At 59.8% G+C, this 56,269-nt stretch carries 54 protein-coding genes and 2 tRNA genes; 26 read left to right on the top strand and 30 right to left on the bottom strand.

The features are described 5' to 3' along the window. Positions 1–107: 107 nt before the first annotated feature. The 12 genes from GH659_RS03880 to GH659_RS03825 form a co-directional block, all read right to left on the bottom strand. Positions 108–184, bottom strand: a tRNA-Met gene (locus GH659_RS03880). A 159-nt stretch (positions 185–343) separates the two neighbouring features. Beyond that, positions 344–538, bottom strand: a complete 195-nt coding sequence (gene iscX / locus GH659_RS03875) for a Fe-S cluster assembly protein IscX (RefSeq protein WP_153109424.1) — start codon at positions 536–538, stop codon at positions 344–346. A gap of 10 nt (positions 539–548) precedes the next feature. After that, the gene (gene fdx / locus GH659_RS03870; RefSeq protein ID WP_153109423.1) at positions 549–890 is read right to left on the bottom strand and encodes an ISC system 2Fe-2S type ferredoxin; all 342 of its coding nucleotides are present in this window, start codon (positions 888–890) and stop codon (positions 549–551) included. Then, positions 887–2,791, bottom strand: a complete 1,905-nt coding sequence (gene hscA / locus GH659_RS03865; protein ID WP_153109422.1) for a Fe-S protein assembly chaperone HscA — start codon at positions 2,789–2,791, stop codon at positions 887–889. Before hscA ends, fdx begins: the two co-directional genes overlap by 4 nt. 57 nt (positions 2,792–2,848) lie before the next feature. Further along, positions 2,849–3,391: a Fe-S protein assembly co-chaperone HscB gene (gene hscB / locus GH659_RS03860; protein ID WP_153109421.1), complete on the bottom strand. Its 543-nt coding sequence runs from the start codon at positions 3,389–3,391 to the stop codon at positions 2,849–2,851. 68 nt (positions 3,392–3,459) lie between these two features. After that, positions 3,460–3,783 (bottom strand): iron-sulfur cluster assembly protein IscA, encoded by a 324-nt coding sequence (gene iscA, locus GH659_RS03855; RefSeq protein ID WP_153109420.1) that lies wholly within the window; start codon positions 3,781–3,783, stop codon positions 3,460–3,462. Positions 3,784–3,819: 36 nt separating this feature from the next. Next, positions 3,820–4,203 (bottom strand): Fe-S cluster assembly scaffold IscU, encoded by a 384-nt coding sequence (iscU, locus tag GH659_RS03850; RefSeq protein WP_153109419.1) that lies wholly within the window; start codon positions 4,201–4,203, stop codon positions 3,820–3,822. Positions 4,204–4,227: 24 nt separating this feature from the next. Then, positions 4,228–5,439 (bottom strand): IscS subfamily cysteine desulfurase, encoded by a 1,212-nt coding sequence (locus tag GH659_RS03845; protein WP_153109418.1) that lies wholly within the window; start codon positions 5,437–5,439, stop codon positions 4,228–4,230. Between the two features lie 22 nt (positions 5,440–5,461). Continuing rightward, positions 5,462–6,631, bottom strand: a complete 1,170-nt coding sequence (locus GH659_RS03840; RefSeq protein ID WP_211364086.1) for a cysteine desulfurase family protein — start codon at positions 6,629–6,631, stop codon at positions 5,462–5,464. A 7-nt stretch (positions 6,632–6,638) separates the two neighbouring features. After that, positions 6,639–7,148, bottom strand: a complete 510-nt coding sequence (iscR, locus tag GH659_RS03835; RefSeq protein WP_153109416.1) for a Fe-S cluster assembly transcriptional regulator IscR — start codon at positions 7,146–7,148, stop codon at positions 6,639–6,641. Between the two features lie 58 nt (positions 7,149–7,206). After that, complete coding sequence (cysE, locus tag GH659_RS03830) at positions 7,207–7,959, bottom strand: serine O-acetyltransferase (RefSeq protein ID WP_153109415.1); 753 nt, start codon at positions 7,957–7,959, stop codon at positions 7,207–7,209. A gap of 127 nt (positions 7,960–8,086) precedes the next feature. Further along, entirely contained in the window at positions 8,087–8,836 is a 750-nt protein-coding gene (locus GH659_RS03825; protein ID WP_425499976.1) for an RNA methyltransferase, read from the bottom strand. A gap of 116 nt (positions 8,837–8,952) precedes the next feature. Between GH659_RS03825 and GH659_RS03820 the strand changes: the two genes are divergently transcribed. The 3 genes from GH659_RS03820 to mutS all read left to right on the top strand — a co-directional run bounded on the left by GH659_RS03820 (position 8,953) and on the right by mutS (position 13,186). After that, complete coding sequence (locus tag GH659_RS03820) at positions 8,953–9,762, top strand: inositol monophosphatase family protein (RefSeq protein WP_153109414.1); 810 nt, start codon at positions 8,953–8,955, stop codon at positions 9,760–9,762. Positions 9,763–9,906: 144 nt separating this feature from the next. Then, entirely contained in the window at positions 9,907–10,545 is a 639-nt protein-coding gene (locus GH659_RS03815) for a YceH family protein (protein WP_153109413.1), read from the top strand. Positions 10,546–10,588: 43 nt separating this feature from the next. Then, positions 10,589–13,186 (top strand): DNA mismatch repair protein MutS, encoded by a 2,598-nt coding sequence (gene mutS, locus GH659_RS03810; RefSeq protein WP_246167686.1) that lies wholly within the window; start codon positions 10,589–10,591, stop codon positions 13,184–13,186. 88 nt (positions 13,187–13,274) lie between these two features. Here the strand turns inward: mutS and GH659_RS03805 are convergent, their stop codons facing one another. After that, a complete protein-coding gene (locus GH659_RS03805; RefSeq protein WP_211364085.1) occupies positions 13,275–13,781 on the bottom strand; it encodes an FKBP-type peptidyl-prolyl cis-trans isomerase in 507 nt (168 codons plus the stop codon). Further along, the gene (locus GH659_RS03800; RefSeq protein ID WP_153109411.1) at positions 13,781–14,248 is read right to left on the bottom strand and encodes a peroxiredoxin; all 468 of its coding nucleotides are present in this window, start codon (positions 14,246–14,248) and stop codon (positions 13,781–13,783) included. The genes GH659_RS03805 and GH659_RS03800 overlap by 1 nt, the downstream gene beginning before the upstream one ends. Before the next feature lie 208 nt (positions 14,249–14,456). Here GH659_RS03800 and GH659_RS03795 point away from each other — a divergent pair, with 208 nt between their 5' ends. Further along, complete coding sequence (locus tag GH659_RS03795; RefSeq protein ID WP_153109410.1) at positions 14,457–15,173, top strand: SIMPL domain-containing protein; 717 nt, start codon at positions 14,457–14,459, stop codon at positions 15,171–15,173. A gap of 26 nt (positions 15,174–15,199) precedes the next feature. On the opposite strand, the gene ftsB is transcribed toward GH659_RS03795, so the two are convergent. The 5 genes from ftsB to GH659_RS03770 all read right to left on the bottom strand — a co-directional run bounded on the left by ftsB (position 15,200) and on the right by GH659_RS03770 (position 21,282). After that, entirely contained in the window at positions 15,200–15,514 is a 315-nt protein-coding gene (gene ftsB / locus GH659_RS03790; RefSeq protein ID WP_153109409.1) for a cell division protein FtsB, read from the bottom strand. A 113-nt stretch (positions 15,515–15,627) separates the two neighbouring features. Beyond that, positions 15,628–16,911 (bottom strand): phosphopyruvate hydratase, encoded by a 1,284-nt coding sequence (eno, locus tag GH659_RS03785; RefSeq protein ID WP_153109408.1) that lies wholly within the window; start codon positions 16,909–16,911, stop codon positions 15,628–15,630. Between the two features lie 135 nt (positions 16,912–17,046). Continuing rightward, positions 17,047–17,883 (bottom strand): 3-deoxy-8-phosphooctulonate synthase, encoded by an 837-nt coding sequence (kdsA, locus tag GH659_RS03780; protein WP_153109407.1) that lies wholly within the window; start codon positions 17,881–17,883, stop codon positions 17,047–17,049. Beyond that, complete coding sequence (gene pyrG, locus GH659_RS03775) at positions 17,880–19,514, bottom strand: CTP synthase (protein WP_153109406.1); 1,635 nt, start codon at positions 19,512–19,514, stop codon at positions 17,880–17,882. Before pyrG ends, kdsA begins: the two co-directional genes overlap by 4 nt. A gap of 130 nt (positions 19,515–19,644) precedes the next feature. After that, positions 19,645–21,282, bottom strand: coding sequence for an ABC transporter permease (locus GH659_RS03770; protein ID WP_153109405.1), 1,638 nt, complete (start codon positions 21,280–21,282; stop codon positions 19,645–19,647). 128 nt (positions 21,283–21,410) lie between these two features. Between GH659_RS03770 and GH659_RS03765 the strand changes: the two genes are divergently transcribed. From GH659_RS03765 to GH659_RS03755, 3 genes are read left to right on the top strand one after another with little or no spacing between them, the layout of a single operon-like run. Next, the gene (locus GH659_RS03765; protein ID WP_153109404.1) at positions 21,411–22,496 is read left to right on the top strand and encodes an ABC transporter ATP-binding protein; all 1,086 of its coding nucleotides are present in this window, start codon (positions 21,411–21,413) and stop codon (positions 22,494–22,496) included. Next, a complete protein-coding gene (gene aat, locus GH659_RS03760) occupies positions 22,493–23,212 on the top strand; it encodes a leucyl/phenylalanyl-tRNA--protein transferase (protein WP_153109403.1) in 720 nt (239 codons plus the stop codon). Before GH659_RS03765 ends, aat begins: the two co-directional genes overlap by 4 nt. Before the next feature lie 16 nt (positions 23,213–23,228). After that, positions 23,229–23,960: an arginyltransferase gene (locus GH659_RS03755; protein WP_153109402.1), complete on the top strand. Its 732-nt coding sequence runs from the start codon at positions 23,229–23,231 to the stop codon at positions 23,958–23,960. Between the two features lie 30 nt (positions 23,961–23,990). Here GH659_RS03755 and GH659_RS03750 read toward each other — a convergent pair whose 3' ends face one another. After that, complete coding sequence (locus tag GH659_RS03750; RefSeq protein WP_153109401.1) at positions 23,991–24,959, bottom strand: magnesium and cobalt transport protein CorA; 969 nt, start codon at positions 24,957–24,959, stop codon at positions 23,991–23,993. Positions 24,960–25,059: 100 nt separating this feature from the next. On the opposite strand from GH659_RS03750, the gene GH659_RS03745 reads away from it, so the two are divergent. After that, complete coding sequence (locus GH659_RS03745; protein ID WP_153109400.1) at positions 25,060–26,100, top strand: quinone-dependent dihydroorotate dehydrogenase; 1,041 nt, start codon at positions 25,060–25,062, stop codon at positions 26,098–26,100. A 279-nt stretch (positions 26,101–26,379) separates the two neighbouring features. On the opposite strand, the gene GH659_RS03740 is transcribed toward GH659_RS03745, so the two are convergent. After that, complete coding sequence (locus GH659_RS03740) at positions 26,380–28,119, bottom strand: choice-of-anchor I family protein (RefSeq protein WP_153109399.1); 1,740 nt, start codon at positions 28,117–28,119, stop codon at positions 26,380–26,382. A 271-nt stretch (positions 28,120–28,390) separates the two neighbouring features. Here GH659_RS03740 and rsxA point away from each other — a divergent pair, with 271 nt between their 5' ends. The 11 genes from rsxA to GH659_RS03685 all read left to right on the top strand — a co-directional run bounded on the left by rsxA (position 28,391) and on the right by GH659_RS03685 (position 40,782). Then, positions 28,391–28,975: an electron transport complex subunit RsxA gene (gene rsxA, locus GH659_RS03735; RefSeq protein WP_153109398.1), complete on the top strand. Its 585-nt coding sequence runs from the start codon at positions 28,391–28,393 to the stop codon at positions 28,973–28,975. Next, on the top strand, positions 28,972–29,514 hold the full coding sequence (gene rsxB, locus GH659_RS03730; protein WP_153109397.1) for an electron transport complex subunit RsxB: 543 nt from the start codon (positions 28,972–28,974) through the stop codon (positions 29,512–29,514). Before rsxA ends, rsxB begins: the two co-directional genes overlap by 4 nt. Positions 29,515–29,615: 101 nt before the next feature. Next, positions 29,616–31,316, top strand: a complete 1,701-nt coding sequence (gene rsxC, locus GH659_RS03725) for an electron transport complex subunit RsxC (RefSeq protein ID WP_153109396.1) — start codon at positions 29,616–29,618, stop codon at positions 31,314–31,316. Positions 31,317–31,476: 160 nt separating this feature from the next. Beyond that, the gene (locus GH659_RS03720) at positions 31,477–32,496 is read left to right on the top strand and encodes an RnfABCDGE type electron transport complex subunit D (RefSeq protein ID WP_153109395.1); all 1,020 of its coding nucleotides are present in this window, start codon (positions 31,477–31,479) and stop codon (positions 32,494–32,496) included. Next, positions 32,493–33,149: an electron transport complex subunit RsxG gene (rsxG, locus tag GH659_RS03715; RefSeq protein WP_153109394.1), complete on the top strand. Its 657-nt coding sequence runs from the start codon at positions 32,493–32,495 to the stop codon at positions 33,147–33,149. Before GH659_RS03720 ends, rsxG begins: the two co-directional genes overlap by 4 nt. A gap of 126 nt (positions 33,150–33,275) precedes the next feature. After that, positions 33,276–33,971: an electron transport complex subunit E gene (locus tag GH659_RS03710; RefSeq protein ID WP_153109393.1), complete on the top strand. Its 696-nt coding sequence runs from the start codon at positions 33,276–33,278 to the stop codon at positions 33,969–33,971. A 6-nt stretch (positions 33,972–33,977) separates the two neighbouring features. Next, on the top strand, positions 33,978–34,661 hold the full coding sequence (gene nth / locus GH659_RS03705) for an endonuclease III (protein ID WP_153109392.1): 684 nt from the start codon (positions 33,978–33,980) through the stop codon (positions 34,659–34,661). Then, positions 34,658–35,797, top strand: coding sequence for an FIST C-terminal domain-containing protein (locus GH659_RS03700; RefSeq protein ID WP_170285814.1), 1,140 nt, complete (start codon positions 34,658–34,660; stop codon positions 35,795–35,797). Before nth ends, GH659_RS03700 begins: the two co-directional genes overlap by 4 nt. Beyond that, the gene (locus GH659_RS03695) at positions 35,778–36,209 is read left to right on the top strand and encodes a DUF1841 family protein (RefSeq protein WP_153109390.1); all 432 of its coding nucleotides are present in this window, start codon (positions 35,778–35,780) and stop codon (positions 36,207–36,209) included. Before GH659_RS03700 ends, GH659_RS03695 begins: the two co-directional genes overlap by 20 nt. Positions 36,210–36,422: 213 nt before the next feature. Beyond that, positions 36,423–38,417 (top strand): HDOD domain-containing protein, encoded by a 1,995-nt coding sequence (locus tag GH659_RS03690; protein WP_153109389.1) that lies wholly within the window; start codon positions 36,423–36,425, stop codon positions 38,415–38,417. Between the two features lie 181 nt (positions 38,418–38,598). Continuing rightward, entirely contained in the window at positions 38,599–40,782 is a 2,184-nt protein-coding gene (locus tag GH659_RS03685; protein ID WP_153109388.1) for a patatin-like phospholipase family protein, read from the top strand. Between the two features lie 15 nt (positions 40,783–40,797). Here the strand turns inward: GH659_RS03685 and GH659_RS03680 are convergent, their stop codons facing one another. Beyond that, positions 40,798–41,154 (bottom strand): hypothetical protein, encoded by a 357-nt coding sequence (locus tag GH659_RS03680; RefSeq protein WP_153109387.1) that lies wholly within the window; start codon positions 41,152–41,154, stop codon positions 40,798–40,800. Continuing rightward, positions 41,138–42,085 carry an HTH-type transcriptional regulator CysB gene (gene cysB, locus GH659_RS03675; protein ID WP_153109386.1) on the bottom strand — a complete coding sequence of 316 codons (948 nt, stop codon included), beginning with the start codon at positions 42,083–42,085 and terminating at the stop codon, positions 41,138–41,140. The genes GH659_RS03680 and cysB overlap by 17 nt, the downstream gene beginning before the upstream one ends. Positions 42,086–42,193: 108 nt before the next feature. On the opposite strand from cysB, the gene GH659_RS03670 reads away from it, so the two are divergent. The 6 genes from GH659_RS03670 to cysN all read left to right on the top strand — a co-directional run bounded on the left by GH659_RS03670 (position 42,194) and on the right by cysN (position 48,248). Continuing rightward, entirely contained in the window at positions 42,194–42,970 is a 777-nt protein-coding gene (locus tag GH659_RS03670) for a sulfite exporter TauE/SafE family protein (RefSeq protein ID WP_153109385.1), read from the top strand. A 28-nt stretch (positions 42,971–42,998) separates the two neighbouring features. Beyond that, complete coding sequence (locus GH659_RS03665; RefSeq protein ID WP_153109384.1) at positions 42,999–44,699, top strand: nitrite/sulfite reductase; 1,701 nt, start codon at positions 42,999–43,001, stop codon at positions 44,697–44,699. Next, positions 44,692–45,198 carry a DUF934 domain-containing protein gene (locus tag GH659_RS03660; protein WP_153109383.1) on the top strand — a complete coding sequence of 169 codons (507 nt, stop codon included), beginning with the start codon at positions 44,692–44,694 and terminating at the stop codon, positions 45,196–45,198. Before GH659_RS03665 ends, GH659_RS03660 begins: the two co-directional genes overlap by 8 nt. Before the next feature lie 20 nt (positions 45,199–45,218). Continuing rightward, positions 45,219–45,944, top strand: a complete 726-nt coding sequence (locus tag GH659_RS03655; protein WP_153109382.1) for a phosphoadenylyl-sulfate reductase — start codon at positions 45,219–45,221, stop codon at positions 45,942–45,944. Between the two features lie 109 nt (positions 45,945–46,053). Next, positions 46,054–46,968: a sulfate adenylyltransferase subunit CysD gene (gene cysD, locus GH659_RS03650; RefSeq protein WP_153109381.1), complete on the top strand. Its 915-nt coding sequence runs from the start codon at positions 46,054–46,056 to the stop codon at positions 46,966–46,968. Beyond that, positions 46,968–48,248 (top strand): sulfate adenylyltransferase subunit CysN, encoded by a 1,281-nt coding sequence (gene cysN / locus GH659_RS03645; protein ID WP_153109380.1) that lies wholly within the window; start codon positions 46,968–46,970, stop codon positions 48,246–48,248. The genes cysD and cysN overlap by 1 nt, the downstream gene beginning before the upstream one ends. A gap of 76 nt (positions 48,249–48,324) precedes the next feature. Here the strand turns inward: cysN and GH659_RS03640 are convergent, their stop codons facing one another. The 7 genes from GH659_RS03640 to rnr all read right to left on the bottom strand — a co-directional run bounded on the left by GH659_RS03640 (position 48,325) and on the right by rnr (position 55,992). Then, complete coding sequence (locus GH659_RS03640; protein ID WP_153109379.1) at positions 48,325–49,491, bottom strand: sodium ion-translocating decarboxylase subunit beta; 1,167 nt, start codon at positions 49,489–49,491, stop codon at positions 48,325–48,327. A gap of 7 nt (positions 49,492–49,498) precedes the next feature. Beyond that, complete coding sequence (locus tag GH659_RS03635) at positions 49,499–49,891, bottom strand: acyl-CoA carboxylase biotin carboxyl carrier protein subunit (RefSeq protein ID WP_153109378.1); 393 nt, start codon at positions 49,889–49,891, stop codon at positions 49,499–49,501. A gap of 35 nt (positions 49,892–49,926) precedes the next feature. Further along, complete coding sequence (locus tag GH659_RS03630; protein ID WP_153109377.1) at positions 49,927–50,481, bottom strand: OadG family transporter subunit; 555 nt, start codon at positions 50,479–50,481, stop codon at positions 49,927–49,929. Further along, positions 50,478–50,795 carry a hypothetical protein gene (locus tag GH659_RS03625; RefSeq protein WP_153109376.1) on the bottom strand — a complete coding sequence of 106 codons (318 nt, stop codon included), beginning with the start codon at positions 50,793–50,795 and terminating at the stop codon, positions 50,478–50,480. Before GH659_RS03625 ends, GH659_RS03630 begins: the two co-directional genes overlap by 4 nt. Continuing rightward, positions 50,792–52,339: an acyl-CoA carboxylase subunit beta gene (locus GH659_RS03620; protein ID WP_153109375.1), complete on the bottom strand. Its 1,548-nt coding sequence runs from the start codon at positions 52,337–52,339 to the stop codon at positions 50,792–50,794. Before GH659_RS03620 ends, GH659_RS03625 begins: the two co-directional genes overlap by 4 nt. Positions 52,340–52,770: 431 nt before the next feature. Beyond that, positions 52,771–53,511 (bottom strand): 23S rRNA (guanosine(2251)-2'-O)-methyltransferase RlmB, encoded by a 741-nt coding sequence (rlmB, locus tag GH659_RS03615; protein ID WP_153109374.1) that lies wholly within the window; start codon positions 53,509–53,511, stop codon positions 52,771–52,773. A gap of 90 nt (positions 53,512–53,601) precedes the next feature. Then, positions 53,602–55,992: a ribonuclease R gene (gene rnr, locus GH659_RS03610; protein ID WP_153109373.1), complete on the bottom strand. Its 2,391-nt coding sequence runs from the start codon at positions 55,990–55,992 to the stop codon at positions 53,602–53,604. Positions 55,993–56,031: 39 nt separating this feature from the next. Between rnr and GH659_RS03605 the strand changes: the two genes are divergently transcribed. After that, a tRNA-Leu gene (locus GH659_RS03605) sits at positions 56,032–56,118 on the top strand. Positions 56,119–56,269: the final 151 nt, after the last annotated feature.

The raw sequence follows: 56,269 nt of genomic DNA, 5'->3' as shown, positions 1-56,269 counted from the left end.
TTACATCGTGCGAGTTTCAAATCTTTTTGCCGTATCCGCTTGCGCAGATACCGCTCGACCAAAAACCCACACCTATCAATTACCCAATTTTTAAAGAACAAAACCTTTGGTTGCGGGGACAGGATTTGAACCTGTGACCTTCGGGTTATGAGCCCGACGAGCTGCCAGACTGCTCCACCCCGCGTCCGTCAGAGAAGCGGAATTATTTCACACCGCAAACCCCTTGTCAATAACTTTGTTACTTACTGACATCAACAGCAACCGAGCCGGTGACCGCCGAAAAAAAGATTATGGCAATATCGATTCTCGGAGTCAAGAGTTTTTAGAGCTTAAAGACGCAAGCCTATTCAACTTCGTCAATCCAGGCTTGCTGAATGGCCTCGAGGAGTTTTTCCCCGCAATGCTTCGGATCGTCGTCAAAATCAGGCAGCGCCAAAACCCAGCGCATCAAATCAACAAAATTAATCGTTTGCGGATCAATTTCCGGGTGGAATTCAGCGAGTTCCACGGCAATTTCGTTGATATCAGTCCATCTCATTAACAACCTCCTAGCGCTTTCCTTCTTTCGCCATATTGATCGAATAGCGGGGAATCTCTATCACCAAGGGCGTCTCATTCACGACAGCCTGGCAAGACAGTCGCGAGTTTGGCTCAAGCCCCCACGCCTTATCCAGCATATCGTCTTCAGCTTCTTCGGATGGCTCAAGCCCTTCAAAGCCCTCTCGAACGATCACGTGGCACGTCGTGCATGCACATGACATTTCGCAGGCATGTTCGATTGCGATTCCGTTGTCCAGTAGATTTTGGCATATCGATTCACCTGGCTTCGCATCAATAACCGCTCCTTCCGGGCATAGTTCGACATGGGGCAAGACGATAATTTGCGTCATGCGTGTTCTCCCGTTTCTTTTGAAGAATCATTGTCGGAAGCGATGTCTTCGATTCGCTTCCCGGCCATGGCTTGCTTGATTGATTTATCCATACGCAACGCAGCGAACGCTCTGGTTTCTTCCTCCAACGCCAGCATCGCTTGGGAGAGGAGTCGACGATCTTCACCAAGCGCGGCGGCCTGAAGTTTTGCGACCGCCATTTCAATCTGCACAAACTGTTCCGGACTAAGCAGATCTTTATCGCTTCGTAACGCTGAGAGAACGGCTTCGATCAGTCTTTGTGCTTCAACTTGCGCTTCTTTCAGGGCTCTGCGCATTGCATCGTCGCTTGAATGCACCATAGAGTCCTTGAGCATTCTTGCCACCTCGTCGTCGGAGAGTCCATATGAGGGTTTAACCTCAATGCTCGCTTCGACACCCGACGTCTGCTCGCGGGCCGTAACCGAAAGCAAACCATCTGCATCCACCTGAAACGTCACGCGGATTCGGGGAGCGCCCGCCGTCATGGGAGGAATGCCGCGCAGTTCAAATCGCGCCAGGGAACGGCTATCGGTAACGAGTTCCCGCTCGCCCTGAACCACATGCAAAACCATGGCGGTTTGACCGTCGCGGAACGTCGTAAACTCTTGGGCACGAGCAATAGGAATAGTGGAATTTCTCGGGATGATTTTTTCCGCCAGACCGCCCATGGTTTCAAGTCCGAGAGAGAGCGGGATAACATCAAGGAGCAGCCAATCGTCGCCGGACGTACGGTTTCCAGCCAGCAGATTCGCCTGCGTCGCTGCGCCGAGCGCCACTACCTTGTCAGGATCCAGATTATTCAATGGCGCCTGCTTGAAAAATTCGCCAACAGCTCGCTGAATCTGCGGCATACGCGTAGCGCCGCCGACCATCACGACGCCTTTGACATCTTCTACCGACAATCCTGCATCACGCAGGGCCTTTCGCACCGGCTGAATAGTCTTGGCAACCAGAGTCTGCGTAATTTCCGTGAAAATCTCGGTGGTTAGCTTGAGATCCACCATTTCGCCGCTATTCAATCTGGCAGTAATTGGCGCCACGCCATGGCTGGTAAGATATTCCTTGGCCTCACGCGCACGCATCAACAACAGCCGCGCATCCTCCACCGAAAGCGGATTAAGTTTCGCTGCCTCAAGAATCCAGCAAAAAATCCGCTGGTCAAAGTCATCGCCGCCCAGCGCAGAATCACCGCCCGTCGCCAGAACCTCGAAAACGCCCCGCGAAAGCTTTAGGATGGAGATGTCGAATGTACCGCCCCCCAAGTCATAGACCGCGTAGATTCCCTCTGCGCCATTATCAAGCCCATAGGCAATTGCGGCTGCCGTCGGTTCGTTGAGCAGACGCAACACCGACACGCCGGCGAGTTTGGCGGCATCTTTGGTTGCTTGACGTTGCGCATCATCAAAATACGCGGGAACGGCAATCACGGCGCCAACCAATTGACCACCAAGCGACTCCTCTGCACGCAGCCGCAATTTATGGAGTATCTCGGCCGAGACCTCGACGGGGCTTTTTACACCAGCAACCGTCTTGACACGCACCATCCCGGGCGCGTCTTCAAAGTCGTAGGGCATCGAGTCACGGTGGGCAATATCATTGATCCCGCGCCCCATGAACCGCTTCACCGAAACGATCGTGTTTCGCGGGTCTATCGCTTGATTCAACTGCGCTTCGTAACCCACATCCGAAGTTCCATCCGCATGATAACGAACGACGGAAGGAAGCAATGGGCGCCCCATTTCGTCACTTATTACAACCGAAAGCCCGCTGCGGACGGTCGCGACAAGCGAGTTCGTGGTACCTAGATCGATGCCGACGGCGAGTTTGTGCTGATGAGGGGCCGCCGATTCTCCGGGTTCGGCGATTTGCAGAAGTGACATGAGAATCCTGTAATCGTATTTGTCTGTGTTATTGGGGAAGCAGAAAAGAGAACAAGTTTAAGCCTCCAGCGCCGCCAAGGCTTCGTCAATTTCAAACAGGAGTTTTTCAAGAAACATCAGCCGGCGCACCAGATCGGCCGCCTGAGCGTAATCGCGGGAGTCGTCGAGCAGCCGGGCGAGTTGGTCGTAATGCCCTTTCATTTCCTGCTTGACGCGAAAATGCAATTGTTCGAGCTCGTCGTATTCACGACCCTGCCGGGCCTCCTCCACGGCTTCCCGCCATTCCATTTGTTCCATCAGAAACTCGGGCGCCATGCTCGTATTGCTGTGCAATTCGGTGTCGCTGCCCGAGAGATGCAAGAGATACTGCGCCCTTGGCAACGGAGTCCGTAACGTCTGATAGGCTTCATTGACATGCGTGGCCCATTGCAACGAAAGACGCCGCTCGGCATCTCCCGCATGGGCGAATTTGTCAGGATGCACCTGTGCCTGTATTTCACGAAACCGCTTATCCAGCGTATCGGCGTCAAGCCGAAAATTCTCGGGCAAGCCAAACAGCTTGAAATGATTGGCGTTGAAATCCAGATTTGGCGCTGCCATTATCTACCGTCCCTCCAACTCAGGCCGCGATCGGCCGACCAGTCCGGAGGGCATCCTCCGGACTCGCATCAAACATTGAAACTTTGGCCGCAGCCGCACGCGTCCTTGACGTTCGGATTATTGAATTTGAATCCTTCGCTCAACCCCTCACGGGTGTAATCAAGCTCGGTCCCGTCAATATACGGCAGGCTTTTGGCATCAATCAGAACTTTGACACCATGGGACTCAAACTCCAAATCACCGGGTTCGGCGACATCGGCGAATTCAAGCTTGTAAGCCACCCCGGAGCAGCCGCTGGTGCGCACTCCGAGCCGCAAGCCAATGCCCTTGCCGCGCTTTTTCAAATAGTTGGCAACGTGCTGGGCCGCCTTTTCGGTAAGCGTCACTGCCATTTCATGCTCTCCTTATCACCCAAAGATCCGGCGAAATTATTCGCCATGTTTCTTCTTATAGTCGGCAACAGCCGCCTTGATCGCATCCTCGGCAAGAATCGAGCAATGGATCTTGACGGGCGGCAAAGCCAACTCCTCGGCAATCTGCGTGTTCTTGATTTCCAGCGCCTGATCCAGCGTCTTGCCCTTGACCCACTCCGTTACCAGCGAGGAGGATGCGATGGCCGACCCGCAACCGTAGGTTTTGAACTTGGCATCCTCAATGACACCGTCTTTGCCGACCTTGATCTGCAGCTTCATCACATCACCACACGCCGGTGCGCCGACCATCCCGGTCGCAATGCCCTCTTCTTCCTTGCCAAAGGATCCGACGTTACGCGGATGCTCGTAGTGATCCAGTACTTTTTCGCTATATGCCATGATTGTTTCTCCTGTATTTCGCCTTCAGTGGGCAGCCCACTGCACCGTGTTCAAATCAACGCCTTCCTGCACCATTTCCCAAAGCGGGGACAACTCGCGCAGCTTGCCGATCTTTTCGTGCAACAACCTGATCGCGTAGTCAATCTCTTCTTCGGTATTGAAGCGCCCAATCGTGAAGCGGATCGAACTGTGCGCCAGTTCATCGTCACGCCCCAGCGCACGCAGCACGTAAGATGGTTCCAGCGATGCGGAGGTACATGCAGAGCCGGAAGACACCGCAAGATCCTTGATCGCCATCATCATCGACTCGCCTTCGACATAGGCAAAGCTGATGTTGAGGTTGTGCGGAATCCGGTGTTCCAGATCGCCGTTGATATACACGTGCTCAATATCCGTCAGCCCTTTGAGAAGACGATCACGCAAGGTACGGATGCGCTCGTTTTCTTCGCCCATTTCCTCACGGGCGATACGAAAAGCCTCGCCCATGCCGACGATCTGATGGGTAGGCAACGTCCCGGAGCGGAAGCCGCGTTCGTGCCCGCCGCCGTGCATCTGCGCTTCAAGGCGAACACGCGGCTTGCGCCGGACGTACAGAGCGCCGATGCCTTTCGGCCCGTAGGTCTTATGTGCCGAAAAACTCATCAAGTCGACTTTGAGCTTCTCCAGATCAACCTCCACTTTACCGGTCGCCTGCGCGGCATCGACGTGGAAAATGATGCCTTTCGCGCGGCAAATCTCACCGATCTCGGCGATCGGCTGGATGACGCCGATCTCGTTATTCACGAACATCACGGAGACAACAATCGTATCGGGGCGCAGGGCGGCCTTGAAAGCTTCGAGATCGACCAAGCCGTTTTCCATAACATCGAGATACGTCACCTCGAAGCCCTCGCGCTCAAGTTCGCGACACGTATCAAGAACGGCCTTGTGCTCTGTCTTGACCGTAATCAGGTGCTTGCCCTTGCTCGAATAGAAATGCGCCGCCCCCTTGATGGCCAAGTTATTGGACTCGGTCGCGCCGGATGTCCAGATGATTTCCTTCGGATCGGCATTGACCAGCTTGGCCACTTCCGCACGCGCTTCTTCGACCGCCGCCTCGGCCTCCCAGCCAAAGGCATGCGAACGCGAAGCCGGGTTGCCGAATTTCTCGACGAGGTAGGGAATCATTTTTTCCGCCACGCGCGGATCGACCGGCGTGGTTGCCGAATAATCGAGGTAAATCGGCAGTTTCAGCATTTCTGTGCTCCGTTCAAATTAATTAAACCGCTATCGCGGTAAGACTCAGCAATTTTGATACCAAAGACTTTACGACCAGCAAAAACTCATCAACCTGCTTCGCCGTGTTACCGGGACCTAAACTTATCCGCACCGCACCACGTGCCAAACCGGCACCAACCGACATGGCCTGCAATACGTGCGACGGCTCGGGATTCGCACTGGAGCACGCGGCCCCGCTCGCCACGGCAAACCCTGAACGATCCAATTGTGTGACAAGCGTTTCGCCGTCCAAGTTCGGCAGGGCGAAATAAATAGTATTGGGAAGGCGCGGCGCCCGATCTCCAAACACTGTTGCACCGATTTCGCGCAAACCGGCCTCTAAACGGTCACGCAACAGCGCCAGCTCCGTCGCCATTTTCTCCCGACGCCTGACCGCCAAAGCGCAGGCCGTAGCAAAACCGACAATCGCCGCCACATTCTCCGTACCGGAACGCAAACCGCGCTCGTGCCCGCCGCCGGCGATCAATGGCTCGATCTCAACGCGCTTGTCCAGCACCAATGCCCCGGCGCCTTTCGGCCCACCAATCTTGTGCGCCGAAAGCGTCAGCGCATGCACGCCGCGGGCATTGAGCGCCCGAAAATCGAGCGGCATTTTCCCCAGCGCCTGCACGGCATCGGAATGAAACCACGCCCTTGCACCACCGGGCATCGACGCCGCCAAATCAGCCAACCCGATGACATCCTGCAAGACACCGGTCTCATTGTTCGCCAGCATCACCGAAATCAGCTTCGGTTTTTGTTCCAGCAATCGGGCAAATCGGGCTGGATCGACCCGACCCTCTTCATCGACCGGGAGCATCTGCAAATTCCAGCCGCGCTTGACCAACTGCCGCGCCGGATTCAACACACAAGGATGCTCGATCGCGCTGACCGCCAGCACGCCCGGTGCCAGACAAGCGGCCGCGCCCTTGATGAACAGGTTGTTGGCTTCCGAACCGCCGCTCGTAAAAACCACCTCGGTCGCATGGGCTCCAACCGCTTCAGCGACCTGCGCCCGCGCCTCATCAACGGCCCGCCGCGCCGCTCGCCCGTATTCGTGCCGGCTCGATGGGTTGCCGAAGCGCGTATCGAGCCACGGCAGCATGGCTTCGAGAACCGCATGATCGATCGGTGTCGTTGCGTTGTGGTCGAAATAAACGGGCAACTGCATCACATCCTCAGGACAACGAGGCGACGTTGCTCTTGCCCGATGCGGACGCAAGGCGCGTCATGTCTTTCACGGCAGCCGCCTCGACCACAGAACGCCCCGCCGCCACCTTTTTCTTCAAGTGTTTATCAACCAGCGAGGCCAGCGTTACCGAACTGAGGTATTCGAACATCTTTTGGTTGAGCGTCGCCCACAACTCGTGCGTCATGCACTGTTCATCTTCCTTGCAATTCGCGTGACCGCCGCATTGCGTCGCGTCGAGCGGCTCATCGACCGCCCGCACGATGTCGGAAACCGTTATCTGCTCGGCCGGCCGGGCCAAACAGTAGCCACCGCCGGGCCCGCGAACGCTGTCAACAAGGTAGGCGCGGCGCAACTTTCCGAACAGTTGTTCCAAGTAGGAGAGCGATATTTTCTGGCGCTCGCTGATTCCCGCCAGCGTCACCGGCCCCTCGGCACAACGCAAGGCCAAATCGATCATGGCGGTAACGGCAAAACGGCCTTTCGTGGTCAGACGCATGCGAACTCCTTTGGCAATACCCGTTTAGTTATATCAACTTTCGAACAAGTTCCGCCGATTAGTCAACAATTTTACTAAGGTATTGTGGATCAAACTTGTCGGCCGTTGCCAACTCGTCTTCGACACAGACGCCATTCGCCTCGAGTTTCTTGCACAGAGCTTCAAGACGCCGGTCGGTCTCGACCGCATGGTCAAGCAAACCGTGAATGGCCTTGGCCAACGGGTCGTCCTGATTGGACGCCAGCGCATAGGCCGAAAAACCCATTTGCCCCGCTTTTTCCTCCCGCTTTTGCGCCTGCTCGGTGTCGATGATGCGGGCCGGATTTCCGACCGCCGTCGTTCCCGGCGGCACGTTCTTGACAACCACCGCATTGGAGCCAACCTTCGAGCGTGCCCCGACGGTGATCGGCCCCAGCACCTTGGCTCCGGCACCGATCACCACCCCATTTTCAATCGTCGGATGCCGGCGCCCCTTGTTCCATGACGTACCGCCCAGCGTCACGCCGTGGTAGAGCGTGACGTCGTCGCCAATGACGGCCGTTTCCCCGATGACGACGCCCATCCCGTGGTCAATGAAAAAACGACGGCCAATCGTCGCCCCGGGATGAATCTCGATGCCGGTCAAAAAGCGGGCCAGATGCGACACCATCCGCCCCAGCCAGCGGAATTGCCGCTGCCACAACCAATGCGCCATCCGGTGCAGCATCACGGCGTGGACGCCCGGATAACAGGTCATCACTTCCCATGCGTTACGAGCTGCCGGGTCCCGGTCAAAGACCGACCGAATATCTTCGCGCAATCGGCTGAACATGAAAGTAATTCTCCTTATGGGCTGAGGGTAGATTTTAAAATACCCGACTTTTTCGATCAAGATTTATCGTGCAAGTTCCGTGCCCATATGTGCGCATCCACATACTTCAGCCGTAAGGATTAGCTTTCTAACGGATTTTTTTCTCGACGGCATCCAGGATGCCGCGCAGGATGTTGACTTCATCCCGCTCAAGCTCGACACGCCCAAAAAGGCGCCGCAACTTGGGCAGCAGGCGCTTCGGCTGCATCGGATCGAGAAAGCCGGTCGCCACCATGACGCGTTCCAGATGCGCATGAAAACGCTCAACATCGTCGCTCGTCGCCGGCGGAGAGGCGAATGGCACGGCCTGCGTCACGACGGGCGGAATCCCGTCGAAAGCCGACAAACGTAGCTCATAAGACAACAACTGCACGGCCGATCCCAAATTGAGCGAGGTGTAGTCAGGATTGGCCGGAATGAACACCGCACGCCGACAACGCTGCACCTCCTCGTTCGAAAGCCCCGACGTCTCATTGCCGAACAGCAAAGCGACATCCCCGGTTTTTGCATGCGCAAGAATTTCCGGGGCCGCATCGCGAGCTTGCCGGTGCTCCGGCCCGAGGTTGCGATGCCGCGCCGTGACCGCGACGGCAAAGACGGTACCCGCCAGCGCTTCATCAAGACTGTCGCAAACGAGGGCATTGTCGAGGATGTCATCGGCGCCAGCCGCCCGGGATACCGCTTCAGGATCGGGAAACTTTTTGGGATTGATCAGCACCAGGCGGGAAAGCCCCATCGTTTTCATCGCCCGCGCCGCCGCGCCGATGTTGCCAGGATGACTGGTGTGCGAAAGCACGACCCGTACGCGGCTCAGCAAATCTGTGGACATTTCGGGCATTTTGTCCCCCGAAGAAGACGCAAGAGGCTGCTTCATATTAAAATACGCGATTCCCACAAACGAATCGGGCGACCACGAACACGTAGCCGCCCCTCGGACTCTTTAAAAGATACGCTATGCATCCAGCTCTGAATATTATGGTCAAGGCCGCACGTCGCGCCAGCCAGATTATCAACCGCGCCTCGCAGGACATCGACCGGCTCCAGATCACGACGAAGCAACAAAGCGACTTCGTTACCGAAGTCGACAAAGCCGCCGAAGCCGCCATCATCGAGATATTGCGCGACGCTTACCCGGACTACGGAATTCTAGCAGAAGAGTCCGGCCTCTCTGACGGCCAGGGGGCTGGAAGCGACTATCAGTGGATCATCGACCCGCTCGATGGCACGACCAACTTCATCCACGGCGTACCGCAATATTCCGTTTCGATCGCGCTCGCCTACAAGGGGCAACTCAACCAGGCGCTCGTTTATGACACGACGCGCAATGAGATGTTCACGGCCAGCAAGGGCGGTGGCGCCTTCCTCAACGAGCGCCGCATCCGCGTTTCAAAATGCATCAAGATGGAGCACGCGCTGCTGGGCACAGGTTTCCCCTACCGCGTTTTCGATCATTCCAGGGAATATCTCGGCATCTTCAAGGACTTCACCGAGCGCTCGGCCGGCATGCGCCGCCTTGGCTCGGCCGCGCTCGACCTCGCGTACGTCGCGTGCGGACGCTTCGACGGCTTCTGGGAATTCGGCCTGATGCCTTGGGACATGGCGGCCGGCTGCCTGCTGATTACCGAGGCCGGTGGTCTGGTCGGCGACCTGTCGGGCGGTCAGGATTACATGAAGACGGGCAATCTCGTGGCCGGCAATCCGAAAGTCTTTTCCCAGATGCTGCAGGTCATCGACAGTCACCGCACCTCTGGGCTTCAAGCCTGATTGCACGCCGGCAAGGCGTAGCAGATTGCACCTTGCCGCCTCCTGCAACCTTGGCGGGCTCATGACCAGCGCCGCTTTCCAGACGACGCGACGCCGTCTAGCGACAGGGCGCCCGCCCGAACGAAATTGGCAAAGGTTAACACCATGTCCAGCACTTTCACGCTCTCCCCGACCGAACTGCGCATTCTTGGCACACTCTCCGAAAAACAGCGCACCGTTCCCGACACCTATCCGCTGTCGCTGAACGCCCTGATCGCCGGATGCAACCAGAAAACGAGCCGCAACCCCGTCATGGAAATCAGCGAAGCGGGCGCGTTGCAGGCTCTCGAAACGCTCAAGGAATACGGTTTCGTCACCGAAGAAAGCGGCAGCCGTGTCACCCGCTTCGCCCACCGCCTTGAAAAGACACTGAACATCCCGTCGCAGGCGGCCGCCCTGCTGACGGTGCTGATCCTGCGCGGCCCGCAAACGGCCGGCGAACTCCGCCTGAACTGCGACCGGATGTACAGCTTTGCCGATATTTCGTCGGTCGAGGCGTTCCTCGCAGAGCTCGCGGCACGCGACGACGCTTTGGTTGTTGAATTGCCCAAAGCCCCCGGTTCACGCGAAAACCGTTGGATGCACTTGCTGGGAGGAGAGCCTTCGCCTGCGCAAAGCCAAGCCCCATCTGCAGCTTCGGCTTACCCGGAACGACAAGAAATCGACGCGCTGCAAGAACGTGTTGCCCGCCTCGAAGCCGAAGTCGACGAACTCAAAACCATGATCTTGCGGCTGACGCAATAGCCTCCCGAACCGCTCAGCCGCACTCTGCACAACTCGCCCCGCAATGAAAAAAAATTCGCAAGAAAAAGAATCAAAAGAGTTTCAGAACCACACTCCGATGATGCAGCAGTACCTTCGGTTGAAATCGCAGTATCCCGATCTGCTGCTTTTCTACCGCATGGGCGATTTTTATGAGCTGTTCTTTGAAGATGCGGAGAAAGCCGCCCGGCTGCTCGACATCACGCTGACCACGCGCGGCCAGAGCGCAGGCACGCCGATCAAGATGGCCGGCGTGCCTTACCACGCGCTCGAACAGCATCTGGCGCGATTGGTGAAACTTGGCGAGTCGGTCGTCATCTGCGAACAGGTGGGCGATCCGGCGACGAGCAAGGGGCCGGTTGAAAGGGCCGTTTCGCGCATCGTCACACCCGGCACGCTAACCGATTCGGCGCTGCTCGACGAAAAACGCGACGCACTGCTTCTGGCGCTCACCACCACGCGCCAACTCGCCGGATTGGCTTGGCTCAACCTGGCCAGCGGTGAATTCCGCGTCTGCGAGGTCGCGCCAGAGAAACTATCAACCACGCTCGAACGCATCCGCCCGGCCGAAATCGTCGTGCCGGATGGCCTCCAACTGCCCTTCGCACCGGAAGCGGCGCTTACCCGCCAACCCGATTGGCACTTCGACAGCGAAGCGGCGGCACGCGAACTGTGCGCCCACTTCAAAACCGCCTCGCTTTCCGGTTTCGGCGCTGACGGCCTGCGTCCGGGCATTGCGGCGGCGGGTGCGCTGCTGCGTTACGCGCAAGCCACCCAGACGCGCGCGTTGCCGCACGTGCAAGCGCTGACCGTCGAACGCGACGGCACTTTTCTGGGCCTCGACGCGGCTACCCGGCGCAACTTGGAACTGACCGAAACACTGCGGGGCCAGCCAGCGCCGACGCTGTGCAGCCTGCTCGACACCTGCGTCACCTCGATGGGCGCACGCGCCCTGCGCCACGCCCTGCATCACCCGTTGCGCGACCCGGCCCTGCCGTCGGCGCGCCATGCGGCCATCGAAACGCTGCTCGAGGACAATGGCCATCGCCTGCGCGAAGTGCGTCAGGCACTGCGCGGTTTTGCCGACATCGAACGTATCGCTGGCCGCATTGCACTGTTCAGCGCCCGGCCGCGCGACCTGTCCAGCCTGCGCGACAGCCTGCATCGCTTGGCCGAATTACGCCTGCCGCTCATCGGGGCTCCCGCCCCGCTTCTGCTCGAATTGCTGGCCGAACTGGCGACGCCGGACAACGCGCTCGACCTGCTCGCGCGCTCAATCCAACCCGAACCGGCCGCGCTGCTGCGCGAAGGCGGTGTCATCGCCAACGGCTACGATGCCGAGCTCGACGAGCTGCGTGGCATCAACGACAACTGCGGCGCCTACCTCGTCGAACTCGAAGCGCGCGAACGCGAACGCACCGGCATCGCCACGCTCAAGGTCGAATACAACCGCGTGCATGGCTTCTACATCGAGATCACGCACGCCAATACCGACAAGGTGCCGGACGACTACCGCCGTCGCCAGACGCTGAAGAACGCCGAGCGCTACATCACCCCGGAACTGAAAGCCTTCGAGGACAAGGCGCTGTCCGCGCAGGACCGGGCGCTGGCACGGGAAAAACTGCTTTACGAGGGCCTGCTCACGGCGCTGCAGAGTGATCTACCGCAGTTACAGGCCATCGCCCGCGCCGTCGCGCACATCGACCTGCTCGGCGCCTTCGCCGACATCGCGCTGTCACGCAACTACTGCCGCCCGGAGTTCTCCAGCGAACCCGGCCTGCTGATCGAAGGCGGCCGTCACCCGGTCGTCGAAAATGAACTGGCCGGCGGCGAATCGTTCATCGCCAACGACACAAAATTGGGCGATGGCCGCCGCCTGCTCTTGATCACCGGCCCGAACATGGGCGGTAAATCGACCTACATGCGGCAGACGGCACTGATCGCGCTGATGGCGCACGTTGGCAGCTTCGTGCCGGCCAGCCGCGTCGTGCTCGGCCCGCTCGACCAGATTTTCACCCGCATCGGCGCCGCTGACGATCTCGCTTCCGGCCGCTCGACCTTCATGGTCGAGATGACCGAATCGGCCGCCATCCTGCACCACGCCACCGCCAACAGCCTGGTGCTGATGGACGAGGTCGGCCGCGGCACCTCGACCTTCGACGGCATGGCGCTGGCCTTCGCCATCTGCCGCCATCTCGTCGAAAAGAACCGTGCGCTGACGCTGTTCGCCACGCACTACTTTGAACTCACCCTGCTCGCCAACGAATACGTCGACCTCGCCAACGTTCACCTCGACGCCGTCGAGCACAGCGAGAAAATCGTCTTCCTGCATGCGGTTGAAGAAGGTCCGGCCAACCAGAGCTACGGCATCCAGGTCGCCGCGCTGGCCGGCATTCCGAGCTCGGTGGTCAAGGCAGCGCGACGGCAGTTGCGCGAGTTCGAGCAGCGCGCGTCGATCAACCCGCTACAGCCGGATCTCTTTGCGGCGATTCCGGATCTCCCGGACACGGTCGAAGAACCATTTCACCCCGCGCTCGAACGTCTCGTGACACTCGATCCTAATGAGTTGACGCCCAGGCAGGCGCTCGATCTTCTGTTTGAACTCAAGTCATTAGCCCGGTAAGCCGACGAAACCGATCACTTCTGCCCATCAAAACGAAAAACGCTGCCTGCGGGCAGCGTTTTTCGTTTATAGACATACGAGCCGTAGCTTATTCGTCGTCCTCTTCATCCTCGCAACCATCGGCGCCATGCACATGGCCGTGTTCGATTTCCTCGGCGCTCGCCGGGCGCACAGCCGTCACGGTGCACGTAAAAACCAGCGCCATGCCAGCCAGCGGATGGTTGCCATCGAGCACGACCTTGTCGTCGGCAATTTCGGTCACGCGGTAGATGAGGACCTCGTCTTCATCCCCGCCCTCCGGCATGCCCTCGAACTGCATGCCAACCTGCAATTCCTCCGGGAAATTCTTGCGCGGTTCGATCTGCACCAGTTCGGCGTCGTACTCGCCAAAAGCGTCATCCGGCTGCATTTTCACGACGACCGACTCACCGACCTTTTTGCCCTGCACCGCTTCCTCGATCATCGGGAAAATGTCGTCGTAACCGCCGTGCAGATAAACCAGCGGATCCTTGCCCGGATCAACCAGTTCGCCATCCGGATCGGCAACGCTGTAATCGAGGGTAACGACGGTATTCTTTGCTACTTGCATGTTCATCAGTTGATTTCCTTCACCACGCGCAAAACCTCCAGCGCGTGGCCTTTGGGGTTGACTCCGTACTGCACAAAGCGGAGAACCCCCTGTTTGTCGATAACAAAAGTGGAGCGGACGATGCCATGCTTTTTGACGCCATCCACTTCTTTCGCCTGCCACACTCCATACTTCCTGCACGCCATTCCCTCAGCATCGGACAATAGCCGCACCGAAATGCCGTGCTTGTCGCGAAACTCGGCATGTTTCAGGCAGTCGTCCCGGCTGATGCCAAGAACGGTGCACTGATGCCGGGAAAATTCTTCCTCGTGATCGGAAAAATCAACGGCTTCGAGCGTGCAGCCCGGAGTTCCGTCCCTTGGATAGAAAAACAGAATGACATGATTTTTGCCACGGCAAGTGGCAATGTCGACCGGATCCATATCCGCGTCGGGGAGGATGAACATTGGTGCCGCCTGTCCAATCTTCAGCATTCTGCCCTCCTCAAGGACGTCGCCCGTCTTCCCGAGCGACTGGTACATCGATCACCCGCCCGGAAGCCGTAGGCGAGCCGATTCTAACCAAGCTTCTCGCCGCTGACCAGAAATAATCCGGAAAGCGCATCAACTAGAATGAACAAGCGGATTCGCCGCCAGGAGTTTCTTAACCTCAGTTCATTTCATCATCAAGGAAGCCGATATCATGAAAAACGCACTTCCAGCCACCCCGCGCGGAAATCCGGCCAAGCGCCTGACCATCGCCGCCTTCATCAGCGTACTGGCATTTGTCTTGTCCGCCACCGCCTCGGCCGGTCCGATTACGGTGGAGCTGACCGCTGACGCCAGCCGTCCGGCTGTCAACGATCTGTTCCGGGCCACCGTCGCCGCAGAAGCGACGAACGACACTCCGGCCGAACTCGCCAGAAACGTTAACCGCCTGATCGGCGAGGCCCTCAAAACCGCCCGCGCCTACCCCGCCGTCAAAACACAAAGCGGCAGTTCGAGCACCCAGCCAGTCTATTCGAAATCGGGAAAGATCGAGGCGTGGCGCATGCGGTCCGAACTGACGCTGGAATCCGCGGACATGGCCCATCTGTCCGAACTTCTCGGCAAGCTGCAACTCACCCTTGCCGTATCCGGCCTATCCATGCAGCCATCGCCGGAGACCCGGAAAAAGGCCGAAAACGAGGCCATCGTCGATGCGATTGCGGCCTTCAAGGCGCGCGCCAGGATCGTGGCCGACAGTCTCGGCAAGCCCTACACAATCAAGCAACTCGCGATCACCACCTCGGGCAGAATCACCCCACCGATGATGCGCGCTGCCGCAAAATCAATGTCGTACGAGTCCGCCCCGATGCCGATCGAGGCCGGGGACACTCAAATCAGCGTGACCGCGTCCGGCCAGATTGAACTGCCGTGAGAAGCGAAAAAACGGGGATGTGCCGATTACCGGCCTTTCGAAGGAGAGTCCGTCGCAGTATCGGACGGGGCCTTCTCGGGAATCTGGACGAACACTTCGTCCTGTTTGATCATGCCAAGTTCAAAGCGGGCCCGCTCTTCGATCGCGTCGTAGCCTTGCTTGAGATCGCGTACTTCGGCATCAAGACCGGCGTTGCGGACCTCCAGCTTCTTGTTGTTTTCTTTCTGTATTTGAAGCCGGTGATCGACATCCCAAACACGCAACCAGCCCCCCTTGCCCAGCCATAGCGGGTACTGCACGAGCAGCAGCAAGGAGATCAGCACTAAGGAGAGCCAGCGCATCGTTAGGGAAGCGATCAAAAATCAGGACGAGGGCCGAACGATAAAAAAGCGGAGAAAAACCGGTGGATTTGTTTTCCACCGACTCTCCGCTTGCTCATTGACGGCCCGGTGCCTTACTTGAGGTTATAGAAGGCTTCGCGGCCAGGATAGCCAGCGGTATCGCCGAGATCTTCCTCGATGCGGAGCAGCTGGTTGTACTTGGCGATACGATCAGAACGCGACAGCGAACCGGTCTTGATCTGCAGCGCATTCATGCCGACTGCGATATCGGCAATCGTCGTGTCCTCGGTTTCGCCCGAGCGGTGCGAGATCACGGCCGTGTAACCGGCGCGCTTGGCCATTTCAATGGCGGCAAACGTTTCGGACAACGTACCGATCTGGTTGATCTTGATCAGGATCGAGTTGGCGACGCCAGTCTTGATGCCTTCCTTGAAGATCTTGGTGTTGGTGACAAAAACGTCGTCGCCGACGAGCTGAATGGCCTCGCCCAGACGATCAGTCAGCGCCTTCCAGCCGTCCCAGTCGCCCTCGGCCATGCCGTCCTCGATCGACACGATCGGGAACTGGTCAACGAGGTTGGCCAGATAGTCGACGAACTGCTCGGCGGTCAGTTGCAGACCTTCACCTTCGAGGCAGTACTTGCCGTCCTTGTAAAACTCGGACGCCGCGCAATCGAGGCCGATCAGCACATCTTCACCGGGAACGTAACCAGCCGCTTCGATGGCCTGCACCACCAGTTGCAGCGCTTCGGCATGGCTGGAAAGATTGGGAGCGAAACCGCCCTCGTCGCCGACCGCGGTCGAAAAGCCCTTCTTGTCGAGCAGCTTCTTGAGCGCGTGGAAAACTTCGGCGCCGCAGCGCAGCGCTTCGCGGAACGAACCCTGGCTCACCGGCAGCACCATGAATTCCTGGAAATCCAGGCTGTTGTTGGCATGTTCACCGCCGTTGATGATGTTCATCATCGGCACCGGCATCTGCATCGGGCCCGAACCGCCGAAGTAGCGATAGAGCGGCAGGCCGGCTTCTTCAGCGGCTGCCTTGGCAACAGCCATCGACACGGCCAGCATGGCATTGGCGCCGAGGCGCGATTTGTTCTCCGTGCCGTCGAGCTGGATCAGGGTCTGGTCGATGAATGCCTGTTCCTGTGCATCGAGGCCGATGATGGCTTCGGCGATCTCGGTGTTAACGTTTTCAACGGCTTGCATGACGCCCTTGCCGGAGTAGCGCGAGGTATCGCCGTCGCGCAGTTCGATGGCTTCGCGCGAACCGGTGGACGCGCCCGACGGCACGGCCGCACGCCCCATGACGCCCGACTCGAGCAGAACGTCGCACTCAACGGTAGGGTTGCCGCGCGAATCGAGAATCTCGCGAGCTACGACATCAACAACAGAACTCATAGTTTTTCCTTCTTTTGAAAATTTCTTTCAAACTTTCGACAGACCAGTGAGGCTGGGCAAAACATGGATCTTTCCGCCCGCCAGCCTGTTCCCCGATTTTCTTTTTATTCCATCGCAATGCGCGAATGGAGCGGATTATCGCATTTCCTCGAAGCCGTTGGCTTTTACCATTTTATCTAGCGCCACCAGGGTGCTCAGCAGACTCTCCATGCGATCGAGCGGCCAGCTGTTAGGGCCATCGGACAGCGCCTTTTCCGGACATGGATGTGTCTCCATGAACAGGCCGGCAACGCCAACGGCAACAGCAGCGCGCGCCAGCACCGGCACGAACTCGCGCTGACCGCCGGAAGACGTTCCCTGCCCGCCCGGCAACTGCACCGAATGCGTGGCGTCGAAAACGACCGGGCACGCCGTCTCGCGCATGATGGCCAAGCTGCGCATATCGGAAACGAGATTGTTGTATCCGAACGACACGCCGCGCTCGCAAACCATGATCGTATCGGCACCGCCGTTGGCTTCCTTCGCCTTGGCGACAACGTTTTTCATGTCGCCCGGCGCCAGAAACTGGCCCTTCTTGATGTTCACCGGCTTGCCGCAGGTGGCCACCGCATGGATGAAATCGGTCTGGCGACAAAGGAAGGCGGGGGTCTGCAACACATCAACGACGGAGGCGACGGCGGCGACATCCTCTTCCGTATGCACGTCGGTCAAGACGGGCACGCCCACTTGCCGACGCACTTCGGCCAGCATCTGCAAGCCACCCTCCAGCCCCGGCCCGCGCACGGACTTGCCCGAGCTGCGGTTCGCCTTGTCGTAGGAGGCTTTGAAAATGTACGGCACGCCGAGACGAGCGCAGATTTCCTTCATGCGCCCCGCCACGTCGATGCACAGCTGTTGCGACTCGGCCGTGCATGGCCCGGCGATCAGGAAGAGCGGCTTGTCGAGGCCGACCTCGAAATCGCAGAGCTTCATGCCTTGCCCCGGCCCGCGATGGCCGCACGCACGAACGACGTAAACAGCGGATGGCCGAAACGCGGCGAGGAAGTGAATTCGGGATGGAACTGACAGCCGACGAACCACGGATGCTCGGACTTCGGCAACTCGATCATCTCGCAGAGATCGGTGCCCGGCGCGCGCCCGGCAACGACAAGGCCTTTGGCTTCGAGTTCGCTCAACAGCGTGTTATTCACCTCGTAGCGATGACGGTGGCGCTCAACAATCTCGGCCTTGCCGTAGATTTCGCGAGCCAGCGTCCCCTCGGCCAGTTGGCACACCTGACCGCCGAGGCGCATGGTGCCACCGAGGTCGGAGTTTTCGTCACGCTTCTCGAGCTTGCCGGAAGCATCCTGCCATTCGGTAATCAGGCCGATCACCGGATAAGGCGAATCCTTGACGAACTCGGTACTGTGCGCACCTTCCATGCCCGCCACATCGCGTGCGAACTCGACTACGGCCAACTGCATGCCAAGGCAAATGCCGAGGTACGGAATCTTGTTTTCGCGCGCATAGCGGATGGCGTTGATCTTGCCTTCCGTCCCGCGACGACCAAAACCGCCCGGCACCAGAATCGCGTCCATGCCCTTGAGGGCGCCGCAACCCTTGGTTTCCAGCTCTTCCGAGTCGATGTAATGAATCTTGACCTTGCTGCGCGTGTAGATGCCGGCGTGGACAAGAGCTTCGATCAGCGACTTGTACGACTCGGTCAGATCGACGTACTTGCCGACGAAAGCGACATTGACGATGCACTCCGGATTTTCCAGCGCATGCACAAGCGTCTTCCAGACGGAAAGGTCAGCCGCCTTGGCCAGGATGCCGAGACGATGGCAAACGATCTCGTCGAGCATCTGGTCGTGCAGCATGGCCGGAATCTTGTAGATCGAGTCGGCGTCGAGGCACTCGATGACGGCTTCGCGCTGCACGTTGCAGAAGAGCGCAATCTTGGCCTTTTCGTCCTCGGGAATTGCCCGGTCGGCGCGACAAAGCAACACGTCCGGCTGGATACCGATTTCGCGCAGTTCCTTGACAGAATGCTGCGTCGGCTTGGTCTTCAGCTCGCCGGCGGTCGGGATGTACGGCAGCAGCGTCAGATGGATGTAGCAGGCGTTGTTGCGGCCTTCCTGAATCCCCATCTGGCGAATCGCTTCAAGGAACGGCAGCGACTCGATGTCGCCGACCGTGCCGCCGACTTCGACGATCGCCACATCGGCCCCTTCGGCGCCGCGGCGGATGTGCGCCTTGATCTCGTCGGTGATGTGAGGGATGACCTGCACGGTCTTGCCGAGATATTCACCGCGCCGCTCCTTCTTGATGACGGTCTCGTAGATCTGGCCGGTCGTGAAGTTGTTGCGCTTGGCCATCTTGGCGCTGGTAAAGCGCTCGTAATGCCCGAGATCGAGGTCGGTCTCGGCGCCGTCTTCGGTAACGAAGACTTCGCCGTGCTGGAACGGGCTCATCGTTCCGGGATCGACGTTGATGTACGGGTCAAGCTTGAGGTGGGTAATCTTGATGCCGCGAGATTCGAGGATGGCACCAAGGGACGCAGCGGCGATGCCTTTGCCCAAAGAGGACACCACACCGCCGGTAACGAAGACGTATTTGGTCATGGATATATCAGCTGCGGGAAAGCCGAATTGTAGCTGAAAAATGGTGCACTCCCAAAGCGGCATAAACAAATGGGCGCCCGCCCCGCCACCGGCACTCCCCGCAAAAACCGCTTGCCGACAGGGTTTCGGGCTATTCCCGACGGCTGGCGGCAATCTGCCGCGACAGGAAGATCAACGGCAAGATACCGACGACCACGATCGCCAACGCGGCCGTCGACGCCTCGGCAAGCCGCTCATCGGAGGCCAGGGTATATGCCTGCGTCGCCAGCGTATCGAAGTTGAACGGACGCATCACCAGCGTCGCCGGCAGTTCCTTCATGACATCGACGAACACGAGCAACGCCGAAGTCAGCAGGCCGCCGCGCACAATCGGCAGATGAACGCGCCGCAAGGTCTCGCCCTGGCTCGCCCCGAGGCTGCGCGCCGCCTCGTCCATGCTCGGCGTCACTTTGGCCAGACTGGCACTGACGGCCTGCAAGGCGACGGCAAGAAAGCGCACCAGATACGCGTAGACCAGCGCCGCGATGCCGCCCGTCAACAACAGCCCCGGATTGTGGCCGAACCAGCTTTGCCATTGCGCGGCCAGCACGTGATCGAGCCGCGTGACCGGAATCAGCACGCCGACCGCAATCACTGAACCCGGCACGGCGTAGCCGAGGCTGACGAGCCGGTTCAACGCTGCGGCAAAAATGCCTTTCGACAAGCGCCCACCGTAAGCGAGCAGCAAGGCAAGTCCGACAGCGACGACGGCGGTCAGTCCGGCAAGAACGAAGCTGTTGCGGGCCAGCGTGACGAAATGTCCGCCGAACTGCGCATCGCCCTGCGTCAGCGCCATGTGCAGCAACAATCCGGCCGGCAGGGCAAAACCGGCGACCAACGGCAACGCGCAGGCCAGCATGGCCAGCAAGGCCGCACCGCTTTTCAACGCCATGCCGCCGAGCGGACGATTGCGCCCGGTCGTGTTGTGGAAGCGCGCCCGCCCACGCGACATCTGCTCCAACACAAGGAAAAGCATCACGAAGGCGAGCAACGCGGCAGCGAGCTGGGCGGCGGCGATACGGTCGCCGAGCGAAAACCAGGCGCGGTAGATACCAGTCGTGAACGTCTGCACGCCAAAATAGGAAACCGTCCCGTAATCGGCCAGCGTTTCCATCAGCGCCAGCGTCACGCCGGTCGCCACCGCCGGCCGCGCCAGCGGCAACGAGACGCGAAAGAAGCTGCGCCACGGCCCGTAACCGAGCGTGCGCGCCGCCTCCAGCATACCGCTCGCCCGTTCGATAAAGGCCGTCCGCGCCAGCAAATAAACGTAGGGATAGAGCACGCAGACGAACATCGCCATCGCCCCGCCCAGACTCCGCACATCGGGGAACCAGTAATCGGCGCGCGTCCAGCCGAACGTCTCGCGCAACGCGCTTTGCACCGGACCGACAAATTGCAGGAAATCGGTATAGACGTAGGCCAGCACGTAGGCTGGCGCGGCCAGCGGCAGAACAAGCGCCCATTCGAAGAAGCGCCGCCCCGGAAATTCGCACATCGCCGTCAACCACGCCGTCGCCACCCCAACGATCAGAACGCCGGCACCGACTCCGAAGCACAGCCAGAGCGTATTGCCCACATACTCCGGCAGCACCGTCGACGCCAGATGCCGCCAAACCTCGCCGGTCCCGCCGCTGAAAATATTGGTCAGTACGCTGCCGACGGGCATGGCGATCAAGGCCGCAACGAGGGCAATCGCGGCCAACAGGGGAGTCATCGAAGTCGTCTTCATCGCGGCGCTCAGTCAAATGAGAATTATACTTATCTTCCTGCTTTCTACCGTCACAGCAACGATATCCTGTTTTATATTGTCGCTGACCGGCGACCACCGTATCACTCATACTACGACCCCATCCACCCATGTCTCATCTTGAACTTGATCATCTCGTCCAGCGCTACGGGGAACACACCGTCGTCAACGGCGTAAGCTTCCGCATCGAAACAGGAAGCATCGCCTGCCTGCTCGGCCCTTCCGGCTGCGGCAAGACCACCCTGCTGCGCTGCATCGCCGGCTTCGAACCGATCGCCGGGGGCGAAATTCGCGTCGAAGGCGAACTCTTCTCGCGGCCGGGCTGCTCCCTGCCGCCGGAAAAACGGCAGATCGGCATGGTGTTTCAGGATTACGCCCTTTTCCCGCACCTGACAATCAGCGACAACATCGCTTTCGGCCTCAAGGACGAGACGCCTGAAGAACGGAAAACACGCGTTGCCGGCTTGTTGCAGACAATCGGTCTCGACCACCAGGGCAACAAATATCCGCACGAACTCTCCGGCGGACAGCAACAGCGCGTCGCCCTCGCCCGCGCCCTCGCACCGCGTCCGCAACTCATTCTGCTCGACGAACCGTTCTCAAACCTCGACGTCGATCTGCGCGAACGCCTGTCCGTCGAAGTGCGCGACATCCTCAAACAGGAAGGCATGACGGCCATCCTGGTCACACACGACCAGCATGAGGCCTTCGCCATGGCCGACGAGATCGGCATCATGCACGGCGGCGCCATCCAGCAGTGGGATACGCCATACAACCTCTACCATCGCCCGGCCAACCGTTTCGTCGCCGACTTTGTCGGCCAGGGCGCCTTTCTGGAAGGCACGATCATCGACGAGCACTGGGTCGAGGTTGACACCGGCGTGCTTGAATCCCAAAAGCCGCTCGCTTGCTGTTTCGATGCCAGCCCGGCCTGCGGCCCGGGCAGCCGCGTCGAAGTGCTGGTGCGACCGGATGATGTCGTACACGACGACGCCAGCCCGCTCAAGGCCGAAGTCCTGCATCGCGCCTTCCGCGGCGCCGAGTTTCTCTACACGCTTCGGCTGCCGGGCGGCGCACAACTCCTCTCGCTCGTCTCCTCGCACCACAACCACGCCATCGGCGAACAGATCGGCATCCGGCTCGAGATCGACGATATCGTCTGTTTTCCGGTGCAAGCCACGCTCTCTCCACCATGATCCCTTGGCTTGAAAGCAACGGCGACTTCCCGCCGCTCGAAGGCGCCTTGCACGAACCGAACGGCCTGCTCTGTGCTGGGGGCGAACTGTCGCCGCACCGCCTCATTGCCGCCTATCGACACGGCGTTTTCCCGTGGTACGCCAAAGGCGAGCCGATCCTGTGGTGGAGTCCCGATCCGCGCATGGTGCTGGTGCCGTCGGAATTCAAGCTTTCCCGCTCGCTACGCAAGACGCTGCGCAACACGCGCTACGAAGTCCGCCTCGACTACGCCTTCCCGTCCGTCATCTACGCTTGCGCCAAAACACGGCGCAGCGGCCAGAGCGGCACCTGGATCACCACCGAGATGCAGGCGGCGTACATCGCGCTGCATGAACTCGGTCATGCGCACTCGGTCGAAACGTGGATCGATGGACACCTCGTCGGCGGGTTGTATGGGCTGTCGATCGGCGCCATGTTTTACGGCGAGTCGATGTTCGCCCACGTCACCGACGCCTCGAAGATCGCTCTCGCGCATCTGGCGCGCCTGCTCGACGAAAACGGCTTTGGCCTGATCGACTGTCAGATGAACACGTCCCATCTTGCTTCGCTCGGCGGCCGTGAAATTCCGCGTCGCGAATTCATCGACCGCCTGCGCACCTTGACCGCCGGAAAGCCAAGGCAACTTCCTCCCTGCGGACGCTGGCCGGTCGATGCCGCTCAGCGGGCATGGGACTGACCACGAACTTCACGCCATGTCGCACCCAAACGAAACCGATTTCCCGTTCTACGCCATGGAGTTCTACAACACCGCCGCGTACCCGTGCAGCTACCTGCCCGAACGGCTCTCCGTTTCGCAAGTCGCCACGCCGCCACAACTGATCACCACCGACGCCTACAGCGAACTCGTGCGCCACGGTTTCCGGCGTAGCGGCCTGTTCACCTACCGGCCACATTGCCCCGACTGTCACGCCTGCGTGCCGGTGCGCGTGCCTGTCGACTACTTTCAGCCAGACCGCAGCCAGCGCCGCTGCGTCAAAGCCAACACCGCGTTGGTGGCGCACGAACGGCCGCTGATGTTCATTGACGAGCATTACGCACTCTATCGCCGCTACCAGAGCCGGCGCCACGCCGGGGGCGGCATGGACCAGGACGACAGCGAACAATACGAGAACTTCCTGCTGCAGAGTACCGTTGATACCCGGCTGATCGAATTTACCGAAAACGGCGTGCTGCGCATGGTCAGCGTCATCGACGTCCTCGACGACGGCCTCTCATCCGTCTACACCTTCTTCGACCCGGACGCGGCAAGCGCCGGTCTCGGCACCTACAACGTCCTGTGGCAGATCGACCAGTGCCGGGTCAACCGCCTGCCTTACCTTTACCTCGGCTACTGGATCAAGGAAAGCCGAAAGATGGCGTACAAGACCCGCTTTCGCCCGACCGAAGGACTGATCAACGGCGAATGGCGGACGCTGAACTTCTGATCCGGACGTTGCACCGCCCTCGCCAACGCTTCAAAGCCAGCCGGCACGCTTGAAGCGGTAGCGGAGATAACTGCCGGCAGCGACCAGCAACAGAAGCGCCACGGGATAGCCGTACTCCCAGTCGAGTTCCGGCATGTTCCTGAAATTCATGCCCCAGATACCGGCCAACGCCGTAACGACGGCGAAAATCCCCGCCCACGCCGCCAGCTTCTTGTTCACTTCCCCCTCCTCGATCGCCACCATCGACAGGTTCGCCTGAATCGCCGTACCGATGGTGTCGCGGATGATGTCGAGTGAGCCGTTGATGCGTGTCAGATGATCGAGGACATCGCGGAAATACTCGCGGCTGTTGGCGCAGACAACCGGCCCCCGCGTACCGGCGAGCTTGCCGGTTTCCTCCAGCAGTGGGGCAACGGCGTGCTTGATGCGCATGATTTTCCCTTTGAGTTCATAAAGCCGCTTGATGTTGGCAAGCGCCGCGCCTTTGCTGAAAATCTGCGCCTCGATGTCTTCAAGCTCCGATTCGAGCCGATCGATGATCGGAAAATAGCGGTCGACGATCGCATCCATCAGCGCATAGAACACAAACCCCGCGCCATGCCGGAGCAGGTGCGGCTCGCGTTCGCAACGCTCGCGAACGGCGCGAAAATCCTGCCGGCTACGGTTTCTGACGGAGAGCACATAATTGCGCCCGACGAACACGGCCACTTCGCCCACATTCAACTCGCCGCCAGCGGTGAGTTCAAGCAAGTGCAAGACGGCGAACAGCGAATCGCCATACTCCTCGATCTTCGGACGCTGGTGCCCGTGGTGCGCATCTTCCACCGCCAGTTCGTGCAGGGCGAACTCTTCCTTCATCAGTTGCAATTCATCTGGCGTCGCATCACGAAGCGACACCCACACAAAGCACTCCGGCCGCGCCAGAAAATCGCTGATTTCCTCGACCTGCAGACTGCTCAGACGAGTCCCGTTTTCATAAGCCACACAATTGATCAGCAAGACCTGCCCTCCTCATTTGCTCCAAATTGGAACCCGCTCCATTATCCGGACACAGCCAACGGACGGCCAGCGCCTGCGGACATTACGGTAAAATCCGCCGATGCTCTATACACTGATCCGAAAATTCCTCTTCTCGCTCGATCCGGAAACCGCGCACGGCCTTGCCATGTCCGGCATCGATTTCCTCCACAAAAGCCGCCTGGCCTGTGCGATGACGCCGCCGGTCCCATCCTGCCCGGTCAACATGATGGGCCTGACCTTCCCCAACCCGGTCGGTCTCGCCGCCGGGCTGGACAAGAACGCCGAGCATATCGACGCGCTGGCCGCACTCGGTTTCGGCTTCATCGAGGTCGGCACCGTCACGCCGCGCCCGCAGCCGGGCAACCCCAAGCCGCGCATGTTCCGCATCCCGGAAAAGCAGGCGATCATCAACCGCATGGGCTTCAATAACGAAGGCGTCGACAAGTTGCTCGCCAACGTCGCCGCCTCGCAGTTCGCCAGAAACGGCGGCATCCTCGGCATCAACATCGGCAAGAATTTCGACACGCCGATCGAGAAAGCCGCCGACGATTACCTGATCTGTCTGGAACGTGTTTACACCGCCGCCAGCTACGTCGCCGTCAACATCTCCAGCCCGAACACCAAGAATCTGCGCGAACTGCAGAAGGACGACGCGCTCGACGCGCTGCTCGCCAGTCTCAAGGCCAGGCAGATGCAGCTCGCGGACAAGCACGGAAAATACGTGCCGCTCGCCCTGAAGATCGCGCCGGACCTCGAAGACGTGCAAATCCAGTCGATCGCCGACCTGCTGCGCCAGCACCGCATGGATGCGGTCATCGCCACCAACACCACGCTTTCGCGCGAGGAAGTCAAAGGCTGCCCGAACGCCGAAGAAACCGGCGGCCTTTCCGGCGCCCCGGTCTTCGAACGTTCGACCGCCGTCCTGAAGAAACTCTCCGCCGCGCTCGCCGGCGAAGTGCCGATCATCGGCGTCGGCGGCATCATGGACGGCGAACAGGCCGCCGCCAAGATCGAGGCCGGCGCCAGCCTCGTCCAGCTTTATACCGGCTTCATCTATCGCGGTCCGGAGCTGGTCGCCGAAGCCTCGGCGGCCGCGGCAAAGGCCATCGGCAAACGGTAACAAGCGGTAATTTCCGGAAGCCGCGACACCTGTTGCACGTCGCGGCCCGACGTTTCCCCGCGTTTGCCGACATTCGCCTGAGCACGTCCGCGCACTTCTTCCCCTCTTAGCCTTAACAGGTCGTTATTGATTCAACCCTGTGATGCTTGCATTTTTTCACGTCAAATCCGCTTGGCAGCAGAGCAAGGTGGCAAAGGTGCAAACTTCAGCGGGCCGAATCAATAGCAGGCGTCAACTTGCCAAAAGTGTCAGGGCAAATTTCAACAGCCTGTTCACACGTTACTTCGTGGTGACAGCGATCTCGTGAATGGCGGTCGTGCCACTGACTTCATTGCCAACGATCAGCAGCGGCTTGCCGTTGGGGCTATCGGAGGCGGAAACGAACTTGAAGCCTTCAGGGCCAAGGTCACCCGCATCGACGCTGTAAGTCGAACCGGAGTTGTCAGCCGGATCAACCACCAGGTTACGGTCGTTGAGATACTGAACAAAGGTCGGCGCCGCCGGATTGGTGATGTCATACACCATGATGCCGCCCATGCGCTCAAGGCCGACAAAGGCGTACGTCTTGTCGTAGATCTTGCCGATGGCGAGGGCTTCCGGTTCCGGCCCCTTGTCGTCGCTACGGCCGTCACCGTCGTTTTCTTCGTGGTTATTGTTGAAGTCGTTGCCGTAAATCTCGGCCGTTTTCTTCTCGAAGGCATCACCCGAATCAAAAACGAGAGCACCGGTCGTTGCGTTCCAGATCGAGAAGGAACGACCACCAAACGCGAATAGCTTCTCATACAGACCGTCACCGTTGGCATCGCCCAGCTTTGTGGTGACCTTTAGGCGACCCAGGTTGGCATCCATCTTGAGCGTCGTGGCGTCGGTGAACACGGTGGTGTCGAGCGACAGATTCTTGACGCGCGTTTCCTCATTATTGACGTTATCGCCACTGGCGTCCTCGACACCCCAATCGGCACGGGAATCGCCCTCGTTGGCGGTAACGAGGTACGTCTGTCCATTCACCTGATAGGACGCGATCGAATCCGGCATGTACATGCCGTAGACCGGCCAGTTGCCGATCGTCGCGCCGGAATCCTTATCGCTCGGATCGAGGCCGTTGCCGGCCAACGAATGATTCTTGAATCCGAGGGAAATGATCTTCGTCACGTTAGCGGCGGTGAGGTCAACAACGGCGATCGCGTTGGCTTCCTGCAGCGAAACGTAGGCGGTTTTCGAATCGTCTGAAATGGCGACATATTCCGGCTCAAGGTCTTCGGCAACTGTTGAGGAACGAACGATGGCGCCGGTCGAATCGACAACCTGTCCGAACACGCGCACATCGGACGGCAGTTCGGAATGGCGAGCGCCACCGACGTTGAAAGCGGTGAACGTGGCGCTGCGCAACGAGAAGTCACTTACGTTGATGATGTCAACGCGGCCCTCCGGATCGACCGTGTAGTCTTCCGGCTCGCCCTCGATGGCCACGACGGATTTCGTCCCGTCAGGCGTAAACGTCACCATGTCGGGCAGCGCGCCGACCTGAACGGCCTGTACATAGGTCAGTGTTGCGCGATTGAGGAACACGACCCAGCCATTGCTGGTCTTCGGATTCGCTTCGACGGCAACGGCGACAAGATCGCCACTGATGGCAATGCTGTTGGCCGCCCCGACAACGGCAACATCGCTCACCTTGCCGTTCGCGTGCAGTATCTGGGCCAGGTTGAGGCTGGAGTTCAGCACCGGCGCCGTGACATTGGACGCGTCGAAAACGTCAACAGCACCGCTCTCGGCATTGACCGTGAAAATGCGCTTGCCCGTCTTGTCAAAAGCGACGATCTCGGATGCGGAAACGGCAAACCCTTGGGATGCGGTGCGCCCGATCCGCGACAGGCTGATTGTTTCAACTGTCGGATCGGTAACGACTGCCGGGGTGGATGAATCGCTGGAATCGGACGAACCGCCACCGCAGGCGGCGACGATCACGCCGGATATGATGACGGAAAGCAAGGTTTTCTTGAACGTGTTCGTAAACACAGCCACTCCTTATTGGAAAACTTCAAATAGGTGATGAATGAATCCGGAGATGAGCGCAGGACGCTGAAGACCTTCCGGCCGGCTCGCCGGGCAGCTTCTGACAAAGTTATTGCGATTTGATTAACGGCGAACGTCGCCTGATCGGCCACAACAGGAGCCGCAAGGAATTTCATTACCTGCAACGTGGTTGAAGCGTCTCTGTCCGAGGAGGATAATCCGGGCCCTTGGCGGCCGACGTTCGAGCGACCGCATCTCCGTCCACTCATTCGCTATGACCCATTACTTATTCATCATCGTCGGCGCCGTTCTCGTCAACAACGTCGTACTGGTGAAGATTCTCGGCCTGTGCCCGTTCATGGGGGTTTCCAAGAAACTGGACACCGCGATCGGCATGGGCGCCGCCACGACCTTCGTGCTGACCGTTGCGACCGGCGCCAGCTACGTCATCGACCACTATCTGCTTTCGCCCTTCGGGCTTGAATACCTGCGCACCATTTCGTTCATCGTCACCATCGCCGCCGTCGTACAGCTCACCGAAATGGCGATCCAGAAATCGAGTCCGGTCCTGCATCAGGTGCTCGGTATCTACCTGCCGCTGATCACCACCAACTGCGCTGTGCTCGGCGTGCCGTTGCTGAACATGGCCAACCAGCACAACTTTCTGGAGTCGCTGCTCTTCGGCGCTGGCAGCGCCATCGGCTTCTCGCTCGTGCTCGTCCTCTTCGCCGGTCTGCGCGAACGCATCGAAGGCGCCGACGTGCCGGTGCATTTCCGCGGCGCGGCCATCGCCATGATCACGGCCGGCCTGATGTCGCTCGCTTTCATGGGCTTTGCCGGCCTGGACAAGTACCAATGATCACCGCCATCCTGATCATGGCGCTCGGCGCCGTCATCCTCGGCGCGGCGCTTGGCTACGCCTCGGTCAAGTTCAAGGTGCAAGGCAACCCGCTCGTCGAGAAAATCGACGCCATCCTGCCGCAAACGCAATGCGGCCAGTGCGGCTACCCCGGCTGCAAGCCTTACGCCGAAGCGATTGCCGAAGGCGAAGCCGACATCAACCGCTGCCCGCCCGGCGGCATGGAAGGCGTGCGCAAGCTGGCCGACCTGCTCGGGCGCGAGGTCAAACCGCTCGATGCCGAGGAGAAGCCGAAACAAGTGGCCATCATCGACGAACAGCTGTGCATCGGCTGCACCCTCTGCGTACAGGCCTGCCCGGTCGACGCGATCGTCGGCGCCGCCAAGCAGATGCATACCGTCGTCGCCTCGTTGTGCACCGGCTGCGAGTTGTGCGTCAAACCGTGTCCGGTCGAATGCATCCACATGGAACGCATCGTCGAGAACATCGATACCTGGAAATGGAAATACCCGGTCTTCGAAATAAAGCGAGTCGCATGAGCCGCAAACCTATTCACCACAGAGACACAGGGACACAGAGAAAACAAAGCATTTTTCTCTGTGCGGCCTCGGTGCCTCTGTGCCTCTGTGGTTATTGATTTATGTTTTCGTTGTTCAAGTTCAAGGGCGGTATCAAGCCGCCGACCTACAAGGCCGATTCGGTCCGTTTTCCGATCGCGGCAGCCCCCGTGCCGGCACAGCTGATCGTACCGCTGCACCAGAGCATCGGTGGCCAGCCGCACCCGCTGGTGCAGGCCGGCGATCGCGTCCGCAAGGGGCAGCGCATCGGCGCTCCGGACAAATGGATATCGTCGGCCGTGCATGCGCCGACCTCGGGGACCGTCATCGCCATCGAGGAACGCCTCGCCGCGCATCCCTCCGGTTTGCCAACGCTATCGGTCGTCATCGAGGCGGACGGTCGCGACGAGTGGATCAAACGCCAGCCCGTCGATTACGGCCGACTCGAACCGGAACAGGTTCGCGAACTCCTGCGCGATGCCGGCGTGGTCGGCTTGGGCGGCGCCGTTTTTCCAAGTCACGCCAAGCTGACCGCCGCCAGCGACGTGCCGATGGAAGAGCTCGTCATCAACGGCGCCGAGTGCGAGCCGTTCATGAGCTGCGACGATCTGTTGATGCGCGAGCGCGGCGAAGACATCGTGCGCGGCATCGGCATTTTCCGCGACCTGCTGCAACCGAAACGCGTGCTGATCGGCATCGAGGACAACAAGCCCGAGGCCATCGCCGCCATGCAGGCCGCCGTCAAGGCCGTCGGCGAGAACTTCGAAGTCATCGCGGTACCAACGCTCTACCCGGCCGGCGGCGCCAAGCAACTGATCCGCGTACTCACCGGCAAGGAAATCCCGGCCAGCAAACGCTCGCCGGACCTGGGCGTGCAGTGTTTCAACGTCGCCACGGCCTACACCGCCTGGCGGGCCATCGCGTTTGGCGAGCCGGTCATTTCGCGCATCGTGACGCTCACCGGCAATGTCGCGCAGCCGCGCAACTGGGAGGTACTGCTCGGCACGCCGTTGCGCGACCTCGTACCGCTGATGCAGCCGAAGGCCGACACCAACCGCTACGTGATGGGCGGCCCGATGATGGGCTTCGACATGCCAGGTCTCGACGCGCCGATCGTCAAGGCCACCAACTGCATTATTGCCAGCTCACCGGCCATTTTTCCGCCCCCCGCGCCGGAAATGCCCTGCATCCGTTGCGGTGCCTGCGCCGAGGCTTGCCCGCATGAGTTGCAGCCCTTGGAGCTCTACTGGTTTGCGCGCGCCCACAACTTCGGCAAGACGCAGGAATATAACCTGTTCGACTGCATCGAATGCGGCTGTTGCAGCTACGTTTGCCCGTCCCGCATTCCGCTCGTCCAGTATTTCCGCTTCGCCAAAAGCGAAATCTGGGCGCGCGAACGCGAAAAGGAGAATGCCGACGCGGCCCGGGAGCGCTTCGAACTCCGCAATGAGCGCGAAGAACGCGAAAAGGCGGAAAAGGCCGAACGGCTGGCAAAAGCAGCGGCAGCCAGAGTCGCGGCTCCAACGCAACAACCCGCCGACACCGGCCAGCCCGCCACAGAGCAACCGGCCTTCGACCCCGACGCCGCCAAGAAAGCGGCCATCGCCGCCGCGATGGAACGCGCTCGCAAGCAGCGTGAGCAGGTCAAACCGAAAAACACCGACGAGCTGACCGTCGCCCAAAGGAAGGAAATCGCCGAAATCGAGGCGCGACGGGTGCCGTTGCAGGAACCGCAGAACGCTTCCAACGCAGAGATACAGAGGGCGCAGAGAGAAGAAGAATGAGAAAACCAGTCGTCGTGCAACCAAAAAAGCAAACCACCAAGGCACCAAGACACCAAGGGGGCACCAAGCCCCCCCCCTGTTTTCTTGGTGAATCTTTGTGCTCTTGGTGCCTTGGTGGTGAAGCATTTATCGCCTCTGCTGCGTAAGAGATTAAAGCGCCATGAACTTCACTTCCCCTCCCTATCTGACCCAGAACGTCAGCGTCCGCCGGATCATGCTGCAGGTGCTGGCGGCGCTGTTGCCGGCGATTGGCGTCTATCTCTGGCTGCTCGGACCGATCGTGCTCGTGCAACTGGCCATCGCCACGGCAACTGCGCTGGCCGCCGAAGCCGTGATGCTCAAGCTGGTCGACAAGCCGCTCGGCCTGTTTCTCGGCGACGGCAGCGCCATCGTCACCGCCTGGCTGATCGCGCTCGCGTTCCCGCCCATGGCGCCGTGGTGGCTGATCGTCGTCGGCGTCGCCTTCGCCATCGTTGTCGCCAAGCATCTCTACGGCGGGCTCGGCCAGAACCCTTTCAATCCGGCGATGATCGCCTTTGCCGTCTGCATCGTCTCCTTTCCGGCGCTGATGTCGCGCTGGCCGTCGCTCAACATGGACGCGAGCTTCGCCGACCACGTGGCCGTCATGTTCGGCCAGCTGCCGCGCCTCGATGCGATGAACGGCGCGACGCCGCTCGACACGCTGAAGACCGCGCTCAAGCTCGGTGAAGGCCAGGTTTCCGTGGGCGCCATCCTGGCCGACACGCGCATCTTCGGCCGGATGGGCGGCCACGGCTGGGAGTGGGTGGCGGCAGCCTACCTCGCCGGTGGACTGTGGCTCTGGCAGCGCAAGGTCATCGGCTGGCACCTTCCGCTCAGCTTCCTCGGCGGGATGGTTGCCCTCTCCGGCGCACTCTGGCTGTGGAACCCGGCCCAGTTTGCCAGCCCGCTCTTCCACCTCTTTTCCGGCGGCACAATGCTCGGCGCCTTTTTCATCGTCACCGATCCGGTGTCCGGCAGCACGACGCCGAAGGGCAAGCTGATCTTCGGTTTTGCGGCGGGCCTCATTGCCTACCTGATCCGAGTTTTCGGCGGTTACCCGGACGGTGTGGCGTTCTCCGTCCTGCTGCTCAACCTCTGCGTGCCATTGATCGACCTTTACACACAGCCGCCGATTTTCGGGATGAAGGGCGAAAAATGAACCACCTCGTCCGCCCGCCCTCCGCCCCGCAAATGGCCGTCCGCACGGCTCTCATCCTGGTCCTGTTCATGGTCGTCTTCACCGCGCTGCTCTCCGGCGCTTATCTCTGGACACGCCCGGCCATCGAGGCGGCGGCCGCGGAAGAGAAAATGAAGCTGATCGATGAAGTGCTGCCGCGCCAGTCCTACGACAACGACTTGCTCAACGACTTCGTGCGCCTCGAACCGGTCGCGGCGCTGGGCACGGACACGGAAATGAAACTGTTCCGCGCGCGCAAGAACGGCCAGATTGAAACCCTCGTCTTCGAAGCCGTGGCGCCCGACGGCTACGCTGGCAAGATCCGCCTGCTGATCGCGCTCGGCGTCGATGGCACGCTGCGCGGCGTCCGCGTCATTCAGCACAAGGAGACGCCGGGCGTCGGCGACTACATCGAGCCGAAAAAGGACAAAAACCGGGAAGGCCCGTGGATCACCCAGTTCGACGGACTCGCGCCCAGCATCGTCGATGAGCGCGACTGGAAAGTCAAAAAGGACGGCGGTCGCTTCGATTCCGTCGCCGGCGCCACCGTCACGCCACGCGCCATCATCAAAGCCGTGCGCAAGGCCGCGCTGTATGTGGAAGCGAACCGGGTACGGCTTACTGCCGGGCAATGAACACATGAAAACCATTCACCACCAAGTCACCAAGAGCACCAAGTTTCACCAAGGAAAACGATTTTACTTGGTGCCTCTTGGTGATCTTGGAGTCTTGGTGGTTCGCTTTTTTGCCGAGGTCACGCCATGATCACCCGCAACGAATTCCGCCAGATCGCCGCCAACGGCCTCTGGAAGCAGAACACCAGTCTCGTGCAGATTCTCGGTCTGTGCCCCTTGCTCGCCGTGACGACGAACCTCGTCAACGGCGCAATGCTGTCGCTGGCGACGATCATCGTCATGGCGGCGTCGAGCGTCGCCGTCGCCAGCCTGCGCAACCTGATCCCGCATGAAATCCGCATTCCGGTGTTCATCCTCGTCGTCGCCTCGCTGGTGACGGTGATCGACCTCTTGTTCAACGCCAACCTGCACCAGCTCTATCTCGTGCTCGGCATCTTCATCCCGCTGATTGTCACCAACTGCATTGTGCTCGCCCGCGTCGAAGCCTTCGCCAACAAGAACCCGCCGCTGCAATCGCTGTTCGACGGTGTCTTCATGGGCGTCGGCATGCTGTGGACGCTCTCGCTGCTCGGCGGGCTGCGCGAGCTGATCGGCAAGGGCACGCTGTTTTCCGGCATCGACATGGTCATTCCCGGCCTCCAGCCGCTGCAATTGCTACCTGCCGACTATCCCGGCTTCCTGATCGCCATGCTGCCGCCCGGCGCCTTCATCGTACTCGGCTGCCTGATCGCCTGGAAAAACTGGGTCGACGCACGCATTGCCGCGCACCGTTCGCGCAAGACGCTACCGCCGGCACCGCAGACAGTCTCCGCCGCGCAGTAACCGATCATGAACGCCGCCAAGCGCCAAGCCATTTTCGAACGCCTGCGCGCCGCCAATCCGGCGCCGACAACCGAGCTCGAATACGCGACGCCGTTCCAGCTGCTGGTCGCCGTCATCCTCTCCGCGCAAGCCACCGACAAGAGCGTCAACCTCGCCACGCGGCGGCTGTTCGCCGACGCGCCGACGCCGGAAACCATGGCCGCGCTCGGCGAGGCCGGGCTGGAGACGTACATCAACCGCATCGGCCTCTACCGTAACAAGGCGAAGAACGTCATCGCCACCTGCCGCCAGCTGCTCGAAAAACACGGCGGCGACGTGCCGCGCGACCGCGAATCGCTCGAAGCCTTGCCCGGCGTCGGCCGCAAGACGGCCAACGTGGTTCTCAACACCGCCTTTGGCGAACCGACGATTGCGGTGGACACGCACATTTTCCGTGTCGCCAACCGCATCGGGCTCGCCCCCGGAAAAACGCCGCTGGCGGTCGAACAAAAGCTGCTGAAAGTCGTGCCCGCCGAATTCCGGCACGACGCCCACCACTGGCTGATCCTGCACGGTCGCTACATCTGCAAGGCGCGCAAGCCGGAATGCGGACGCTGCCTGATCGTCGACCTGTGCGAGTACAAGGAAAAAACGTGCGGGGACGACGTGATGATCCCCATGCCAAAGCCAATAGTCTCGACCGAAAAATGACCATCGCCACCGCGCTTGTTTCCGGCAACGAGCCGTTGCCACAACTCGTGGAGGAGGCGGTGGCGCGCGCCCTCGCCAAAAGCGACCAGCCGCATGCCCGCAGCGCCCTGCTTTTCCTGACGCCGGAATTCACCCATCACGACCACGCCCGGCAGGCCATTACGGCGGCGGCGCGCGCCGCCTCCTGCCTGCAGATTGCCGGCGGCATCGCTTCCGGCGTGTTGACCGAGGAAGGCTGGGCCGTCGACCGGCCGGCCGCCGCCATCATGCTTTTCTGCGGCGACCTCTCGCCCGCCCCCAGCGCAGACGCCTCGACACCGACGTTCAGCTACGCCGGCGGCAATTTCCCGCCCGCTTGGCGCGAAGGGGCTCCGCGCTTCGGCAGTACATTCTCCGGAAATGCCGCGCCGCCCGTCTGGCAGCAGGGCCGTCTGATCGACGAACAACGGTGCGAACTGCAATTCCCGAACGCGCACATCGATGTCGGCGTCTCCTGCGGGTTGCGCTTGCTCGGCTCCCCACAGCGGGTCGAACGCAGCAACGGCTACGACCTAAACGCGATCGGTGGACACTCGGCGCAGGACAGTCTGCGCCTCGCCCTGCCGCCGGAACTGCGCCCGCATCTGGCCCAGTCGCTGCACCAACTCACCGCCGTTCTGCTCGACGACGCAACCGCAAACCCCGGCGAAGCCCGACTGGCGGCGGCGCAAGGGCGCCACCGTCCGCTACCGATCATCGCGGCCAACAGCGACTCATCGCTGACGCTCGGCGAACGCGTCGCGCCCGGCCAGTATCTGAACTGGGCCATCCGCGAACCGTCGTCCGCCGAGGCCGACATGCGGCGCACGCTCGACAGCCTCGCGGCGAGCGACGGCGCGGCCCAAACGCTGCCTGCCTGCGCCCTGATGTTTTCCTGCATCGGGCGCGGCCCGTACTTCTACGGTCGCGACGACCGCGATCTGGCCGCGCTGCTTGAACGTTTTCCCGGCTTGCCGGTCATCGGTACGTACGGAACGGGACAAATTGCACCGTCATCCGGCACGTCGCAACGCCTCAACCGCCATTTACAGAACGCCGTCGTCACCGCCCTCATCCGCCCACATTCGAAGGAAGCCCATGTTCAATCCCTCCCGTGAGCAAGTTCGCCGCTTTTTCTGCGACGCCTGGCGCAAACACCGCGACCGGCAGATTCTCGACGGCGCCGAAGCCGTCGCCGCCGACCTCATCGCCGAACATCCCGAATACCACGCCCTGCTGGAGAGCCAGGAAGCGGCCGTCGAACAGGAATTCACCCCGGAAACGGGGCAGATGAACCCGTTCCTCCACCTGTCGCTGCATCTGGCCATCGCCGAACAGATCAGCATCGACCAGCCGCCCGGCATCCGCGCTGCCTATGAAACGCTGCGCACGCGCCTCGACGTCCACGACGCCGAACACGCCATCATGGAATGCCTCGGCGAAACCATCTGGGAAGCCCAACGCAACGGCGGCCCGATGGACGCTGTGAAATATCTCGAATCGATCCAGCGAGTCGCGCAGAAGACGTAGCCGTAACAGAAAATCGAAAAGCTTCACCACAAAGACACCAAGAACTCAAAGAAGCACCAAGAAAAGCAAAACACTCCCAGAATTTTTCTTGGTGAAACTTGGAGCCCTTGGTGACTTGGTGGTTCGCTTTTTTAGCTCGGCATTCCATCACCACAACACCTTGAACACGCCAACTTCCGTCTATGATGTAAAAGTAGACTGGAGATTTTGGATATGCGTCTGGTCGATCCGGACCGTTACTCGGCACTCAAAGCGACGGGGAAGCTGCCTTCGCCCAAGGGGGTGGCTTTGTCGATCATCCGGCTGCTGCAGGCCGATGATTTTCGTATCGCCGATCTCGTGCATCTGGTGCAATCCGACCCCGCCATCGCCGGGCGAGTGCTTTATTTCGCCAACGCCGCCGCCTTCGGACGTTCGCGCCCGATCATTTCCCTGCATCGGGCGATTGTCGCCCTCGGCTCGTTCCGCGTGCGCGACCTCGTCATCGGGCTGTCGGTGATGCAAGGGTATCGCTATGGTTTGTGCTCGGCTTTCGACTACGAGGGGTTCTGGGGGCACTCGCTGGCGACGGGGATCGCCTGCCAGGAACTCGCCGACACGGCGGGCATCGCCAGCGAGGAAATCTTCACCATCGGCCTGCTTGCCCGCGTCGGCGAACTGGCACTGGCCTCGCTGTTCCCCGACGAATACGCCGAGGTCCTGCGCGTGGCGCGGGAAGGCGGCCGCGATCTCGTCGAACTCGAACTGCAACGCTTCAGCATGGAGCACCGCGAACTTGGCGCCAGTCTGCTCTGCGAATGGGGACTGCCGGAAATGCTCGCCCAAGCCGCCTTCCATCACGAAAACCCCGACGCCGCGGGTTTTGCCGACGGTTCGCGCGTGCAGACGCTGACCCATGCGCTGTCTTTCGCCAGCGCGCTCGGTCATCTCTGCATGGTCGACGAGGAAGGGCGCTGGAGCCTGCTGCCCGGCCTGCTGGCGCGGGCGGCGCGACTCGGCATCAGCGGCGACACGCTTAACGAGCTGGTCGACCGGATGGTTGGGCGCTGGTGCGAATGGGGCGCCAAGCTGCAAATCAGGACACAATCGCTACCGCCTTTTGCTGAAATTCTGGCCGCCACGCCGCCGTTGAGACGAATGTCCATCACCGGCCTGGCCTCGTTGACGGCCGAAACTCCGCGCAGCGTCGGCAAGAAAGAAGCTGACAAAGCCCCGACGAACGGCGGCACGGATCGGCGCGCCAACGGCTTCCCGCATCTGCGCGTCCTGCTGATCGGCATTCCGCTCCCGGAACTTCCGGCGCTGATGCAACAGATCGAAACGCTCGGCCACCAGCCTGTGCTCGTCGATGAAGCCGAGGCATATCCCTTGGCCGACTCACATCCGCCGGCAGAAATCATCATCGCCGACCTCTCCGCGCCGCGGCTTCGCGCTGCGGAATTCTGCCGCCGCGTCCGCCAAACGCCGCACGGCAAAGATTGCTATCTCCTGTTCCTGCTGCCGCCGAATGGTGAAAAACGCGCGACGGAAGCCATCAAGGCCGGCGCCGACGACGTGCTGACCAAGCCGATCAACGACCAGGCGTTGCGCGCCCATATCAATCTGGCCGCGCGCATGCGGGCCATGCGCGAAGAGATCCACCGCGAACGGCAAGGCATCATGCGTTCCACGGACGAATTCGCCATCGCCCAGAAACGCTTGCTGCAAGACGCGCTGACCGACCCGCTGACACAGTTGCCCAACCGGCGCAAAGGCCTCGACTTTCTTGCCTCGGAACTGATTTACAGCCGCACCACCGGCATGCCGCTCACCTGTCTGATGATTGACATCGATCACTTCAAGGACATCAACGATACCCACGGCCATGCGGCCGGCGACGCCATCTTGCGCCATCTGGCGGGCATACTCAAACGCAGCACGCGCAGCGAAGACATGGTGTTTCGTTATGGCGGCGAGGAATTTGTCGCCATCCTGACCCGGGCGCCGAAACATAACGCCGAGCAAATCGCCGAACGCATGCGCATGCATATCGAGAAGGCGGTTTTCCGCTGGAACAAGCAACGCATCCCGGTGACGATCAGTATCGGGCTGGCGACGGCCGGTCGCGGCGTCGACAGCACCGCCCTGATTGAAACGGCCGACACTGCGCTCTACAAGGCCAAGAAAGAAGGGCGCAACTGCGTCGTTTGCTCTCCCGGCGACGTTTAGCGGGAGGCAGCCTCTGCCCCCGTGCGCAAGGGCGATAGTGCTCCGGACTACCCGCCCCCGAAGGCAAAACCGCTTCCAACGCCGTGGCGTGCACCTCTGTGATCGGGCCAATGGGTTTCGGCATTATGATGACGCCTGTTTTACCCTGTAGCTGTAGCGCGGCCATCGACAAAGAGACCCAATGAAAACACCGACGATCCGATTTCTTGCCCCCTTTTTCACGCTCTGTTCGCTGCTGATCGGGGCCGAAGCTACCGCCCGCCCGACGGTCGGGCTTGTGCTTGGCGGCGGCGGCGCGCGGGGCGCGGCTCATATTGGCGTGCTGGAGGTGCTCGAACGGCACAAGGTGAAGATTGACTGTATCGCCGGCACCAGCATGGGTGCCCTCGTCGCCGGCAGCTACGCCGCCGGTCTGAGTCCGCAGGTCATGCGGGAAGAGCTCGCCAAAGCCGATTGGCGCGACATGTTCATCGACGCGCCGGATTACAGCGAGCAGAGCTACCGCAACAAGAAAATCAACACGCGTTTCCTGCCGGCTTCCGAAATGGGCGTAACGGACAAGGGCGTGGTGCTGCCGCCCGGCGTCGTGACTGGCCAGAAAATCCGCTTGTTCTTCAACCACCTGGTTCACGCCGATGTCACCGAGCGTCATATTGAAGATCTGCCATTGCCGCTCTCGATCATCGCCACCGACATCGGCAACGGCGACCGCATCGTTTTCCGGGACGGCAACCTGACAACCGCGATGCGCGCCAGCATGTCGGTCCCCGGCCTGCTGGCCCCGGTCGAGCAGAACGGCCACAAGCTGGTCGACGGAGGCTTGGTCGACAACGTGCCGATCTCGGAAGTGCATGCACGTTGCAGCCCCGACGTAGTCATCGCCGTGAACGTTGGCAGCCCGCTGCTCAAACCGGAGGAAATTGGCTCGCTGCTGACCGTTTCGGCGCAGATGGTGAATATCCTGACCGAGCAGAATGTCTCCCGCTCGCTTGCCCTGCTAAGACCGTCGGACATCTACATAAAACCCGATCTCGAAGGCATTACGGCGGGCGACTTCGAAAGGCATGCCGAGACCGCCGACCGTGGCCGCAAGGCGGCGGAAGCGATTGCCGACAAGCTGCGCAGCCTCTCGGTCCCCGACGAGGAATACGCCGCCTGGTGGAACACGATGGAGATCGCCAAACGGGAAACCAGCGTTCTGGAAGAAATCAACGTCGCCGGCTTGCGCTACGTCAATCCCGGCGCTGTCGAGCGGCACCTGCGCGCAAAACCCGGCGACACCATCGATACGCAGGAACTCAACCGGGACATCTTGCGGGTCTATGGCGATGGCTACTATGAGCGCGTCGAATACTCGATGCAGCCGATCCGCGACCGGCGAATCATGACCGTGACGCCCCTCGAAAAATTCTGGGGTCCGGACTACCTGCGCTTTGGCGTCGCGCTGGAAACGGAAGAGATCGATGGATCCTCCTACCTGCTGCGCGGCGCCTATCACAAGACCTGGCTCAACAGCCTGGGCGCCGAGTTGTTGACAACGGCAGAAATCGGCAGCAATCCCAATATCGGCATCGAGTATTACCAGCCACTCGACCCGCAACAACGCTTCTTCGTGGAAGCCCTGGCCGGCATCCGGCGTGAGCACGCTGGCCTGTATCAGGATGGCGACCGCCTGGCGGAATACAAGATCGATACGCGCTTTGCTTCGCTCGGTGCAGGGATGAACATCGGCCTGCTCGGCCGCCTGCGCGCAGGTTGGCTGGAACAAAAACGCGACGCGGAGCTGGAGACCGGCTCGCCGATCTTTGACAACCCGTCGCTCGACAACAGTGGCTGGATCGCCAGTCTGGATCTCGATCAGTTCGACCGGGCCTACTTCCCGACGCGCGGCTGGAAGGCTCAGGTTCGCTACTTCCACTCGGTCGATAACGACTACGGACGCATCGACGCCAATCTTGCCGCCGCCTATTCGATTGGCGATTACGTCGTCAACGCGCGGATTTCCCGTTCGATGGGCGTCAATGACCCGTTACCGACCTATGATCCGGCGTCCCTCGGAGGGCTCTTCAACCTGTCCGCATTCGGCAAAGACCAGATTCTGGGCGGCGCGGCGACCTACGGTCAGATCCGGGCGGAAAAGGTTATCGGCCGCATGCCGCTCGGTCTCCGCGGTGATTTGCGCGCCGGCCTGGCTTTCGAAAGAGGCCGGGTCAGCGACCGCTACACGGAAACCCGACAGGATGGCTGGATCAACAGCACCGGCATCTACTTTGGCGGCGATACCCCGCTGGGTCCGGTTTATCTCGGCTATGCCCACTCGCCTTCAGGATCGTCGAACCTCTACCTGTTGCTCGGCACCCCTTGATCGGGCCAGGCGGCCCTAATCTCGTCCCGGGGATCTGTCGCCAGGCTCATCCACGCGCGTGGACTCGCCATCGATGATGGCGCCGGGCAACTCTTCTTTTCCGGAAGACGCGTCGAATGTGGGTTTCTGCTGCCACGCGGTCTGCGCATCGGCCATTTGCGCTTGAATCTGTTTGCGCAACGCACGCGTCTTCCACCAGAAATAAAGCCAGAGGAAAACGCCGACAACCGCCACGATGGCAAAGACGACGAGCGAGAACATGAACGCCAGCCCCAGGACAACAAGACCGATCAGGGCGGCGAACAGTTGCGCCAGCGGGCTTTTGGGCGGGCCCGCCAGACGCTCGAATTCGCGGTCAAAGTTGGTATTCATCATTCGCTCCGGAACCGGCCATCGCCATATCGACAGCCCTTTTGGTCAGATGTGAGGCAAACAGTTCAATGAAATCGTATTCGAAACGGCGCAGGTAAGTGCCGCGCCGCAGGCCGATGCGCGTCGTATTCGAACCGAACAGGTGTTCGACGTTGATCGCCTGCAGCCCTTGGTCGCGTGCAGGATCGAACGCCATGCTGGCGATGATGCCCAATCCGAGGCCCAATCCAACGTAGGTCTTGATGACGTCAGCATCGATCGCCGCCAGCACGATATTGGGCGTCAGCTGGGCGCGCTCGAAGGCATGGTTGATGCGCGAACGCCCGGAGAAAGCCGGATCGTACGTAATCAACGGCCAGCGGGCCAACGTCGCCAGCGTGATCGATTTTTCGGCCAGAATGGGATGACCTTCCGGCGCGATGACGCTGTGCCCCCATTGATAGCAAGGCAACATGATGAGCTGCGGATACTGATCGAGCGCCTCGGTGGCGATGGCAATATCCGCCTCGCCCTTGATCGTCCATTCGGCGATTTGCGTCGGATTGCCCTGATGCATCGAGAGGCGCACATCCGGATGCCGCTCCACGAACCGCTTGACCACGGCCGGCAACGCGTAGCGCGCCTGCGTATGGGTCGTGGCGATCACCAGGCTGCCCGTTTCGCCGCCCGCGTATTCCTGCCCGACGCGCTTGATGTTGCCGACTTCCTGCAACACACGCCCGGCGATTTCGAGGATGCGCTTGCCCGGCTCGGTGATGCCGGTCAGGCGCTTGCCGCTGCGCTCGAAAACGACAACGCCAAGCTCATCCTCAAGCAGTTTGATCTGCTTGGAAATGCCAGGCTGGGACGTGTACAACACCTCGGCCGCCTCGGACACATTGAGTCCGCAACGGGCCACCTCGACCAGATAACGCAGTTGTTGTAGCTTCATCGCCGCCACTTAATAACAGTTAGTTCTAGCAATCTAACTTATTATTCTTTTTCACTCAAGCCGTCCGGTCTACCATGCGCAGACTTTCAACAGGCGGGGTGAAATTTCATGGACTGGCTCTACCCTCTTTCCGGATTCATCGTCGGCGGCATCGTCGGTCTCACCGGCGTCGGTGGCGGCTCGCTGATGACGCCCCTGTTGGTGCTGCTCTTCGGCGTGCATCCGGCCACCGCCGTCGGTACCGATCTCCTCTACGCCGCCATCACGAAGGCTGGCGGCACCACCGTTCATGCGCGCAAGGGCCATGTCGACTGGCGCATCACCGGCCTGCTCGCCGCCGGCAGCATTCCCGCCGCGATCATCACGATCTGGGTTCTCTCCCGGCTGCCCACGCAAAGCGCGGCCGTGACGCATACCATTTCGGTTTCGCTGGGCATCGCCCTGCTGCTTACGGCGCTGGCGATCATCTTCCGCCACAAGCTGCAGCGGTATGCCCTGGCCCATGCGGAGGATAGAACTCATACGCAATACCGGGCTCCAATTACCGTAGCTGTCGGTTTGGTGCTCGGTATACTCGTCACGATTTCCTCAGTGGGTGCCGGTGCGCTCGGCGTGGCTGTTCTATTCTTTCTTTATCCGAAGCTCCCCGCCATCCGCATCGTGGGCAGCGACCTTGCCCACGCCGTACCGCTGACGCTGGTCGCCGGCATCGGACACTGGGCGCTGGGAAGCATCGACTGGGCGCTGCTCGGCAGCCTGTTGTTGGGCTCGTTGCCCGGCATCTGGCTCGGCAGCCACCTGTCGGCGAAGGTGCCCGAGCGTTTCCTGCGGCCGATTCTGGCGAGCATGCTCGTTCTCGTCGGCGGCAAACTGATTGCGTTGTAATTCTTTTTCATCATAAGGACAGCGAACCATGTATCGCTACGACAGCATCGACCAACAGCTCATCAACGAGCGCGTCGCCCAGTATCGCGGCCAAATCGCCCGCAACCTAGCCGGTACGCTCTCCGACGACGAATTGCGCCCGCTGCGCTTGCAGAACGGCCTCTATATCCAGCGCCACGGCCCGATGCTGCGCATCGCCATTCCGTACGGTCTGCTTGCGGCGGATCAGTTACGCAAGCTTGCCGACATCTCGCGCCGCTACGACAAGAGCGTCGGCCACTTCACGACCCGCCAGAACATGCAGCTCAACTGGCCGAAGTTCGAGGAAACGCCGGAAATCCTCGGCGAACTGGCGACCGTCGAGATGCACGCCATCCAGACTTCGGGCAACTGCATCCGCAACATCACGACCGATCCGTTCGCCGGCGTCGCGCCCGACGAGTTGACCGACCCGCGCCCGTGGTGCGAAGTGCTGCGCCAGTGGTCGACGTTCCACCCGGAATTCGCCTTCCTGCCGCGCAAGTTCAAGATTGCCGTCAATGCGGCGGCAGAGGACCGCGCTGTCATCCGCGCGCATGACGTCGGGCTGGAAATCGTCACGAACGAATCTGGCGAGATCGGCGTTCGCGTCTTTGCCGGTGGCGGCATGGGGCGCACCCCAGTCATCGGCAAGGTCGTGCGCGAATTCCTGCCGCGCCAGCACCTGCTGACCTACCTCGACGCCCTGCTGCGCGTGTATAACCGCTACGGCCGTCGCGACAACATGTACAAGGCGCGCATCAAGATTCTGGTGAACGCCCTCGGCGTGGAGGAATTCGCCCGCCAAGTCGAGGAAGAATGGGCGTTCATCAAGGACGGCCCGGCGACGCTGACCGACGGAGAGTTCAACCGGATTGCGGCGCACTTCGCCCCGCCGGCCTACGAATCGCTGCCGGCCAACGACACCGCGTTCGACGAAGCTGTCGCGGGCAATAAAGCGTTTGCCGCGTGGGTCAAACGCAGCGTGCGTCCGCACAAAGTGCCCGGCTACGCGGCCGTGACGCTGTCGCTGAAAGCGGCCGGCGTTGCCCCGGGCGACATCTCCGACGTGCAGATGGACGCCGTCGCTGATCTCGCTGACCGCTTCAGCTTTGGCGAGCTGCGGGTGACGCACGAACAGAACGTGGTGCTGGCCGACGTCCGCCAGCGCGATCTCTTGGAAGTCTGGACCCTCGCCCGCGCCCAAGGCCTCGCTACCGCAAACATCGGGCTTCTGACCGACATGATCTGCTGCCCCGGCGGCGATCTGTGCGCGCTGGCCAACGCCCGCTCGGTGCCGATCGCGCAGGCTATCCACCAGAAATTCGACGATCTCGACTACCTGCACGATCTCGGCGACATTTCGCTGAACATCTCGGGGTGCATGAACTCCTGCGGCCACCACCACGTTGCCAACATCGGCGTGCTCGGCGTCGATAAGAACAACGAGGAGTGGTACCAGGTCACGGTCGGCGGCCAGCAAGGCAACGCGACGACGCTCGGCAAGGTCATCGGCCCGTCGTTCTCGGCCGAGGAAGTACCGGACGTCGTCGAAGCGCTGGTCAATGTCTATGTCGAAAACCGCACGGACAGCGAACGCTTTATCGACACCTTCCAGCGTCTCGGCATCGAGCCGTTCAAGGAGCGCGCCTATCAGGGACGTGATCGCAAAAAAACCGCCAAACAAGCTACGGGAGAAGCCAATGTCTAAGATCATCAAGAACGGCCAGATCGTCGAAGATGCCTGGCAAGTCGTCAAATTGGCGGAGGGTGAAACGGCTGATGCCGTGACGTTCGGTGCCAACCAGTTGCTGCCGCTCGCCGTCTGGCAGGCACGCAAGGACGAAATCCTTGCGCTTGGCGCACCGATTGGCGTCTGGCTCGACAGCGCCGAAGGTCCGGAAGCCATCGCCGGCGATCTTGCCCATTTCGCCGTCGTCGCCGTCAATTTCCCGAAATTTGCCGACGGTCGCGGCTACTCGACGGCGCGCCTGCTGCGCGAACGCTATGGCTACACGGGCGAACTGCGCGCCATCGGCGATGTGCTGCACGACCAGCTATTTTTCATGAAGCGCTGCGGCTTCGACGCCTACGCCGTCCGCGCCGACAAGGACATCGCCGCCGCTCTCGCCGGCCTCAACGATTTCAGCGAAACCTATCAGGCCGCGGTCGATCAGCCGCAACCGTTGTTCCGCCGCCGCGCGGCCTGAGTTATTGCAGGAGAAACAGAGTGGGCATCAAACTCGCCAAACCCGACGATCAAGCGCTGCTTGACTCCGTCGCCGCCAAGACCGAACAGGTTCGCGCCCTGCTGCGCAGGATCGCCAGCGACTTTTCGCCGGCCGCACTGGCCAACAGTCTCAGCGCCGAAGACATGGTCCTGACCGACATCATCCAGTCCGAGAAGTTCGACATCGAGAACTTTTCGCTCGATACCGGCCGTCTGCCGCCGGAAACCTACGATTTGATCGCCGAAGTCAGGAAACACTACGGACTGACGCTGAAACTTTTCTATCCGCGTCACGACCTGATCGAAGCCTACACCCGCGAGCACGGCATCAACGCCTTCTACGAATCGGTCGACCTGCGCAAGGGCTGCTGCCATATCCGCAAGGTCGAGCCGCTGCAACGCGCCCTCGCCGGCAAGAAAGCCTGGATCACCGGCATGCGCGCCCAGCAATCGGCCACGCGCGGCGGTTTGCCGGTGCAGATCTACGACGAAACGAACGGGCTGGAAAAATTCAATCCGCTCGCCGACTGGACCGAGCGCGAGGTATGGACTTACATCAAGCTGCACAACGTGCCGTACAACGTCCTGCATGACAAGTTCTACCCGAGCATCGGCTGCGCTCCCTGCACCCGATCCGTTACCGTTGGCGAAGATGTCCGCTCCGGCCGCTGGTGGTGGGAGAATCCGGAAACGAAGGAATGCGGACTGCACATTAAGAAAATCTGAACCACCAAGACACAAAGAACACAAAGGATCACCAAGTGATCCCCCTGTTTTTCTTGGTGCAACTTGGTGTCCTTGGCGTCTTGGTGGTTTATCTTTTAGGTTCAAAAAAATGACGACTACAACGAAACAAACACTGTCGCACCTCGACTGGCTCGAATCGGAAGCCATCCACATCATGCGCGAGGTCGCCGGTCAGTGCAGCAATCCGGTGCTGCTCTTCTCGGGCGGCAAGGATTCGATCTGCATGCTGCGCATCGCCGAAAAGGCGTTCCGCCCCGGCAAGTTCCCCTTCCCCCTGATGCACATCGACACCGGTCACAACTACAAGGAAGTCACCGATTTCCGCGACAAGCGCGCCGCCGAACTCGGCGAGCGCCTGATCGTGCGCTCGGTTGAAGAGTCGATGAAACGCGGCACCGTCGTGCTGAAATCGCCGGACGAATCGCGCAACAAGCACCAGTCGGTGACGCTGCTTGAAGCGATCGAGGAATTCGGCTTCGACGCCTGCCTCGGCGGCGCCCGGCGCGACGAGGAGAAAGCACGCGCCAAGGAACGCATCTTCTCGTTCCGCGACGAGTTCGGCCAATGGGATCCGAAGAATCAGCGGCCGGAGTTGTGGGATCTCTATAACGCCCGCAGCTTCAAAGGTGAGAACATCCGCGTCTTCCCGATCTCGAACTGGACCGAGTTCGACGTCTGGCAATACATCGAGCGCGAAAAGCTCGAACTGCCGTCGATCTATTACGCCCACACGCGGCCGATCGTCGTCCGCAACGGCGGGTTGCAACCGGTCACCGACGTTACTCCCGCCCGGCCGGACGAGAAGATCGAAGAGATGCTCGTCCGTTTCCGCACCGTCGGCGACATCACCTGCACGGCGCCTGTTCTCTCCGACGCCGATACAATCGAAAAAATCATTGCCGAAACGGCCACGACGACGATTACCGAGCGGGGCGCGACGCGCCTCGACGACCAAACGTCCGAGGCCTCCATGGAACAACGCAAGAAGGAAGGTTACTTCTGATGACTACGACCAATACGACAGCAACGATCGACCACGGCCTGTTGCGCTTCCTCACCTGCGGCAGCGTCGATGACGGGAAAAGCACGTTGATCGGGCGTCTGCTCTATGACACCAAGGCGATCCTCGCCGACACGCTCACCGCCATCGAAAAAACATCGAAAAAGCGCGGTATGGAAGCCGTCGACCTCTCGCTGCTCACCGACGGCCTGCAGGCCGAGCGCGAACAAGGCATCACCATCGACGTCGCCTACCGCTACTTCACTACCGGCACACGCAAGTACATCATCGCCGACGCGCCCGGCCACGAGCAATATACGCGCAACATGGTCACCGCCGCCTCGACCGCCGATCTCGCGGTCATCTTGATCGACGCGCGCAAGGGCGTGCTGACGCAGACGCGCCGCCACTCGTACCTGACGCACCTGGTGAATATCCCGCACCTCGTCGTCGCCGTTAACAAGATGGATCTCGTCGATTATTCAAAAGACGTTTTCGACAAGATCATGGCCGACTATCTTGAATTTGCGGCCAAGCTTGGTATCGAGGACGTTCATTTCATTCCGATGTCCGCCTTGAATGGCGACATGGTCGTCGAACGCGGCGACCAGCTCGACTGGTACCAAGGGCCGACGCTGCTCGAACTGCTGGAGACGGCGAACACGTCGCACATCGAACACGCCGAAGACTTCCGCTTTCCCGTGCAATACGTCTGCCGTCCGCAGGACTCAGCCAACCCGGAACTGCACGATTATCGCGGCTTCATGGGGCGTGTCGAATCGGGCCGCATTGCCATCGGCGATGCAATTACCGTCCTCCCTTCCGGCCTCGAATCGCGCGTCAAGGACATCCGTCTGCTCGACGACTCGCTCCCCGAAGCCTTTGCCGAACAATCGATCACCCTTCTTCTGGAAGACGAGATCGACATCTCGCGCGGCGACATGATTGTCAAAAGCGGCGAGCTGCCGACCGTCACCAAGCACATCGACGCCATGCTCTGCTGGCTCTCGGAAACTCCGCTCGACCCGCGTCGCAAGTACCTGATCCGGCACACCACGCGCGACAGCAAGGCCATGCTTGCCGGCATTGATTTCCGCATGGATATCAATGCACTGGGAAAACAGACTGCCGAGAAACTCGTAATGAACGATATTGCCAAGGTCAGCTTAAAACTCGCTCAGCCGATTTTCGTTGATCCATATGCCCAGAACAGAAGTACGGGCGCGTTCATCGTCATTGATGAATCGACAAACAACACGGTAGGCGCCGGCATGATCCTCTGACCCGGTTCTCCGCAAACAAAAAGGGGACTGTCTTTCGACAGTCCCCTTTTTTACCGGATGAACCGAATTTACTTTATTAGAAACCGCCCAAGCGGGAAATAAAGTAACCAGCGCAAACCGCCGTACCGATAACCCCGGCCACATTCGGCCCCATGGCATGCATCAGCAGGAAGTTTTGCTTATCGTATTCGGCACCAACCACTTGTGATACCCGCGCTGCCATCGGAACTGCAGAAACGCCAGCCGACCCGATGAGCGGGTTAATCGGATTGTTGGGCGACAGCTTGTTCATCGCTTTTGCCAGAAGCACACCACCGGCAGTCGACACGCCAAACGCGATAACGCCCATGGCGATAATCAACAGCGTCTTGGTCTGCAGGAAGTTCTCGGCACCCATCGTCAAGCCCACTGACGTTCCGAGGAAGATCGTTACGATGTTGATGATCTCGTTCTGCGAAGCCTTCGTCAAACGCTCGACCACCCCCGATTCGCGCATGATGTTACCAAGCATCAACATCGCTACCAGCGCCGATGCAGGGGGAACGACGAGAATCACAACTACCATGACCACGATAGCAAACACGATTCGCTCAAGCTTGCCGACGGGGCGCAGCGTCTTCATCCGGATAACACGCTCGGCATCCGTCGTCAGCCACTTCATGATCGGTGGCTGAATCAGCGGCACCAGCGACATGTAGGTATAAGCTGCAACAGCGATCGGACCAATCAGATGAGGAGCCAATTTGTTGGCGGTAAAGATCGAGGTCGGACCATCAGCGCCCCCGATAATACCGATGGACGCGCCCTCTCCCGGCGTGAACACGCCACTCATCACCGCAGCAAACATTGTCGCGAAAATACCAAGCTGCGCCGCCGCCCCCAACAACAGGGTGCGCGGATTAGCGATCAGCGGACCGAAATCCGTCAGAGCGCCAACACCCAAGAAGATAATTGGCGGAAACAACTCAAGATGAATACCTTGCGAAATGTAGTAATACAACCCACCCGGCACATGAACGAGGTTGTCAACATACGGCTCGTTCAACACGCCCATGGTCGGGATATTCGCCAGCAATGCACCGAAGGTGATCGGCAGCAACAGCAGAGGCTCGTATTCCTTCACGATGGCGAGATAAAAAAGGACAGCGCAGACTGCCCACATGATGACCATGCCGCCGGTAATCTGAGAGAACCCGGTCGACTGGGTCATCATCAGCATGAATTGCTCAATGATTCCAGACATGGTTTCCTCAGCTCAGTTGGATCAGGATTTGGCCTTCGGTGACGGCATCGCCTTCCTTGACCTGGATCGAGGCAACCGTACCAGCACAGGGCGCGCAGATCGGCGATTCCATCTTCATGGCTTCGAGAATGATGACTTCCTCATCCTTGGCGACTTGTTGGCCGACGGCAACGCGAACCTTCATGACCACGCCCGGCATCGGGCTGATAACAGACTGACCACCTGCGGCGGCGGCAACAGGTGCAGGCGCGGGAGCCGGGGCGGGGGCCGCGACAGGTGCAGCAACGGCAACAGCCGGCGCAGCTTGAACAGGCGCGGCGACGGGGGCAACGCCGCCTTCAACAACTTCAACGCCAACTTCGTACGTCTTGCCTTCCAGGGTGATCTTGAGCATCTTCATAATAAATTCCTTTTTTGCGTAACTAAAAACGGCACTTAGACTTTGTGTGAGGTATGGAGTCCAACGCGACCCTGTAGAGACCACGTCCAATCCATGCTGTCGATCGGACGGAACATGACGATGGTTGCAGACTTACCGAGTGTTTCATGTGTTGCAGCCGCCAGAATGGCTACCAGCTTCTCATCAGAGAGTCCCGGATGAATGGTCTTCGTCGCAGCCGGTGCGGCGTGCGCAACGGGCTTGGCCGGTGCTGCCGGCTTAGCCGGCGCAGCAGCAGGCTTCGACCTACCGTGGAACTGGTCAGGCGCAACGACCTGAAGGATACGGGCGATCAGAGTGCAAACGAGGGTGATACCGCCGAGGACGACGAATACCACCAACAGGCCGGTGAGCTGGAACTCTACCAACTCCCCCATCGTCGGCTTTTCTGAGAAACCGCCTTTCCCCTTACCCGGCACCTCGACCACCATCGCCTCGGTCTTCTGCGCACCTGCTTGCGCAGCGTCCTGTGGCACAGCGAGGTCCTTCACTGCCGGCTCAACGCCCTTGGCCGACGCGGTCGTTGCCGCATTTGAATCATGTTGGCTCATAGTGCTTTCTTGGATTTAACGTGGTAAAGATCGGGAACAACGGCTTTGAGGATCCGGGCCATCAGGTTGCAAACGAGGGTGATACCGCCGAGGACGACGAACACCACCAGCAAGCCGGTGACCTGGAACTCAATAAGTTCCCCCATTGTTGGCTTGGCCGAGAAGCCGCCCTTTGCCTGAACCTCCATCACCGCATCAGTCATCGTTTGCGTGTTTTCTTGCGCAGAATTCTGAACTGGTGAAATGTCCATCCCGCTCGGAGCAGCCGCGTCGTTTGCCGCAATAACGGCCATAACGCTGTTATTGCCGGTCATAGCGGAATCAACCCGTGCTTCTTGGGCGGCCGCGTCAAACGCTTGGTCAGCGAAATACGCAATGCCAACGACACGCGCGACCGCGTCTCGGACGGCGCAATCACGTCGGTGATCATGCCATGCTCGGCCGCTTGGTACGGTGACGCAAATTCCTTGCGGTACATCGCAATGAGCTCGGCTTCTTTCGCTTTTGGATCCTCGGCCGCCTCGATCTCCTTCTTGTAGATCACGCGAACCGCGCCTTCAGCGCCCATAACGGCAATTTCCGCCGTCGGCCAAGCGAAAACGAAGTCCGCTCCCATGTCCTTCGAACACATCGCCAGGTACGCGCCACCATAAGCTTTGCGCAGGATGACGGTGATCTTCGGCACAGTCGCTGCCGCATAGGAGAACAGCATCTTAGCGCCATGACGGATGATGCCACCCCGTTCCTGCGCGAGACCCGGCATGAAGCCGGGAATATCGACCAAAGTAACGAGCGGAATATTGAAGGCGTTGCAGAAGCGGATGAAGCGCGCACCTTTGTCGGACGAGTCCACATCAAGCGTGCCAGCCTTGACCATCGGCTGGTTGGCGATGATACCGACGACCATTCCATCAATGCGACCGAAGCCAACGATGATGTTCTTGGCGAAATCACGCTGAACTTCCAGGAAGTCGCCGCCATCGACCAAGCGCGCGATGACTTTCGAAACGTCAAGCGGATTCTTGATATCTTCGGGAACAAGCGCGTTCATGCCGTCGTCCGCTGCCACGTTCACGGCACTCGGAATACGGTGGGGAGGATCCTGCATGTTATTGAGCGGCAGGAACGACAAAAGCTTGCGCGTAATTTCAAGGGCATGCTTATCGTCATTAGCGATGAAATGGATGTTCCCGCTTACCGAGGCGTGGGCATCGGCGGTACCAAACATTTCGATCGGCGCTTCCTGGCCCGTAGCCGCCTTAATGACATCGGGACCGCAGATGAACATCTGCGCGCCCTTGCGGGTCATGATGAGAAAATCCATCAGCGCGGGACTGTATGCAGCACCACCTGCGCACGGGCCGGCAATAATCGCAATCTGAGGAACAAGACCCGACAGCTCTACGTTACGGTAAAACACCTGACCATAGCCGGAAAGCGAATGCACGGCTTCCTGGATTCGGGCACCACCGGAGTCATTGATGGCCACAACAGGGACGCCAAGATTAGAGGCGGTCTCCATGAGATCGCAGATTTTCTTGGCATGCATGCGCCCCAAGGACCCACCAGAGACGGTAAAGTCTTGGGAAAACGCCGCAACCGGACGCCCATCAACGTTGCCGACACCTGTGACCACGCCATCACCCGGCATCTTCTTGTGATCCATGCCGGTCGTATCATGATCGACGTGCATGCCCGCTTCCTGGAAAGAACCCGAATCGTAGAGTCCATCCAGACGATCCCGCGCACAGAGAAGACCTTTCTGGCGCCGTTTCTCGAGTTTATCCAGCCCCCCGCAAGCTAACGCATCCTTGCGGCGAGCATCCAACTCTTCTAAAAGTTCATTGCGGATTGCCATAAACGATTAATGCTCCTTGGCTTATTTCTGAGTGGTGCAAACCTCGGAGATGCCCCCAAGCGCCGAGCCTGTAGCGCGATCATCCGATGACCCCAAAAAGGTGCAGCTGCGCAACATCCCCCTCAGCCACACCGTTTTTATGGCCGCAGGAAACTCTTGGACTATTTTGTCGGAAATAAAAAAAGACCGAGCATCTGCTACACGGTCATTACACATCATTCCAACGGAAAGGACAGGAAGTCTTACGGCACCGAAGAAGTATACGCTCAGCACCTCTACCGGTCAATTGAACCAGACGGAGCAAGGCAATCAACCGAGGCTAACTGTTGCAACATAAGCGCATGATTCCATTGCCGCCAGAGCCGTACCGTACGCACCCAGACTCGCGGGTCAAGAGAGCGCCTCACCACGCTTCGCTCGTACCGCCTGGCTCAAACACCGCGCCGACGCCGCGCCTCATAAAGACATACGCCAGCCGCCACCGAGACGTTCAAACTTTGCACCGAGCCCATCATGGGAATCGTCACCAACTGGTCGCAGGTTTCGCGCGTCAGCCGACGCATGCCATCGCCTTCCGCTCCAAGCACCCAGGCCGTTGCTTGAGGCCATTCGGCTTCATACAACCCCTCATCGGTCTCCGCATCAGTCCCTATGATCCAGATATCCCGCTCCCGAAGTTCGCGCAGCGTCCGCGCCAGATTCGTCACAGTAATATATGGAACACTTTCGGCTGCGCCACTGGCAACCTTGATCGCCGTTTGCGTAAGCCCCACCGCCCGGTCCTTCGGCGCAATCACAGCATGAACCCCCGCCGCATCGGCAACACGCAAACAGGCGCCCAGATTATGGGGATCCTGCACGCCATCCAGAACAAGAAGAAAAGGGGGTTCTTCAAGCGTTTCCAGCACATCATCCAGCGACACGGGCCTCTTTTCGGAGGTCACTCTGGCGACCACGCCCTGGTGCCGACGCCCCCCCCCTGCCATCCCCTCAAGACGCTTTCCATCAACCGGCATTACACGAACCGACTGCAATTCAGCATGACGGATCAGATCCCGCGCACGCGCATCATGCCTATCCGCGTCAATGAATATCTCCACGACTGCTTCCGGTTGATGGCGCAGTTTGGCTGTAATGGCATGAAAACCGTAGATAAAGCTCGTGTTGGACATAATCACTCTCGATGTCGGCAAGGGGCGCGTATTCTAATACTCAATAGTCGCCTCCGACGAAACAACCTTTCGAATGACACCGAACCACACTTAACGGGATTTCCGTGGCGTAGTGCGTTTTTTTACCCCACCGACTGGAGTCGCTGCTTTTGACATGGATTCGCGGGGAACCTTCGCGATCGCTCCCCCTGTCTTGTGGGGATTGCTTCTCACCGCCTTATCCGAAGCGCTCTGTTGCCTGGGTTCGATATTTGAAACCTCGAAAGACAGCCCCTCGGACAAAGGATCGGCAAGAACAAAATCAATCCGCCCGCTTTCGAGGTCAGCACGAACAAGTTTCACCCGCAAACGATCACCCAAACGATAACGCTTGCCGGTGCGCTCCCCGAGCATCTGGTGCTTGGTGTTATCAAAAACGAAATAATCCTCGCCAAGTTCCGAAACGTGCACTAAACCTTCGACATAAACGGAATCGAGTGCGACGAATACACCGAACGGCGCAACCCCCGCAATCGTGCCATCAAACTCCTCGCCTATCCGATCGCGCATGTAATAACACTTCAGCCACACCTCGACGTCACGTGTCGCTTCATCGGCGCGTCGCTCTGTCATGGAGCAATGAAGTCCAACCGCATCCCAATCGCCAGGCGAATACTGCTTGCCATCGAGCACCGCTTTAATAGCGCGATGTATCAGCAAATCGGGATACCGCCTGATCGGCGACGTAAAGTGGGTGTAGTGCTCATACGAAAGGCCGAAATGCCCGACATTGTCCGGACTGTAAACCGCTTGCCGCAGCGAGCGAAGCATTACAGTTTGCAGCAACGCCGCATCCGGGCGAGACTTCACTTTCTCAAGCAGGGCCGCATAATCCTTGGCGGTTGGATCATCCCCGCCTGACAGGCTTAAACCAAACTCTTTAAGAAAGCTACGCAACCCTTCCAGTTTTTCGAGCGTTGGGCCTTCGTGAATTCGATACAAGCAGGGTTGCTTGTTCTTTTGCAGAAAATCCGACGCACACACATTCGCAGCCAACATGCACTCTTCGATCAAGCGATGCGCATCGTTGCGTTGAACAGGAACGATGCTGTCGATCTTGCCCTGCTTGTTGAAGACCATCATCGTTTCGGTTGTCTCAAAATCTATGGCCCCACGCTTGCCACGAGCGCTTTGCAACACCTTGAAAAGCGCATAAAGATCCTGCAACCCCGGCTGCAATCCTTTATGCAAATCGGTATCAGCCTCAAGGCTGCCTGAAAGCCATCCCCAAACCTGCGTATACGTCAATCGGGCCTTCGAACGAAAAATTGCCGGATAAAACCGATAGTCTTTGATCGCACCGCCCGAACTAATGTCCATATCGCATACCATCGCCAGGCGGTCGACATCCGGCTTGAGCGAACATAAGCCGTTCGAGAGCTTCTCCGGCAACATCGGTATCACCCGCCGCGGGAAGTAAACGGAATTACCCCGTTCCGTCGCATCACGGTCCAATGCCATACCGGGCGCGACATAATGACTAACATCGGCAATCGCCACGACAAGACGCCATCCACGTCCTTTTTTCTCGGCAAACACCGCGTCGTCAAAGTCCTTGGCACTCTCGCTATCGATCGTCACCAAGGGAATATCCCGCAAATCCTTGCGATCGGCCCACTCGGATTTCCTGATTCGAGTGGGCAGCGCATTGGTTTCCTCAAGCGCCACAGGCGAAAACTCGAAAGGCAGATCGTGCTTCCGCAGCGCGATCTCTATTTCCATACCAGGATCAGCATAGTTACCGAGAACTTCAACGATGCGCCCCAAGGGCTGAGAATGCCGGGAGGGCTGCTCGACAATCTCGACCATCACCACCTGCCCCGATTTCACATCCTTAACTTCATTCGCCCTTTTTTTACCCTCCTGACCCTTGCGCGCAGCAACGACCAGAATGTCCTGATTGATTCGCTTGTTTTCCGGCACAACAAGGGTAATTCCATGCTCAATCAATACGCGCCCAACAACCCGACTATTTGCCCGCTCGGTTATTTCAACGATCACGCCCTCACGGCGCCCCTTGCGATCGATACCGGAAACCCTCGCCAGAACCCGGTCGCGATGCAGCACGCCAGACATCTGCTTGGCATCAAGAAACAGGTCCTCGCCGCCATCATCGGGCACCAAGAATCCATACCCGTCAGCGTGCCCCTCCACATGCCCCGCAATAAGACTCGCCCGCTCGGGAACGATGTACGCCTCTTTGCGATTTCGCATCAACTCGGCACTGCGCTCCATCGCGGCCAAGCGTCTCTGAAAAACCTCGTACTCATCGCGACGAATATCGAGCAAAGCGCAAAGCTGCTCAAATTTGACCGGTTTGGCTTGCGCTTCGATGATTTGCAGGATGTACTCGCGCGAAGGGAGGGGCAGTAAATACTTCGTCGCCTCACGTTGGAGAAATGGATCACTTTTTCTAATCTTTGATAATTTTTTTATTGACATTTTTTTTAGTTCCTATAAAATGTTTCCTTCTTCGGAAACGCCCAGGTGGCGAAATTGGTAGACGCGCTAGGTTCAGGTCCTAGTGGTGGCAACACTGTGGAGGTTCGAGTCCTCTCCTGGGCACCAAACAGTTTCTAAAGAAAAACTTTTACAAACCCCGACGAACTTTGTTCCCGGGGTTTTTTGTTGTCCATTAAAGTTCAATTTTTGCCGAATCTCTTTCGCCACGACAGCCTTTCTTATTGCGTTTTAACGCTATCTAAAATTTCAGCTTCTG

Origin of the sequence: Propionivibrio limicola, from assembly GCF_009469695.1 — a bacterium.
Lineage (GTDB): Bacteria > Pseudomonadota > Gammaproteobacteria > Burkholderiales > Rhodocyclaceae > Propionivibrio > Propionivibrio limicola.
The sequence above is the reverse complement of the archived record's forward strand: the minus strand, read 5'-3'. Positions and strand labels throughout refer to the sequence as shown.

Excerpts from the sequence above, each read along its gene's own strand:
- rnr (WP_153109373.1), bottom strand. The coding sequence starts at position 55,992 with ATGTCAATAAAAAAATTATCAAAGATTAGAAAAAGTGATCCATTTCTC.
- GH659_RS03720 (WP_153109395.1), top strand. The coding sequence starts at position 31,477 with ATGAACTTCACTTCCCCTCCCTATCTGACCCAGAACGTCAGCGTCCGC.
- GH659_RS03805 (WP_211364085.1), bottom strand. The coding sequence starts at position 13,781 with ATGAACATGCAAGTAGCAAAGAATACCGTCGTTACCCTCGATTACAGC.
- GH659_RS03765 (WP_153109404.1), top strand. The coding sequence starts at position 21,411 with ATGTCTCATCTTGAACTTGATCATCTCGTCCAGCGCTACGGGGAACAC.
- iscA (WP_153109420.1), bottom strand. The coding sequence starts at position 3,783 with ATGGCAGTGACGCTTACCGAAAAGGCGGCCCAGCACGTTGCCAACTAT.
- GH659_RS03825 (WP_425499976.1), bottom strand. The coding sequence starts at position 8,836 with ATGCCCGAAATGTCCACAGATTTGCTGAGCCGCGTACGGGTCGTGCTT.
- hscA (WP_153109422.1), bottom strand. The coding sequence starts at position 2,791 with ATGTCACTTCTGCAAATCGCCGAACCCGGAGAATCGGCGGCCCCTCAT.
- kdsA (WP_153109407.1), bottom strand. The coding sequence starts at position 17,883 with ATGAAGCTCTGCGATTTCGAGGTCGGCCTCGACAAGCCGCTCTTCCTG.
- cysE (WP_153109415.1), bottom strand. The coding sequence starts at position 7,959 with ATGTTCAGCCGATTGCGCGAAGATATTCGGTCGGTCTTTGACCGGGAC.
- cysN (WP_153109380.1), top strand. The coding sequence starts at position 46,968 with ATGACTACGACCAATACGACAGCAACGATCGACCACGGCCTGTTGCGC.
- nth (WP_153109392.1), top strand. The coding sequence starts at position 33,978 with ATGAACGCCGCCAAGCGCCAAGCCATTTTCGAACGCCTGCGCGCCGCC.
- GH659_RS03680 (WP_153109387.1), bottom strand. The coding sequence starts at position 41,154 with ATGAATACCAACTTTGACCGCGAATTCGAGCGTCTGGCGGGCCCGCCC.
- GH659_RS03660 (WP_153109383.1), top strand. The coding sequence starts at position 44,692 with ATGTCTAAGATCATCAAGAACGGCCAGATCGTCGAAGATGCCTGGCAA.
- cysB (WP_153109386.1), bottom strand. The coding sequence starts at position 42,085 with ATGAAGCTACAACAACTGCGTTATCTGGTCGAGGTGGCCCGTTGCGGA.
- rsxB (WP_153109397.1), top strand. The coding sequence starts at position 28,972 with ATGATCACCGCCATCCTGATCATGGCGCTCGGCGCCGTCATCCTCGGC.
- GH659_RS03745 (WP_153109400.1), top strand. The coding sequence starts at position 25,060 with ATGCTCTATACACTGATCCGAAAATTCCTCTTCTCGCTCGATCCGGAA.
- hscB (WP_153109421.1), bottom strand. The coding sequence starts at position 3,391 with ATGGCAGCGCCAAATCTGGATTTCAACGCCAATCATTTCAAGCTGTTT.
- rsxA (WP_153109398.1), top strand. The coding sequence starts at position 28,391 with ATGACCCATTACTTATTCATCATCGTCGGCGCCGTTCTCGTCAACAAC.
- GH659_RS03840 (WP_211364086.1), bottom strand. The coding sequence starts at position 6,631 with ATGCAGTTGCCCGTTTATTTCGACCACAACGCAACGACACCGATCGAT.
- GH659_RS03665 (WP_153109384.1), top strand. The coding sequence starts at position 42,999 with ATGTATCGCTACGACAGCATCGACCAACAGCTCATCAACGAGCGCGTC.
- rsxG (WP_153109394.1), top strand. The coding sequence starts at position 32,493 with ATGAACCACCTCGTCCGCCCGCCCTCCGCCCCGCAAATGGCCGTCCGC.
- GH659_RS03815 (WP_153109413.1), top strand. The coding sequence starts at position 9,907 with ATGTCCAGCACTTTCACGCTCTCCCCGACCGAACTGCGCATTCTTGGC.
- GH659_RS03690 (WP_153109389.1), top strand. The coding sequence starts at position 36,423 with ATGCGTCTGGTCGATCCGGACCGTTACTCGGCACTCAAAGCGACGGGG.
- pyrG (WP_153109406.1), bottom strand. The coding sequence starts at position 19,514 with ATGACCAAATACGTCTTCGTTACCGGCGGTGTGGTGTCCTCTTTGGGC.
- GH659_RS03695 (WP_153109390.1), top strand. The coding sequence starts at position 35,778 with ATGTTCAATCCCTCCCGTGAGCAAGTTCGCCGCTTTTTCTGCGACGCC.
- GH659_RS03625 (WP_153109376.1), bottom strand. The coding sequence starts at position 50,795 with ATGACCGGCAATAACAGCGTTATGGCCGTTATTGCGGCAAACGACGCG.
- aat (WP_153109403.1), top strand. The coding sequence starts at position 22,493 with ATGATCCCTTGGCTTGAAAGCAACGGCGACTTCCCGCCGCTCGAAGGC.
- GH659_RS03685 (WP_153109388.1), top strand. The coding sequence starts at position 38,599 with ATGAAAACACCGACGATCCGATTTCTTGCCCCCTTTTTCACGCTCTGT.
- GH659_RS03630 (WP_153109377.1), bottom strand. The coding sequence starts at position 50,481 with ATGAGCCAACATGATTCAAATGCGGCAACGACCGCGTCGGCCAAGGGC.
- GH659_RS03795 (WP_153109410.1), top strand. The coding sequence starts at position 14,457 with ATGAAAAACGCACTTCCAGCCACCCCGCGCGGAAATCCGGCCAAGCGC.
- GH659_RS03820 (WP_153109414.1), top strand. The coding sequence starts at position 8,953 with ATGCATCCAGCTCTGAATATTATGGTCAAGGCCGCACGTCGCGCCAGC.
- GH659_RS03620 (WP_153109375.1), bottom strand. The coding sequence starts at position 52,339 with ATGGCAATCCGCAATGAACTTTTAGAAGAGTTGGATGCTCGCCGCAAG.
- eno (WP_153109408.1), bottom strand. The coding sequence starts at position 16,911 with ATGAGTTCTGTTGTTGATGTCGTAGCTCGCGAGATTCTCGATTCGCGC.
- GH659_RS03710 (WP_153109393.1), top strand. The coding sequence starts at position 33,276 with ATGATCACCCGCAACGAATTCCGCCAGATCGCCGCCAACGGCCTCTGG.
- rsxC (WP_153109396.1), top strand. The coding sequence starts at position 29,616 with ATGTTTTCGTTGTTCAAGTTCAAGGGCGGTATCAAGCCGCCGACCTAC.
- GH659_RS03640 (WP_153109379.1), bottom strand. The coding sequence starts at position 49,491 with ATGTCTGGAATCATTGAGCAATTCATGCTGATGATGACCCAGTCGACC.
- GH659_RS03755 (WP_153109402.1), top strand. The coding sequence starts at position 23,229 with ATGTCGCACCCAAACGAAACCGATTTCCCGTTCTACGCCATGGAGTTC.
- GH659_RS03800 (WP_153109411.1), bottom strand. The coding sequence starts at position 14,248 with ATGCTGAAGATTGGACAGGCGGCACCAATGTTCATCCTCCCCGACGCG.
- iscR (WP_153109416.1), bottom strand. The coding sequence starts at position 7,148 with ATGCGTCTGACCACGAAAGGCCGTTTTGCCGTTACCGCCATGATCGAT.
- GH659_RS03670 (WP_153109385.1), top strand. The coding sequence starts at position 42,194 with ATGGACTGGCTCTACCCTCTTTCCGGATTCATCGTCGGCGGCATCGTC.
- GH659_RS03635 (WP_153109378.1), bottom strand. The coding sequence starts at position 49,891 with ATGAAGATGCTCAAGATCACCCTGGAAGGCAAGACGTACGAAGTTGGC.
- fdx (WP_153109423.1), bottom strand. The coding sequence starts at position 890 with ATGACGCAAATTATCGTCTTGCCCCATGTCGAACTATGCCCGGAAGGA.
- iscX (WP_153109424.1), bottom strand. The coding sequence starts at position 538 with ATGAGATGGACTGATATCAACGAAATTGCCGTGGAACTCGCTGAATTC.
- mutS (WP_246167686.1), top strand. The coding sequence starts at position 10,589 with ATGAAAAAAAATTCGCAAGAAAAAGAATCAAAAGAGTTTCAGAACCAC.
- iscU (WP_153109419.1), bottom strand. The coding sequence starts at position 4,203 with ATGGCATATAGCGAAAAAGTACTGGATCACTACGAGCATCCGCGTAAC.
- GH659_RS03770 (WP_153109405.1), bottom strand. The coding sequence starts at position 21,282 with ATGAAGACGACTTCGATGACTCCCCTGTTGGCCGCGATTGCCCTCGTT.
- ftsB (WP_153109409.1), bottom strand. The coding sequence starts at position 15,514 with ATGCGCTGGCTCTCCTTAGTGCTGATCTCCTTGCTGCTGCTCGTGCAG.
- GH659_RS03700 (WP_170285814.1), top strand. The coding sequence starts at position 34,658 with ATGACCATCGCCACCGCGCTTGTTTCCGGCAACGAGCCGTTGCCACAA.
- GH659_RS03845 (WP_153109418.1), bottom strand. The coding sequence starts at position 5,439 with ATGCTGAAACTGCCGATTTACCTCGATTATTCGGCAACCACGCCGGTC.
- cysD (WP_153109381.1), top strand. The coding sequence starts at position 46,054 with ATGACGACTACAACGAAACAAACACTGTCGCACCTCGACTGGCTCGAA.
- rlmB (WP_153109374.1), bottom strand. The coding sequence starts at position 53,511 with ATGTCCAACACGAGCTTTATCTACGGTTTTCATGCCATTACAGCCAAA.